At 37.2% G+C, this 57,671-nt stretch carries 59 protein-coding genes, 1 rRNA gene, 2 pseudogenes and 1 riboswitch (1 of these 63 running past the window's edge); of the genes and pseudogenes, 12 read left to right on the forward strand and 50 right to left on the reverse strand.

All coding sequences use genetic code 11. The features are described from left to right. Both CS937_RS02185 and CS937_RS02190 read right to left on the reverse strand, forming a co-directional pair. Positions 1-126: ribosomal RNA gene (locus tag CS937_RS02185) — 16S ribosomal RNA — on the reverse strand; the annotation flags it as partial. Positions 127-808: 682 nt separating this feature from the next. Beyond that, complete coding sequence (locus CS937_RS02190; protein WP_099156853.1) at positions 809-1,525, reverse strand: class I SAM-dependent methyltransferase; 717 nt, start codon at positions 1,523-1,525, stop codon at positions 809-811. Between the two features lie 162 nt (positions 1,526-1,687). Between CS937_RS02190 and CS937_RS02195 the strand changes: the two genes are divergently transcribed. Then, on the forward strand, positions 1,688-2,467 hold the full coding sequence (locus tag CS937_RS02195) for a DUF2268 domain-containing putative Zn-dependent protease (protein ID WP_099156854.1): 780 nt from the start codon (positions 1,688-1,690) through the stop codon (positions 2,465-2,467). Between the two features lie 253 nt (positions 2,468-2,720). Here the strand turns inward: CS937_RS02195 and CS937_RS02200 are convergent, their stop codons facing one another. Further along, on the reverse strand, positions 2,721-2,981 hold the full coding sequence (locus tag CS937_RS02200) for a hypothetical protein (protein WP_099156855.1): 261 nt from the start codon (positions 2,979-2,981) through the stop codon (positions 2,721-2,723). Between the two features lie 255 nt (positions 2,982-3,236). Between CS937_RS02200 and CS937_RS02205 the strand changes: the two genes are divergently transcribed. Next, complete coding sequence (locus CS937_RS02205) at positions 3,237-3,344, forward strand: YjcZ family sporulation protein (RefSeq protein ID WP_099156856.1); 108 nt, start codon at positions 3,237-3,239, stop codon at positions 3,342-3,344. A gap of 48 nt (positions 3,345-3,392) precedes the next feature. Then, positions 3,393-3,533 carry a YjcZ family sporulation protein gene (locus CS937_RS02210; RefSeq protein ID WP_099156857.1) on the forward strand — a complete coding sequence of 47 codons (141 nt, stop codon included), beginning with the start codon at positions 3,393-3,395 and terminating at the stop codon, positions 3,531-3,533. 343 nt (positions 3,534-3,876) lie between these two features. Here CS937_RS02210 and CS937_RS02215 read toward each other — a convergent pair whose 3' ends face one another. The 3 genes from CS937_RS02215 to CS937_RS02225 form a co-directional block, all read right to left on the reverse strand. After that, positions 3,877-5,121 carry a metal-dependent hydrolase family protein gene (locus tag CS937_RS02215; protein WP_099156858.1) on the reverse strand — a complete coding sequence of 415 codons (1,245 nt, stop codon included), beginning with the start codon at positions 5,119-5,121 and terminating at the stop codon, positions 3,877-3,879. A gap of 15 nt (positions 5,122-5,136) precedes the next feature. Continuing rightward, the gene (locus tag CS937_RS02220) at positions 5,137-6,303 is read right to left on the reverse strand and encodes a hypothetical protein (protein WP_099156859.1); all 1,167 of its coding nucleotides are present in this window, start codon (positions 6,301-6,303) and stop codon (positions 5,137-5,139) included. 322 nt (positions 6,304-6,625) lie between these two features. After that, a complete protein-coding gene (locus CS937_RS02225) occupies positions 6,626-7,060 on the reverse strand; it encodes a GNAT family N-acetyltransferase (protein ID WP_099156860.1) in 435 nt (144 codons plus the stop codon). A 166-nt stretch (positions 7,061-7,226) separates the two neighbouring features. Here CS937_RS02225 and CS937_RS02230 point away from each other — a divergent pair, with 166 nt between their 5' ends. Further along, the gene (locus tag CS937_RS02230; protein WP_099156861.1) at positions 7,227-8,234 is read left to right on the forward strand and encodes a DUF3231 family protein; all 1,008 of its coding nucleotides are present in this window, start codon (positions 7,227-7,229) and stop codon (positions 8,232-8,234) included. 57 nt (positions 8,235-8,291) lie between these two features. Here the strand turns inward: CS937_RS02230 and CS937_RS02235 are convergent, their stop codons facing one another. The 7 genes from CS937_RS02235 to gltB form a co-directional block, all read right to left on the reverse strand. Continuing rightward, complete coding sequence (locus tag CS937_RS02235) at positions 8,292-9,455, reverse strand: D-alanyl-D-alanine carboxypeptidase family protein (protein WP_099156862.1); 1,164 nt, start codon at positions 9,453-9,455, stop codon at positions 8,292-8,294. Positions 9,456-9,570: 115 nt separating this feature from the next. Further along, complete coding sequence (locus tag CS937_RS02240) at positions 9,571-10,734, reverse strand: acetylornithine transaminase (RefSeq protein ID WP_099156863.1); 1,164 nt, start codon at positions 10,732-10,734, stop codon at positions 9,571-9,573. A 1-nt stretch (position 10,735) separates the two neighbouring features. Beyond that, on the reverse strand, positions 10,736-11,512 hold the full coding sequence (gene argB / locus CS937_RS02245) for an acetylglutamate kinase (RefSeq protein WP_099156864.1): 777 nt from the start codon (positions 11,510-11,512) through the stop codon (positions 10,736-10,738). Between the two features lie 12 nt (positions 11,513-11,524). Beyond that, positions 11,525-12,751 (reverse strand): bifunctional glutamate N-acetyltransferase/amino-acid acetyltransferase ArgJ, encoded by a 1,227-nt coding sequence (gene argJ, locus CS937_RS02250; RefSeq protein WP_099156865.1) that lies wholly within the window; start codon positions 12,749-12,751, stop codon positions 11,525-11,527. A 30-nt stretch (positions 12,752-12,781) separates the two neighbouring features. Further along, positions 12,782-13,819 carry an N-acetyl-gamma-glutamyl-phosphate reductase gene (gene argC, locus CS937_RS02255; protein ID WP_099156866.1) on the reverse strand — a complete coding sequence of 346 codons (1,038 nt, stop codon included), beginning with the start codon at positions 13,817-13,819 and terminating at the stop codon, positions 12,782-12,784. A gap of 201 nt (positions 13,820-14,020) precedes the next feature. After that, entirely contained in the window at positions 14,021-15,508 is a 1,488-nt protein-coding gene (gene gltD / locus CS937_RS02260) for a glutamate synthase small subunit (protein ID WP_099156867.1), read from the reverse strand. Positions 15,509-15,646: 138 nt separating this feature from the next. After that, on the reverse strand, positions 15,647-20,206 hold the full coding sequence (gene gltB, locus CS937_RS02265) for a glutamate synthase large subunit (protein WP_099156868.1): 4,560 nt from the start codon (positions 20,204-20,206) through the stop codon (positions 15,647-15,649). 135 nt (positions 20,207-20,341) lie between these two features. On the opposite strand from gltB, the gene gltC reads away from it, so the two are divergent. Beyond that, entirely contained in the window at positions 20,342-21,244 is a 903-nt protein-coding gene (gltC, locus tag CS937_RS02270) for a glutamate biosynthesis transcriptional regulator GltC (RefSeq protein WP_099156869.1), read from the forward strand. A gap of 99 nt (positions 21,245-21,343) precedes the next feature. Here gltC and CS937_RS02275 read toward each other — a convergent pair whose 3' ends face one another. The 15 genes from CS937_RS02275 to ssuE form a co-directional block, all read right to left on the reverse strand. Continuing rightward, positions 21,344-22,156, reverse strand: a complete 813-nt coding sequence (locus CS937_RS02275; protein WP_099156870.1) for an enoyl-CoA hydratase/isomerase family protein — start codon at positions 22,154-22,156, stop codon at positions 21,344-21,346. A gap of 83 nt (positions 22,157-22,239) precedes the next feature. Next, positions 22,240-22,440 carry an acyl-CoA thioesterase gene (locus CS937_RS19925; protein WP_425445452.1) on the reverse strand — a complete coding sequence of 67 codons (201 nt, stop codon included), beginning with the start codon at positions 22,438-22,440 and terminating at the stop codon, positions 22,240-22,242. 255 nt (positions 22,441-22,695) lie between these two features. Beyond that, the gene (locus tag CS937_RS02285; protein ID WP_099156872.1) at positions 22,696-23,865 is read right to left on the reverse strand and encodes a thiolase family protein; all 1,170 of its coding nucleotides are present in this window, start codon (positions 23,863-23,865) and stop codon (positions 22,696-22,698) included. 18 nt (positions 23,866-23,883) lie between these two features. After that, on the reverse strand, positions 23,884-24,288 hold the full coding sequence (locus tag CS937_RS02290; RefSeq protein ID WP_099156873.1) for a MaoC/PaaZ C-terminal domain-containing protein: 405 nt from the start codon (positions 24,286-24,288) through the stop codon (positions 23,884-23,886). After that, positions 24,285-24,734 (reverse strand): MaoC family dehydratase N-terminal domain-containing protein, encoded by a 450-nt coding sequence (locus tag CS937_RS02295; RefSeq protein ID WP_099156874.1) that lies wholly within the window; start codon positions 24,732-24,734, stop codon positions 24,285-24,287. The genes CS937_RS02290 and CS937_RS02295 overlap by 4 nt, the downstream gene beginning before the upstream one ends. Before the next feature lie 29 nt (positions 24,735-24,763). Continuing rightward, complete coding sequence (gene fabG, locus CS937_RS02300; RefSeq protein ID WP_099156875.1) at positions 24,764-25,528, reverse strand: 3-oxoacyl-ACP reductase FabG; 765 nt, start codon at positions 25,526-25,528, stop codon at positions 24,764-24,766. 98 nt (positions 25,529-25,626) lie between these two features. Next, positions 25,627-26,802, reverse strand: a complete 1,176-nt coding sequence (locus tag CS937_RS02305; RefSeq protein ID WP_099156876.1) for an acyl-CoA dehydrogenase family protein — start codon at positions 26,800-26,802, stop codon at positions 25,627-25,629. Between the two features lie 178 nt (positions 26,803-26,980). After that, complete coding sequence (locus CS937_RS02310) at positions 26,981-27,727, reverse strand: 2-phosphosulfolactate phosphatase (protein WP_245835674.1); 747 nt, start codon at positions 27,725-27,727, stop codon at positions 26,981-26,983. Positions 27,728-27,730: 3 nt separating this feature from the next. Then, positions 27,731-28,798 (reverse strand): phosphotransferase family protein, encoded by a 1,068-nt coding sequence (locus tag CS937_RS02315; protein WP_099156878.1) that lies wholly within the window; start codon positions 28,796-28,798, stop codon positions 27,731-27,733. A gap of 15 nt (positions 28,799-28,813) precedes the next feature. Continuing rightward, positions 28,814-29,206, reverse strand: a complete 393-nt coding sequence (locus tag CS937_RS02320; protein ID WP_176555712.1) for an acyl-CoA thioesterase — start codon at positions 29,204-29,206, stop codon at positions 28,814-28,816. A 146-nt stretch (positions 29,207-29,352) separates the two neighbouring features. Next, positions 29,353-29,913 (reverse strand): TetR/AcrR family transcriptional regulator, encoded by a 561-nt coding sequence (locus tag CS937_RS02325; RefSeq protein WP_099156880.1) that lies wholly within the window; start codon positions 29,911-29,913, stop codon positions 29,353-29,355. Positions 29,914-29,983: 70 nt separating this feature from the next. Next, positions 29,984-30,757, reverse strand: a complete 774-nt coding sequence (locus CS937_RS02330; RefSeq protein WP_099156881.1) for an SDR family oxidoreductase — start codon at positions 30,755-30,757, stop codon at positions 29,984-29,986. Beyond that, the gene (locus CS937_RS02335; RefSeq protein ID WP_099156882.1) at positions 30,754-31,980 is read right to left on the reverse strand and encodes an acyl-CoA dehydrogenase; all 1,227 of its coding nucleotides are present in this window, start codon (positions 31,978-31,980) and stop codon (positions 30,754-30,756) included. The genes CS937_RS02330 and CS937_RS02335 overlap by 4 nt, the downstream gene beginning before the upstream one ends. Positions 31,981-32,301: 321 nt before the next feature. Next, a complete protein-coding gene (locus CS937_RS02340; RefSeq protein ID WP_099156883.1) occupies positions 32,302-33,681 on the reverse strand; it encodes an LLM class flavin-dependent oxidoreductase in 1,380 nt (459 codons plus the stop codon). 27 nt (positions 33,682-33,708) lie between these two features. Further along, on the reverse strand, positions 33,709-34,260 hold the full coding sequence (gene ssuE / locus CS937_RS02345) for an NADPH-dependent FMN reductase (protein WP_099156884.1): 552 nt from the start codon (positions 34,258-34,260) through the stop codon (positions 33,709-33,711). A 146-nt stretch (positions 34,261-34,406) separates the two neighbouring features. After that, a riboswitch (SAM riboswitch) is annotated at positions 34,407-34,514 on the reverse strand. 151 nt (positions 34,515-34,665) lie between these two features. Here ssuE and glcT point away from each other — a divergent pair. From glcT to CS937_RS02360, 3 genes and pseudogenes are all read left to right on the forward strand, one after another. Then, positions 34,666-35,508, forward strand: a complete 843-nt coding sequence (glcT, locus tag CS937_RS02350; RefSeq protein WP_099156885.1) for a glucose PTS transporter transcription antiterminator GlcT — start codon at positions 34,666-34,668, stop codon at positions 35,506-35,508. A 167-nt stretch (positions 35,509-35,675) separates the two neighbouring features. Further along, positions 35,676-37,705, forward strand: a pseudogene (ptsG, locus tag CS937_RS02355) (glucose-specific PTS transporter subunit IIBC). Positions 37,706-37,834: 129 nt separating this feature from the next. Then, complete coding sequence (locus tag CS937_RS02360) at positions 37,835-38,293, forward strand: Hsp20/alpha crystallin family protein (RefSeq protein WP_099156886.1); 459 nt, start codon at positions 37,835-37,837, stop codon at positions 38,291-38,293. A gap of 42 nt (positions 38,294-38,335) precedes the next feature. Here the strand turns inward: CS937_RS02360 and CS937_RS02365 are convergent, their stop codons facing one another. From CS937_RS02365 to CS937_RS19305, 7 genes are all read right to left on the reverse strand, one after another. Further along, the gene (locus CS937_RS02365) at positions 38,336-38,722 is read right to left on the reverse strand and encodes an ectoine synthase (protein WP_099156887.1); all 387 of its coding nucleotides are present in this window, start codon (positions 38,720-38,722) and stop codon (positions 38,336-38,338) included. Positions 38,723-38,761: 39 nt separating this feature from the next. Then, positions 38,762-40,009, reverse strand: coding sequence for a diaminobutyrate--2-oxoglutarate transaminase (ectB, locus tag CS937_RS02370; RefSeq protein WP_099157757.1), 1,248 nt, complete (start codon positions 40,007-40,009; stop codon positions 38,762-38,764). A gap of 38 nt (positions 40,010-40,047) precedes the next feature. Beyond that, a complete protein-coding gene (ectA, locus tag CS937_RS02375) occupies positions 40,048-40,617 on the reverse strand; it encodes a diaminobutyrate acetyltransferase (RefSeq protein WP_342748195.1) in 570 nt (189 codons plus the stop codon). 334 nt (positions 40,618-40,951) lie between these two features. Further along, a complete protein-coding gene (locus CS937_RS02380; RefSeq protein ID WP_425445453.1) occupies positions 40,952-41,788 on the reverse strand; it encodes a glycerophosphodiester phosphodiesterase in 837 nt (278 codons plus the stop codon). 453 nt (positions 41,789-42,241) lie between these two features. After that, positions 42,242-42,820 carry an ATP-dependent Clp endopeptidase proteolytic subunit ClpP gene (clpP, locus tag CS937_RS02385; protein WP_099156890.1) on the reverse strand — a complete coding sequence of 193 codons (579 nt, stop codon included), beginning with the start codon at positions 42,818-42,820 and terminating at the stop codon, positions 42,242-42,244. 15 nt (positions 42,821-42,835) lie between these two features. After that, a complete protein-coding gene (locus tag CS937_RS02390; protein WP_099156891.1) occupies positions 42,836-43,648 on the reverse strand; it encodes an RNA polymerase sigma factor in 813 nt (270 codons plus the stop codon). A gap of 184 nt (positions 43,649-43,832) precedes the next feature. Beyond that, positions 43,833-43,982: a hypothetical protein gene (locus tag CS937_RS19305; protein WP_176555713.1), complete on the reverse strand. Its 150-nt coding sequence runs from the start codon at positions 43,980-43,982 to the stop codon at positions 43,833-43,835. A 113-nt stretch (positions 43,983-44,095) separates the two neighbouring features. On the opposite strand from CS937_RS19305, the gene CS937_RS19310 reads away from it, so the two are divergent. Next, positions 44,096-44,263 (forward strand): hypothetical protein, encoded by a 168-nt coding sequence (locus tag CS937_RS19310; RefSeq protein ID WP_176555714.1) that lies wholly within the window; start codon positions 44,096-44,098, stop codon positions 44,261-44,263. A gap of 58 nt (positions 44,264-44,321) precedes the next feature. Here the strand turns inward: CS937_RS19310 and CS937_RS02395 are convergent, their stop codons facing one another. The 6 genes and pseudogenes from CS937_RS02395 to CS937_RS02420 all read right to left on the reverse strand — a co-directional run bounded on the left by CS937_RS02395 (position 44,322) and on the right by CS937_RS02420 (position 49,990). Next, positions 44,322-44,873, reverse strand: coding sequence for a hypothetical protein (locus CS937_RS02395; protein WP_099156892.1), 552 nt, complete (start codon positions 44,871-44,873; stop codon positions 44,322-44,324). A 133-nt stretch (positions 44,874-45,006) separates the two neighbouring features. Further along, positions 45,007-45,441 (reverse strand): CBS domain-containing protein, encoded by a 435-nt coding sequence (locus tag CS937_RS02400; protein WP_099156893.1) that lies wholly within the window; start codon positions 45,439-45,441, stop codon positions 45,007-45,009. Between the two features lie 58 nt (positions 45,442-45,499). Further along, positions 45,500-47,131 carry a hypothetical protein gene (locus CS937_RS02405; protein ID WP_099156894.1) on the reverse strand — a complete coding sequence of 544 codons (1,632 nt, stop codon included), beginning with the start codon at positions 47,129-47,131 and terminating at the stop codon, positions 45,500-45,502. After that, positions 47,124-47,923, reverse strand: a pseudogene (locus tag CS937_RS02410) (ABC transporter ATP-binding protein). The gene CS937_RS02405 and the pseudogene CS937_RS02410 overlap by 8 nt, the downstream one beginning before the upstream one ends. Positions 47,924-47,979: 56 nt before the next feature. Continuing rightward, complete coding sequence (locus CS937_RS02415) at positions 47,980-48,762, reverse strand: ABC transporter ATP-binding protein (RefSeq protein WP_099156895.1); 783 nt, start codon at positions 48,760-48,762, stop codon at positions 47,980-47,982. A 226-nt stretch (positions 48,763-48,988) separates the two neighbouring features. After that, complete coding sequence (locus CS937_RS02420) at positions 48,989-49,990, reverse strand: ABC transporter substrate-binding protein (protein ID WP_099156896.1); 1,002 nt, start codon at positions 49,988-49,990, stop codon at positions 48,989-48,991. 153 nt (positions 49,991-50,143) lie between these two features. Between CS937_RS02420 and CS937_RS02425 the strand changes: the two genes are divergently transcribed. Beyond that, on the forward strand, positions 50,144-51,193 hold the full coding sequence (locus CS937_RS02425; RefSeq protein WP_099156897.1) for an NAD(P)/FAD-dependent oxidoreductase: 1,050 nt from the start codon (positions 50,144-50,146) through the stop codon (positions 51,191-51,193). Between the two features lie 25 nt (positions 51,194-51,218). On the opposite strand, the gene CS937_RS02430 is transcribed toward CS937_RS02425, so the two are convergent. From CS937_RS02430 to CS937_RS02450, 5 genes are all read right to left on the reverse strand, one after another. Next, a complete protein-coding gene (locus CS937_RS02430) occupies positions 51,219-51,953 on the reverse strand; it encodes a YqjF family protein (RefSeq protein WP_099156898.1) in 735 nt (244 codons plus the stop codon). Positions 51,954-52,090: 137 nt separating this feature from the next. Then, on the reverse strand, positions 52,091-53,563 hold the full coding sequence (panF, locus tag CS937_RS02435) for a sodium/pantothenate symporter (RefSeq protein ID WP_099156899.1): 1,473 nt from the start codon (positions 53,561-53,563) through the stop codon (positions 52,091-52,093). Beyond that, a complete protein-coding gene (locus CS937_RS02440; protein ID WP_099156900.1) occupies positions 53,560-53,847 on the reverse strand; it encodes a YhdT family protein in 288 nt (95 codons plus the stop codon). Before CS937_RS02440 ends, panF begins: the two co-directional genes overlap by 4 nt. A 252-nt stretch (positions 53,848-54,099) precedes the next feature. Beyond that, entirely contained in the window at positions 54,100-54,315 is a 216-nt protein-coding gene (locus CS937_RS02445; protein WP_099156901.1) for a WYL domain-containing protein, read from the reverse strand. 94 nt (positions 54,316-54,409) lie between these two features. Then, positions 54,410-54,676, reverse strand: a complete 267-nt coding sequence (locus CS937_RS02450; protein WP_099156902.1) for a hypothetical protein — start codon at positions 54,674-54,676, stop codon at positions 54,410-54,412. A gap of 134 nt (positions 54,677-54,810) precedes the next feature. On the opposite strand from CS937_RS02450, the gene CS937_RS02455 reads away from it, so the two are divergent. Both CS937_RS02455 and CS937_RS02460 read left to right on the forward strand, forming a co-directional pair. Then, positions 54,811-55,143, forward strand: a complete 333-nt coding sequence (locus tag CS937_RS02455; protein WP_099156903.1) for an ArsR/SmtB family transcription factor — start codon at positions 54,811-54,813, stop codon at positions 55,141-55,143. Positions 55,144-55,218: 75 nt separating this feature from the next. After that, positions 55,219-55,743: an SRPBCC domain-containing protein gene (locus CS937_RS02460; RefSeq protein WP_099156904.1), complete on the forward strand. Its 525-nt coding sequence runs from the start codon at positions 55,219-55,221 to the stop codon at positions 55,741-55,743. Positions 55,744-55,816: 73 nt separating this feature from the next. Here CS937_RS02460 and CS937_RS02465 read toward each other — a convergent pair whose 3' ends face one another. The 4 genes from CS937_RS02465 to CS937_RS02480 all read right to left on the reverse strand — a co-directional run. Continuing rightward, positions 55,817-56,122, reverse strand: a complete 306-nt coding sequence (locus CS937_RS02465; RefSeq protein ID WP_099156905.1) for a putative quinol monooxygenase — start codon at positions 56,120-56,122, stop codon at positions 55,817-55,819. A 128-nt stretch (positions 56,123-56,250) separates the two neighbouring features. Next, entirely contained in the window at positions 56,251-56,565 is a 315-nt protein-coding gene (locus CS937_RS02470) for a DUF3892 domain-containing protein (RefSeq protein WP_099156906.1), read from the reverse strand. A 63-nt stretch (positions 56,566-56,628) separates the two neighbouring features. Beyond that, a complete protein-coding gene (locus CS937_RS02475; protein WP_099156907.1) occupies positions 56,629-57,351 on the reverse strand; it encodes a YkgJ family cysteine cluster protein in 723 nt (240 codons plus the stop codon). 12 nt (positions 57,352-57,363) lie between these two features. Beyond that, positions 57,364-57,671, reverse strand: the 3' portion of a protein-coding gene (locus tag CS937_RS02480) for a peptidase (protein WP_099156908.1). 877 nt of this gene lie beyond the right edge of the window; the window shows 308 of its 1,185 coding nt (coding positions 878-1,185); its start codon lies off the right edge, out of view; the stop codon is at positions 57,364-57,366.

Below are 57,671 nucleotides of genomic sequence, written 5' to 3' on the forward strand. Positions count from 1 at the left end.
CACCCGTCCGCCGCTCGTTCCACAAACTCACGCCCCGAAGGGCAGAGTTTGCTTCCCGCGCTCGACTTGCATGTATTAGGCACGCCGCCAGCGTTCGTCCTGAGCCAAGATCAAACTCTCCAAAAAAAGTTTGAAATAAGATGACTTACGTCAATCTTATTATTAGTCTTAGCTAAAATTGAAATCAGGGTTTAAAAGATACATAACAGATGAAATCTATCGTTATCTTTTAACCTGTTTTATTCGAAAAACAATTCATGTTTTTCTTGACATACTGGTTGTTTTGTTCAGTTTTCAAGGAACAAATTTGTTAGCTTCAATTAAAAAAGCGACTTTATTAATCTATCACATCAATGACCTTGAAGTCAATAGATTTTTAAAAAGTTTTCTAAATGAATTTAGTTTTAATTCCTAAACACTTACTACTTCAATCACGCTTTGTTTATGCCCCGTTTTTTAACGGCAAAAACAATAATACATTCGTTTAGAAATAATGTCAACAATAGTTTTAGATTTTTTTCGCTACTATTATAGGTGATTTTTCATAGACCCGAATCACTTAAAACTGTGACAGAGCACAAATTAATTTTTCCAAGAAGATCCTTACACATTTTCTCTTATTCTGGTACCGTGCAATATCCGATATTCCCAGACCTGTCCTAATAGCCATTTACATTTTATATGAAAATCAATCTCGTTATATAACTTACTTCCCTTTTTTCCCCTTATTAAACCTCCACTCAATAATTAGCTATCCTATTGTAGAAATAAATCAAAAATCCAAACTCGCTTACACAAAGTATTTCTTTTAAGAGGCGAAGCATTTAAATACACGAAACCCCAAGACATCTTTGTAAGTCTTTGTTAGACGTTCGTGTTCTACTAGAATTTCATAGCATTTTTCATCAATATTTTCTGAAAGTGCAAAATCAGCAACATCATCCACGTCATTATTATCAAATTTGGTTTTTACCTTCTCTATATCAACATGATTGTAACCAGCTTTCTTAAAAAGACTGTACCATTCCGGTTCCGTTAGTAATTGGGGTACCCCATAGAAATCAATGAGTGATGTTAATTCCTCCTCAGAAAATGGATTTTCTAACACCATTTCAATCGCAATTAATACACCATCTGGTTTTAAAACTCTTTTATATTCTTGGATTGTTAATGGAATATCTGTAAAGGCCGTGACCGATTCTGAGAGAACAATATCAATTAAATTCTCATTAAGAGGAAGGTTTTCGGTTTTACCGTGTTTAACCTCAATGGCTAATTGTTGTGCCAAAAATCGTTGTTTTGCTTTCTCCAACATAATTTTATTGCTGTCTAAAGAAATAACATTACAGCCATACTTTTCCGCAATGTAGGCTGACGTTTGCCCCGTCCCACAACCAACATCAAGAACTGATTTTGTTTCATCTAATTCTAAAGCTGATAAAATGTATTTTGTTAAATTTAGACCACCCGGATGCGCACCACCTACACCGAACGCAGCTAAACAATCAAGATATGTGTAACACACGTATCATCCCGCCCTTTTAATAATGATATTAAATTATGCTACGTATAGAAAATTGTTCCATTAAAATAAATGGCATTACGAAGAAAACCGATAGAAATTTCGTAACGATAACTTACTAAGTGCATAAATTATTAAATGAAAAAGTAGTTAGGAGCAGTTAATATGGGTGTGATTAGAACAGATAATTGGCTTCTAGATTCATATGAAAACCCAATAGAACTATGCATAAAGCTAGAATCATATTTTGACGATGTTCATAGTTCCGATATATGCAATTACTTAAGCCTGCATGGGATGTATCGCCAACCCTCAAAAAATGGAAAAAAGCTTATAGATAGCATGAAGAAAAAAAAAGTCTGGGATATCGTAGAAATAGAGGAACAGGACCTTCAAAAAAAGTGGCGAGGACCAGATATTCCTATATTTATTTTTCCATCGGATACAACAAACCGAAAAATCCAGCAAGACTTAAACGGCAAATCAGGTCTCGCCTTTAAGGATAAATTATTTTTATTTGTCTCAGAGGTTAATGTGGAAAAAGAAATAAAAGCATTATTTACCCATGAGTATAACCATATTTGTCGATTATCCAATCATCAAAAGGACGAAAATGATTACACATTATTGGACACGATAATAGTAGAGGGATTGGCAGAGAATGCAGTACGCGAGCATGTAGGTAAAGAGTTTGTTGCATCCTGGACAGCATATTACACTACTAAACAACTAGAATATATGTGGAATAACTTATTATTCCCCAATAGAAGCCTTTCAAAGAAAGATCGCAACCATACGAACATATTGTATGGTTTTCGTCGTTATCCAAAAATGGCTGGATATTGTGTGGGATATTATTTAGTCAAAAAATATATGGAACACAATAGTTTAACAAGTTATGATCTGCTAAGTATCAAAACAGAAACGATTGCTCAGATAAAGTGAAACTTCATTCAATTTGGTGATTTTGTATCCCCCCTATTAATGTTAATTTAAAGCATCAAACATTTACATGGGGTTATTTCCCACACATATTCCAATTATCTTTAACCTACTAGGTAGGAGTTGTATTGCCCGATTAATGCGGGATAAAATAGTAAAAACAGACGAAAAGTACACGTCTGTTTTTACTTACAAAAAAATAAGAAACAATTTTCTAGTAAAGGAATTGTCGGTGAAAATTTCCATTTTGCTACGTCTACCAGAAGAAAAATGGTAGCAAAGCCAACGTTGCAATAGCACCTAATGCGACCCCATAACCGAATCCACCATATCCATAACCAAATCCGCCATAACCGAATCCCCCTAAATTTCTATTGCGTCCAAAAGGCTGTAAAAATACTCTATTGTTATTGACGTTACTAATAATTCCTCTATGAGATCTTCCATCATGGGTTCTTATTTCAACAGCCCTGCCTCTATACCGTTGGCAGAGTCCATAATAATGACCAGCTGACATTCTTTCACCCCCATATCCTCACGAAACATATGACATTATATGTATTACCGCAAATGACAGTAAAGGACATATGCATTGGGGGAAAAGTGGAATTTATAAGTCATTCCACTTTAATTTTAATTACCTTGTCTATACATATTCATGCCCCAGCAGTAGGTTTTTAGCCCAAAAATCCTCAAAATGGGATAATATCCTTACCACTATCGGTACATTCACATATATTATTTTTAACTCAGTCTTGGAGGTGTTGAATTCATGAGTGAAGCAGTTGGAGGTTATGGCGGAGGAGGTTTCGCCTTTGTTGTAGTATTATTTATCCTTTTAATCATTGTAGGTGCATCTTACGTTGGTTATGGATATTAATAATAAATAACTAAATCATACAATTTAGTAAGGTAAGGAGGATTTTAAATGTCATTCGGAGGATATGGCTGTGGCGGATATGGCTACGGTGGACCTGTTGGTGGAGCTGGCTATGGATCTGGCGGTGGGTTCGCGCTAATTGTTGTATTATTTATTCTTCTAATAATTGTAGGTGCAGCTTGGTGCTAATCCTATAACGGTTAGATATAAAGAAATCCCAGTAGCTAAAATTTCTACACTTTGTTTATCACCTGTTACCACCTAACCGACGGGAAATGAGCAGCCTTCTGTTAATTGGCGGGGGGATCCTAATTAGGTTCTCTCCTTTACATACATATAACCAAATGCATATAATTTAACACACTATATGCATTTGGTTATATCTTACTTACACTTACTAATGCTTAAATTGTTATTTCTATTAGAATGTACTATAGACGAGCCTGCAAAATTTATGTTGTTGAGTTGAAAGGTTTCTAAAACATTTGCTTTACATGTTAGATTCTGCCATTTTCTTTATATTCTTTATTTATTAGTATAGTAAATTCTTTTCCATCTTCCCATCTTTTATAACAACCTGCACCGTTGCATTGTCAGAAAGTGAATAAATATTTTCTAATGGATTACCTTTAACAACAATGATATCTGCTAACTTACCAGCTTCTAATGTACCAACTTTATCATCCCAGCCTAAGCATTCAGCAGCAGTTTTGGTTGAGGCAACAATCGTTTCCATCGGAGTCATTCCGATATCAACCATTAATCCTAGCTCCCGTAAATTTGTACCATGCTTCATAACCCCAGCATCAGTTCCCATGGCAATTTTCACACCAGCTTTATATGCTTTTGCTATACTTGCTTTATGTTGTTCAATTACTTCCTTTGATTTTTGAACAGCGGTGTCAGGCATTCCTGTTTCTTTCGCAGTTTCAAGAACTGCAACTGGTGCCAGCAACGTTGGTACGAGGAATGTTCCTTTTTCTAACATCATTTCAATTGCCTCATCATCTAAAAAGATACCATGTTCAATCGAATGAATTCCTGCTTGTACTGCATTTTTAATTCCTTCAGCGCCTTGTGCATGTGCCATTACTTTAACATCTTTTCGAAAACGCCCTTCTTCAACAATTGCTTTAAGTTCTTCTAATGAAAATTGTGTAAATTCTGGATGATCGGTAGCACTCAATACACCACCTGTTGCATGAACTTTGATGACTTCAGCACCTGCTCGCAGCATTTCACGAGTTTTTTTCCGAACTTCCTCTACCCCGTCACATTTACCATTTGGCATTCCAGGGTAATCAGATGGTAAAAGATCAACCGTATTACCGGATATGGTATATCCATCCCCATGGCCACCAGTAATGGTTAATGCATTAATACTTAACTGTAACCTCGGACCAGCTATTAAACCATCTTCGACCGCTTTTTTCACACCTAAATCTGTACCTAAGGCATCTCTAACTGAAGTAATACCCGCGTGTAATGTCGTTTCTAAGTATCTTGAGGCTTGGTAATACATGAATGAAAACGGTGTTTCAAGTCTAGCAGCAATTGGTGAAAACTCCATCATCATATGAACATGTGTATCGATAATACCTGGAAGAATAGTTCCTCCTTGAGCATCGATAACTAGTTCTTCACCTGTAGCTGTGTATTCTTTTTCTGCTCCAACGTATACAATCCGATTGTCATCAACCACTACTACAGAATCTGTCTTTGGTGTTCCACCAGTACCGTCAATCACTAAACCATTTTTTATAATCTTTCTAGTCATCTATTATTCCTCCCTTTATAACGTTTGAACTAATATTCCAGCAACAACAACTGATGCTACCGTCACTGTTGTAAAACCGCCGATTAACATAGGTGATAATAATTCATCAAAAATAGTTTTTTCTTCTTTTTTATTTCTAGCAACACTTCTTGAGACTTCTTCACAGAGTAAATAATCCCCGGGAAAACCAAAAAGGGCCGTTAGTGCTACTGGCATTCCTTTATATGGATGCCATTTAACTAGTTTTGAAGTTATATAGCCTCCAAGTGCGATTCCAAATGTACCAAGTACTAGAATTAAAATGATACTTGGTAGATTATTTATAACATCTTGAGGTGATACGTCCGCCATCGTACCAATAACGACAAAGATAATAGCAATCATTGTAACGGTAAATGAATTTGCTTTTTCAAGAGACTTGGCTTCAAACAATCCGACCTTAAGTCCAACAATACCAATGGTCAAGCACCATAATGTGTAATGAATTGGTGTCACTTCACCTAGTGCGATGCCGATTGCCGCTCCAACAAATATAAAGAATAATTTCAATGTAACGCTCGATTTAAACGGACTTGTCTTTTGTTTCGTATTCGTTTTATCAGGGTCCATAGTAGCAGCAATTTGAACAAAGGTTTCATCATCCAATTCTTTTTGAATCTTAAAGGCGTATCTTCTCATAAAGTTCAAAGCAAGTGGCATTCCCATGACACCTTGGAAGGCAACAATTAATGCTGGGATTACTACTAAACTTGTCATTCCAATTTCGGCTAGTTTTTCTGAAGTAACGATCAAAGCAATAATTCCACCACTAATCGGTCCTATCCCGGCGACTGCTGTCTCATAATCAAAAAGCAATGGAACAATGGTCAATATTAATATCCCAGATATGATAATACCGCCTAATGCAATCACAACAGCCTTCCATTGACTTCTAAGTATAGAGAAGGGAATTAATGTACCCATATGCAATATTGCTGGACCAACTAATATCGCTCCTAAAGCTGCAAATGTTGATTTCTCCAAAATATCTTCAGGAAAAATACCTGTCCACTTACAAACCAAAAAACCTACCATCGCTGTCAGCAGCATCGGAACTCTTGCTCTCGACACAATCGACAGCCACTCCCCTAGTGCAATTAAAGCAAAGATGAAAACTGTAGCAATAAGTGGATTACTAAGCATAAAAACCCTCCTCGAAATTAATATTCAATACTATATCACCGTAAAAATGTTTTGTCTATACTTTTTCAGACTATTTCATACAGTAATAATATTTTAACTAGGTTTATTATTTCTAATAGAAAATAATTTATCAATCGAATAACATAGCATGTTTACAACAAAGAAAGCGATTACGTATTTATAGAATATTAGAATAGGAGGCTTAAATTTATTGGGAAAAGTTTCTACATAATAGTTTTAGAATTTTTTATAACTATATAAAAAACGACACTACTTTTTAAAATAGCGTCGTTTTTCAAACCTTGTTTAATAACTGCTTTATTTATTTATTTAAATGATGCTTAAACACGTAACTCACTTTATCATAATTCATCTTTTCCTCATAAAAGCGATGTGCATCAACTCGCTTTATTCCTGAGGATAAGGCTACATTTTCATAATTATTTTCTTTTGCCCATTCGTGAACATAGTTTAGTAGTTTCTCGCCAAAGCCTTTTGAACGATAATTCGCATGTGTAACTAAATCACAAACCCACACAAATCTACCATAATAAAGTGTTATCATTGGTTTAAAACCAGTAACCGCAACAATTTCTCTATCATTAATTAAAGCAAACATTCTGTAGCTATCCTTCGCTTGAGCATCCATTACTAGATCAAGATAAGCTGTTTCATCAAGATGTGTTCTTAACTGCTTCATAACCGGAAATGCTTCCATAATATCTTTTTGAGATTGAAGTTCTTTAATTGTATTCATTGTAGGGCTCCTTTTTTAGGCTTATAAATTTTATTTATTATTATACAAGTGTTTAGGAGAAAGTTCATCGAAACCATCCCAATTACAAATACTGTTAAACATGAATATTACACCCGTTTAAGTCAAAGAATACTTAATAATACAATTACCTGGAGGATTGAATACTGTGGTTACTGAACACCATACAAAACTGACTTCTGCAGAACTATCGCAACTTTGGACATCTTTTCAAAATGACAGTGGCTCTATATGTATATTGAAGTATTTTTTGAAGACTGTTGAGGATTCTGAAATACAATCCATTTTAGATCATGCGTTACAATTATCCCAATCGCATATACAAAAGCTTACAACTATTTTTACGGAAGAAAATTATCCACTTCCAAAAGGGTTTTCGAAAGATCAGGATTTAAACATAGATGCTCCACGTTTATTTTCTGATGTTTTTATGCTTCAGTTCATGAAACAATCTGCCCAAATATCTCTAAATGGATATAGTTTTGCCAAGACTTTGGCAGTACGATCAGATATTGATCAATTTTATGCACAATGTCTAGCTGAAGCGAACCAATTAGATACGATGGCAAAAAATATGCTGTTAAGAAAAGGGCTTTATGTACGATCTCCTTATATCCCTTACCCTAAAAAGGTTGATTTTATCAAAAAGCAGCGTTTTCTCACTGGGTGGTTTGGTGAAAGAAGACCACTGCTATCATTGGAGATTACAAACCTTTTTACCAATTTTCAACGTAATGCGTTAGGAATAGCAAACTTGATTGGTTTCAGTCAGGTTGCAAAATCGGAAAAAGTTACCCTATTCTTCATACGCGGTAAAGAAATCGCCACTAAACATAATGAAATCTTTAGCTCTTTATTAAGAGAAGGTGACCTACCTATTCCAATGAGTTCAGACACTTATGTAACAGAGTCCAAGGTTGCTCCGTTTTCAGACAAACTCATGTTGTTCACTATTACAGGCTTGATTTCATTAGGCATTGGCTATTATGGCACAAGCATATCCACCAGTTTAAGGCGGGATTTAACGTCACACTATGATCGTTTTATCCATGAAATCCTGAAATACTCTGAAGATGGTGCAAACATTCTTATCGAAAACGGATGGATGGAAGAACCCCCACGTGCAAGTGATCGTGATAATCTAACGAATAATTAATGAAATGAATCCTAGTTCATTTCATATATAGAAAATGCAGAGAACCAAAACGGTTCTCTACAATTTTGCTTTCTGTTTCCTACGATAGAATACACCTGTGATACATAAAACAATTACAACCAAGACAAAAGCTATTGCAGATAAATAATCTCCAAATATTGAGCTAATCTTTACATCATCTTTCATGGTAATTGTCTGGCTATCTTCTTTTACTTTTTTCAATGGATAGGAAGCTAATACAGCCCCTGATTCACTTGTAATCTCTAAAGTATCGTTTTCATTTACTTCGTTATTGACTTCGTTATTTAACCTATGGGTATAAAATAATTTTTTTGAAGTCTTATACTTTTGTTCATGAAACGTAAATGTTGTTCCTTTTGATATACTGGATGTTTCAAAGTTATTAAATCCATAGTCTAGTAGATTAATAGTATCACTATACGCAGCAGATTCTAAATAACTATTTAATGTAATGACGATTAGACTTAGATTTCCTCGTTCAGCTGTTGTTGCCAAATTAAAACCAGACTGTGGAATATAACCAGTTTTTCCACCAGTTATTCCTTCATAAGGTATCTGTCTCATTAATTTGTGATGGGTTAGAAGCGTGGTATCCCAAGCCTCCCCATTCCACTTAAGTTTCTTTATACCAAATATTTTCCGAAATGTTTCATTTTGTATTGCATATTGCGTAATTTTTGCCAGGTCTTCTGCTGTAGTGACATGCTTTTGATCAAAAAGTCCGTGGGGATTTTCAAAATGTGTATTTTTTACACCAATTACGTTTGTTAAATACTGATTTATATCCATTGAAAATTGTTCAACGCTTCCACTCAAATGCTCTGCAATCGCTACACCAGCATCATTACCAGAATTAATTAACAATCCTTGCAAAAGCTTTTTTAACGTAACCCGTTCTCCCTCTTCCAGGTAAACCCTAGTACCCTCTGTATCTCTTGCCTTCTTACTTACGGTAACCTTTTCATCCAAATTACTAGTTTCTATTGCAAAGATGGCAGTTGCAATTTTAGTTAGACTCGCCGGATACATTGGTTTAGAAGCATTTTTTTCATAAAGGACTTTGCCAGTTTTGGAATCTATCATAATGGCTGATTTACTTACTAAAGTAGGGGGTGAGGTACTTGGTTCACCATGGACAGTTTTGATCAGTAATGTGTTTAGAACAGCAATAGTTGTCAAAATTAGTATAATTTTTCTCACGATAACACCTACAATTTTAATAATCTAATCGATTTTACCCTTAATCATTTTAAACTATTTTTATGAAAAAGTCGTATTATGTTATAAAATTGTAGATAGATTGTAACAGGATAATTTAGGAATAAAGTAAAACTTCATTTTCTATTAACGTTTCACTAATGAGCTCCACAGCTAAATCGATTTCCTTGGCTGTAACCGTAAGTGGTGGTAACAAACGAATCACATTTTGCCCCGCACTCAATACAAGTAACCCTTTTTGCATTAGTTGGTTAATAACTGTAGAAATATCTCTAGTACATTCAATACCAATCATAAGCCCCTCACCACGTATATCCGAAACAAGTGAAAGATTACTAACCTTTTCGATTAATCGCTTCTTTAAATTCTCCCCCTTTGTCTCAACCTGTTGTAAAAATTCAACTTGAAAAATATGTTGCAAAACAGTATGTGCCGCCGCCATGGAGATCGGATTCCCACCAAAAGTTGTCGCATGTGATCCTGGACCAAACACATCATAAAATTTACGTTTCGCAATTATTGCACCAACTGGAACACCGTTTCCCAGTCCTTTTGCTACAGAAATAATATCAGGTGAAATACCATAATGATTATACGCAAATGGCATTCCTGTTCGACCAATCCCAGTTTGGACTTCATCGACAATCAATAGGATATTATTTTGTTTACACATTTGCTCAAGGTCTGTTACAAATGATTGATTTGCTGGAATAACTCCACCTTCTCCTTGGATAACTTCAAGCATGATTGCGGCAGTATTTTCATCGATTGCATGGTTTACTGCTTCCACATCATTAAAAGGTACATATTCAAATGTGTTTAGCATCGGTCCAAATCCTTGTTGAATTTTTTCCTGACCTGTTGCTGCCATTGCACCAAAGGTTCGCCCGTGAAACGATTGATTAAACGTAATAATTTTTGTTTTACCAGTCGCCTTACGCGCTAATTTGATTGCAGCTTCATTCGATTCCGCACCACTATTACAGAAGAATACGTAATCACCCGAACTATTCTCAACAAGCAATTTAGCAACATCTTCTTGAATGGAATTGTGATAGAGGTTTGATACATGCCAGTACTTTTGCAGTTGCTCCTCAATCGCTTTTTGTACATCTGGGTGCCGGTGTCCTAAGTTACAAACACCAATCCCAGAACCAAAATCAAGATATTTCTTACCATTTATATCTTCTACTGTTGTTCCATTTGCCTTAGCCACGGATAAATCAATCCGTTTGTACGTTGGTAATAATGCACTTTTCATACTAAACAACTCCCACTGACTTTTTAATGACTGTTCCGACTAATTTCGTATTTTGGGCAAGTCCTGATTGATTCCCATCGATTATCATTACTTCTTGCAAATTCTCATGTAAGCTTGCAATGGCTGCACGTACCTTGGGGATCATACCGCCATGAATGATGCCTTCTGTAATTAATCTCTCAATATCTGAATCTGTTATGGAATTCAGTAATTTATCATCTTGCATAACACCTGGTACATCCGTCACAAATATTAATTTTTCCGCTCCAATAGCCTTGGCCACAGCACCTGCCGCTGTATCTGCATTAATATTGTATCGAACACCAGCATCACCAATGGCGATTGGCGCAATGACTGGGGCAATCCCAAGTCCAATTAGCTGCAATAAGAATGAGACATTCACATCTACTATATCCCCTACATAACCATACCGGGCAAAATCCTTTGCTTTCGCTTTCAAAAGTTTTGCATCCGATCCAGAAAGCCCAACAGATGGGATACCAGCATTATTGAGCCTTCTTGATAGCGCATTATTAACCTGACCAGTAAGGACTGTTTCAACGACATCCATTACGGACTTTGTTGTTTTCCGTAGACCATCAACGAATTCCGATTCAACCTTTTGAATTGTTAGCATGTCCTTTATTGCCGGACCGCCTCCATGGACAATAATTGGTTTTAATCCAGCTTTTTTCAAGGTAACTAAATTGGTAAAAAAACGATTTGACAGCATATCGATTGTACTACCTCCACATTTCAGCACAATTATCCCGTCCACCTGATCCCCTCCCTATGATCGATAACTTGCATTTATGCGAACATAATCATATGTAAGATCACATCCCCACGCCTTGCCTATCCCCTTCCCCAGTTTTAAGTCAATCCGTATTTTTACAGTTTCATTTTCCAAAATTCGAGATACTTCTTCCTCAACAAAAGGTAACGGCTGACTATCTTCTAGCAGCTTTACCGATCCTACTGCGATGTCAATGGTGTTTACATCAACAGCCACTTTACTATAACCAACAGCTGCAATAATCCTCCCCCAATTAGCATCTGCTCCATATACAGCCGTTTTAACAAGCGATGAACCAACAACAGATTTTGCGACTTGATTAGCTTCACTGTCATTTCGTGCACCATTCACCTCTACCTCAATTAACGTCGTTGCACCTTCACCGTCACGCGCAATCATTTTGGCTAGATCCTCGCACGTTTTACGTAATAACTCCACAAAAACATCCCATTCACGATGTTCAGGAGTTAGGCTTTCATGTCCGGTTTTCTCGCTGGCCATAACAAGTACCATGTCATTTGTTGATGTATCCCCATCGACGGTAATACAATTAAACGTTTTGTCCGTAACTTCATTTAATGCTAATTGCAACATATCCGATTCAATTACCGCATCCGTCGTAACAAATGCGAGCATCGTTGCCATATTCGGCTCAATCATACCGGAGCCTTTTGCCGATCCTGCCATTGTCACCTTCTTCCCATCAATAGTTGTTTGATAACAGGTTGACTTTGTAGATACATCTGTCGTTAATACAGACTCATTAAATTGATAGACACTATAATCAGTTGCATCTGGTTTTAGTCGTTTAATAGAAGGAATAATTTTATCCATGGGCATGACTTGACCGATTATGCCGGTTGATGCTACCGCTACATAATGTTCAGGAAGCAGAAATTGTTTAGCTGTAACACTTCTCATTTGATATGCATCTTTCTCTCCTTGCTTTCCCGTGCACGCATTTGCATTTCCGCTATTTACGATTACTGCTTGAATCTTACCATCCTTAGCAATACTTTCTTTTGTAACCCGAAGTGGTGCTGCTTGGATAACATTTGTCGTATAAACAGCTGCAGCATTTGCTGGTACGTCACAGGTAATGATTCCTAAATCATTGCGTTTTCTTTTCACGCCTGAATGTATACCTGTAGCTTGAAAACCAGCTGGTGTTACGATTGACCCTTCTTCCTTTTTAGTAATTTGCTTATCAATTGTGAGCAAATTAGAACCTCCTTTCTATGGACCGTAATCTTATGGATAAACTGGAACAAAATGTAAACCAGTTTTTTCATCAATTCCGAGCATCTTATTCATATTTTGAACGGCCTGACCTGCTGCACCTTTCATAAGATTGTCGATAACGGAGACAACCATTACGCGATTTGTACGGTGATCATAGTCAAGAGAAATATCACAAAAATTCGATCCATATACTTCTTTTGTACTTGGAAATATCCCTTGCTCTTTAACCCTGACAAAAAAAGCATCCTGATAGCTATCCTGATATAACGCAACTAGCTGTTCAATGTTTATTTCCTTTGTCACATTGGCATACATTGTTGCCATTAATCCCCTCGTCATTGGTGTAAGATGTGTGCTGAATGTGATAGGACTAACTGCAGCATTCCATCCGGAGAGTACTTGTTCAATTTCTGGAGTATGCTGATGTTCATTCACCTTGTAAATTTTAAGATTGTCATTCATTTCAGGGTAATGAGTTATGGTGGAGGCGTTTCTTCCGGCTCCAGTTACACCTGATTTTGCATCAATAATTATTGAGCTCGGATCAATCAAATTGTTTTTTACTAGTGGTGCAAGACCTAATAATACTGCTGTCGGATAACAACCGGGATTGGCGATCAACTTTTTTTCTGCTATATCCTCCTCAATCCACTCCGTCAAACCGTATACAGCTTCTTGAAGCCAATATTCATCTCCTGCTTCTTTTTTATACCACTTTGTATAAACGGAAGTATCTTTCAAACGATAATCACCTGATAAGTCAATTACCTTCAAGCCTTTGTTCATCAACTTTGGAACAAGCTTGGATGAAATTCCCGAAGGTGTTGCTGTAAAAACAAGTTCGACATCCGATGCGATTTTTTCAGGATCAATTCCTTTTAGGTTCTGCTCTACGATTGACTCTAAATGCGGATAGCTTTTTTGAATGGGTTTATCCTGTTGACTTGAGGAATGGATGGAATGAATAGACACTTCTGGATGCATGTTGAGAATTCGAATTAATTCTGCTCCCCCATATCCAGTCGCTCCGATAATAGCGATTTTCAATTGTTTCTCCTCCTCTCAAAATTTTATATCCCTTATTATAAATTGTATAAAAATAAAGTCAATTGTATTTTTATACAATTTATAAATATTTTTAGAACTATGCAATTACTGCATAGTTCATGTAAAAATCAATATGTCATATTCAATTGTTATGCAAAATAAAATAAAACAGTTTTAACCTCTACTGAAAGGATTCTATGGTTACACTTCCAAATACGAAGGCAACACTGAGCTTCCCATCAAATACTGATCAACCTTTCGCGCTACTTCTCTTCCCTCGTTAATTGCCCATACAATTAAGCTTTGCCCGCGTCTGGCATCACCAGCCGCAAATATATTTTCCACATTTGTCGAAAAGTCTCCGTATTTTGCTTCCACTTTATTATTCGTCGCTTTCACACCAAATTGTTGGAGTAATGACTGCTCAGGACCCTCAAACCCAATCGCAATAAACACAAGCTGTGCTGGCCAAACTTTTTCCGTTCCAGGGATTTCGTTAAAAACAAACCTGCCATTTTCGTCTCTGAATTTTTCCATCTTAACTGTATGAACCTCTTTTAAATCTCCATCCTCATCAGAAACAAAATGCTTCGTTTGAATAGAATAGTTTCGTGGATCCTCACCCAATTTGGCTGTAGCCTCCTTATGCGCATATTCAACGGTAAAAACATTTGGATATTCAGGCCACATATTGCCTGTAGTTCTGGCTAATGGCAGCTTTGGATGTTTACCAAATTGAACTACACTGTTACATTCCTGACGAAGTGCGGTTGCGATACAATCTGCACCAGTATCCCCGCCTCCTATGACAATTACATCCTTTCCTTTAGCATTAATGAAATCGTTCTCTCCATTAAGTAGGTGTTTGGTAGAAGCTGTTAAATAATCCATTGCAAAATGAATCCCGTTTGTTTCTCTTCCTTTCATAACCAAATCGCGTTGTTTTTGTGCACCCGTACATAAAATAACTGCTTCGTGTTTATCCTTTAATTCTGCTGCTGAAACGTCCTTTCCAATTTCAGTGTTTAGTACAAAATCAATTCCTTCTTGTTCTAACAGTCTAACCCTTCGTTCTACAACATCTTTTTCCAGCTTCATATTTGGAATACCGTACGTTAACAGTCCACCAGCACGGTCAGCACGCTCATAAACGGTTACGGTATGACCAGCCTGGTTCAGCTGGTCTGCACTTGCCAAGCCTGTTGGTCCTGAACCAATAATAGCGATCGATTTGCCAGTTCTTTTTTGGGGAATTCTTGGTGTCATCCAACCATTTTCAAATCCTTTATCAATAATGGCCCGCTCAATACTTTTGATTGCTACAGCAGGATCAGAAATAGCTACAGTACAAGAACCCTCACAAGGAGCTGGACAAACTCTGCCTGTGAATTCCGGGAAATTATTCGTTTTTAGCAACCTATCTAATGCTTCTTTCCACTGTCCCCGATATACCAGATCGTTCCACTCAGGAATTAGGTTATATATGGGGCAACCTGAAGTTGCTCCATTTATGACATCACCCATTTGACAGAAAGGTGTACCACAATCCATACACCGTGCTCCCTGCCTACTTAATACGTCATCTTTAAAAGGAGCATCGTATTCTTTCCAATCATTTATTCGTAAAAGGGGATTGCGTTCATCTGCTTCTTCACGCTCATAATCCATGAATCCTGTAGTTTTTCCCATGTATACACTCTCCTTCCTTGGTTGCTTAGGAAATGTTAAATTTTATTAATGTGACGTCCAGATCCAGCGCTAAGCTGTGATGGACTTCCCTCACCACCGTACAATAAGTCCAACATCGATTCGCTTACGCTTTTGTTCTTATAATGGTAGTGCTTCTGGCTTTTCGGATTGTGTAAGCCTTGACTTTTTTTCATTTTTTGATTGAAAAGCACTCATCGCGGCTTCATCATCAGTTAAACCTTCATTCTTGTATGCCTCGATTTTTTCCAACATTAATTTATAGTCTTTTGGAATAACTTTTACGAATTCTTTCTTTGTTTCATTCCAGTTGTTTAGTACGTACGTTGCTTTTTGACTTTCTGTATAATGATAATGGTTTTGAACCATTTCTTTTATTTCCATCAACTCTTGGCCATCTGAAATAGATTCTAATTCTACCATTTCCCTGTTACACAAATGCTTAAAGGCTTCGAGGTTTTCAGTAAGAACATAAGCTGTGCCACCTGACATCCCAGCAGCAAAGTTTTTACCAACGCCGCCTAATATAACAACACGACCACCAGTCATATATTCACATCCATGGTCACCAATTCCTTCTACAACAACATTTGCACCACTATTTCGAACTGCAAATCGCTCACCAGCAAATCCATTAATATATGCTTCTCCACTCGTAGCGCCATAAAAAGCAACATTCCCTACGATGACATTATTAGATTCATAAGGTTTTGCTTCTACGGGAGATGTCACAACCACTTTTCCGCCAGACAAGCCTTTTCCTACATAATCATTAGCGTCCCCAGTTAAAAATAATGACATGCCCCTTGGAACATAAGCACCAAAACTCTGTCCTGCAGATCCCGTGAATCGTAATTTTATCAAGTCTTCAGGTAATCCAGCCTCACCATTTCGCTTCGAAATCTCACTACCTACGATTGCTCCAACGACACGATTTGTATTTTTAATAGACAACGAGAGTTCTACGTTTTCGTTTCTTTCAATAGCCGGTAGTACAAGTGGTAAAATTTCACGTAAATCTAGCGACTCATCAAGATGATGGTTTTGTTTGGTTTGACACGTTCTCGAACCATTCACCTGGTACAGTAATGTCGACAAATCTAAATGCCTTGCTTTCCAGTGTGATTTAGCTCGTTCACTAACAGCTAATACATCTGTCCTTCCAATCATTTCTTCGACCGTTCTAAAACCTAACTGTGCCATGATTTCTCTTACTTCCTGCGCAATGTAGTACATAAAATTAACAACATGATCAGGATTACCCATAAATTTTTTCCTTAGTTCCGGGTTTTGTGTTGCAATACCTACTGGGCATGTATCCACATGGCAAACCCGCATCATCACACAGCCTAGAACAACAAGAGGCGCTGTCGCAAATCCGTATTCCTCAGCACCAAGTAGTGCTGCCATAACGACATCTTTTCCAGTCATCAGCTTACCATCGGTCTCCAATACAACCCTATCTCTAAGATCATTTAACATTAACGTTTGATGTGTTTCAGCTAGACCAAGCTCCCAAGGAAGTCCTGTATGCTTAATACTTGTTTTTGGTGATGCACCTGTACCTCCATCATATCCGCTAACAGAAATGACATCAGCCTTACCCTTCGCTACACCGGAAGCAATTGTGCCAATTCCTGCCTTCGCAACTAGTTTTACACTGATACGGGCATCTCGATTGGCATTCTTTAAATCGTGAATCAATTGCGCCATATCCTCGATTGAATAAATATCATGGTGCGGCGGTGGTGATATGAGCCCTACCCCTGGTGTTGAACCACGGACTTCAGCTACCCATGGATATACTTTTTTCCCAGGCAATTGTCCACCTTCACCGGGTTTTGCACCTTGTGCCATCTTAATTTGTAATTCATCGGCATTAACGAGATAGTGGCTATTTACACCAAACCGTCCTGATGCGATTTGTTTAATAGCACTTCTACGAGAATCTCCATTTTCATCTGGTACAAATCGTCTCGGATCTTCTCCGCCTTCACCACTATTGCTTTTGCCGCCAATTCGGTTCATCGCAATAGCTAATGACTCATGTGCTTCTTTACTTAAAGAACCAAACGACATAGCCCCTGTTTTAAATCGTTTTACAATCGATTCAACAGACTCCACTTCTTCTATTGCAATTGGGGTTGTTTCCTTAAACGTAAATAAATTTCTTAGAAAATTGATGCGTTCTTCATTTGCTGCTTTTGAGTATTGTTTAAATAAATCATAATCTCCTCTACGACATGCCCATTGCAAGGTATGAATTGTTTTCGGATTAAAAGCATGGTGTTCACCGGTTTTTCTCCATTGAAAATCACTTCCCGAATCAAGTGTTTGATCAACATCATTTGCATAGGCAGCATTGTGTCGTTTTATCGCTTCATCAGCAATCGTATCCAAGTCAATACCACCTAATTGTGTGGCAGTTCCAGTAAAATAACGATCAACCACAGCTTTACTAATTCCAATTGCTTCAAATATCTGAGCTCCACGATAGCTTTGGATTGTGGAAATACCCATTTTAGACATTACTTTAACAACGCCTTCTGTTATCCCCCGAATATATTTACCAACTACATCCTGATAACTTAATGCCAAATTGTTTTCTTTAATCGTATGACTCAACGTTGCATATGCCAGATATGGATTGATAGCATTTACTCCATATCCAATTAAGGTAGCAAAATGATGAACCTCTCTCGCTTCACCAGTTTCAGCAATAATACTTACCTTCGTACGGCTACCTTGTCTAACAAGATGCTGATGCAGGGCACTTACAGCTAAGAGTGACGGAATCGCAACTGCCTCCTCATCCATATTTCGATCTGACAGAACGAGAATACTTACACCTTCTGCAATTGCCTCCTCAGCCTGTTGAGATATCTGTTCAAGTGCACCTTCAAGATCTTCATAAAATAACGTATCAATTGTCTTACTCTTAAACCCAGGGTAACTATCCGATTTCAAGAGTCTTAATTGCCGATTTGAAATGATTGGCGTATCCACTTGAAGTCTACGGCAATTCGTTTGATCCGGATGCAAAATATTTCCTTCAGGTCCTAACAGACTAGTGGTAGATGTAACGAGTTGTTCACGATATGCATCGATCGGAGGGTTCGTTACCTGTGCGAATAACTGCTTAAAGTATGAAAATAATGATTGAGGATAGTCTGATAGTACTGCTAATGGAACATCATTCCCCATTGCACCAATGGGATCTTTTTCATCCGTTACTAAAGGAATTAGATATTTATGAACATCCTCATACGTATATCCAAACGCTTTTTGTCGTGTCACTAAATTGTCAAAAGGATTTTCCTCTAACATTTCTACTTTATTTTTTAATTTTACAAGCTGATCATCTAACCATTGACGGTACGGCTCGTCATTAGCCATTTCCGTTTTAATTTCATCATCCGAAATAATCCGTCCTTCTTCCAAATTCAGTAAAAGCATTTTTCCTGGACTTAACCGGTCTTTATACAAAATGTTGTCCTCTTCAATATCAACGACTCCTACTTCTGAAGAAAAAATCAGATAGTCGTCCTTCGTCACATAATACCGTGCTGGTCGTAATCCATTTCGATCCAAAATGGCACCTATTTGCTTGCCGTCCGTGAATGAAATAGTCGTTGGTCCATCCCAAGGCTCCATAAGCGAACTATGATATTCATAAAAAGCTTTCTTCTCCTCCGACATATGCGGATTTTTAACCCAGGGCTCAGGGATCAGCATCATGGCTGCATGTGCAGGCTTTCTACCGGCCAAAACAAAAAATTCCAAGGCGTTATCTAATATGGAAGAATCGCTTCCATCTGCATTTAGGATTGGCAGTACTTTTTTCAAGTCATCACCGAAGGCATCGGAAATAAACTGTTCTTCACGAGCTCTCATCCAATTGATATTCCCTCGTAACGTGTTGATTTCACCGTTATGCATTAAATAACGATTCGGATGCGCCCTTTCCCAGCTTGGAAATGTATTTGTACTGAATCGTGAATGTACCATCGAAAAAGCAGACACAAAATCTGCGTCTTGTAAATCAATGTAGAAAGCATCTAATTGTTCTGGAAGTAATAACCCTTTATATACAATCGTTTGGCTCGAAAGGCTGGTAAAGTAAAAACCCTCTTCTCTTTCTGAAGCCACTTTTTCCGCTTGCTTGCGAATGATATATAACTTGCGCTCAAATTCTAGATCTTCTTTGATCGTCGGACTAGCGCCAATGAATACTTGGCGGATTACAGGACAGCTTTCTTTTGCCTTATTTCCGACTTTTCCGACATTTACAGGTACAGTTCTCCATCCAAGTACTGTTTGACCTTCTTGTTTTATAAAGTTATTAATTTGCGCTTCCGCTTCTTCGCGATAGCTATCTTCATTTGAGAAAAAAATCATGCCAACGCCGTAGCGTCCTTTTTCAGGCAAGTTCATCTCCGAACAAACTTTATAAAAAAATGCATGAGGGATTTGAACCATCAATCCTGCTCCGTCCCCTGTTAATGGATCACTACCATGTCCACCACGGTGATCTAGTTTACAGAGCATGTGTAATCCTTTTTGAACAATATCGTGAGTCGGAACTCCATTTATATGTGCGTATAAGCCGATTCCACATGCATCATGTTCAAATTCTGGGTGGTATAGGCCCTGAGCTTCAGGTATTTGATTATAACTCATATATATCCCTCCCATTAATGTCGGTAAATTCCGTAAATACTGTGTATTATTAATTATAGGTTTTCAAATTAATCTAAACAATATATAATTTAGATTAAAACAATCTCTTTTTGAGATGAATGGTGGGAATACACAATGGAACTGCGTCAATTACGCTATTTTATGGAAGTTGCAGAACGTGAACATGTTTCAGATGCAGCGGTTCACTTGCACGTTGCTCAATCGGCAATCAGCAGACAAATTGCTAATTTAGAAGGGGAACTTGGCGTTTCATTATTTGAACGAGAAGGAAGAAATATTAAATTAACACAAATCGGAAAAACATTTTATAACCATTGCGAAATCGCAATGAAAGCTATTGATAACGCCAAAAAACAAATCGATGAACATTTAGACCCTGAACGTGGAACAATTAAAATTGGATTCCCAACGAGTTTGTCTAACCACCTGCTACCAAATGTTATCTCGGCTTTTAAAAATGAATATCCCAACGTTTCGTTTCATTTACGACAGGGGTCTTATTCTTTTTTGATTGATTCGGTTAAAAAAAGTGAAATCGATGTTGCTTTTCTAGGTCCGGTCCCCAAAGAAGACCCTGAGATTGAAAGCCATATTCTGTTTACTGAAAATATTTTAGCGCTTTTACCATTAACTCATCCTTTGGCAGAAAGGAAAAGTCTGTATCTTACCGATTTAAGAAATGATGAATTTGTTAGCTTCCCAAAAGGGTTTATACTGGAAAAAATAATTATCGATGCATGTAAACAGGTTGGATTTGAACCGAAAATCTCTTCAGAGGGAGAAGATTTGGACGCCATCAAAGGACTTGTTTCTGCTGGTATTGGCGTTACCCTCTTGCCAGAAAGTACATTTCACGAATCAACACCGAGGATGACGGTTAAAATTCCTCTTGAGATACCTGAGGTGAGAAGAACGGTTGGTGTTATTAAACAAAAAAACAAAACGCTGGCTCCATCTGAAAAGGTGTTCTATTCGTTTGTGAAGGAGTTTTTCTCAAGGTTACAGCGATTTCAGTGAGTTTTGTTTTGCTTTACCACTTCTTTTTGCATGTTATCGATCCCCTTTTGTACCAAAACTAGGGGAGGCATGATGACTCCCCCCTTTTAAATAGCTACACTATTTTTGACTTAATACCCCTTTGTCAGCTTTTCTAAAATTCGGCTGACGCTTCTCTTTAAACGCTTGAACGCCTTCTCGATGATCTTCTGTAGAAACGACTGTCGCTTGTGTAATACGTTCCTGTTCAAGAACTTCATCAAGGCTTGAAGTGAGAGATTGATCGGCAATCTTCTTTATAAAACCATACGCCTTTGCAGGACCATCTGCAATTTTAGCAGCAAATTCATTTACCTTTACTTCAAATTCATTTAATGGATAAACATGATTAATAATACCTAAAGAGTGGGCTTCGTCAACCGTGATTGGTTCTGCACTGAATAATAACTCTTTAGCACGGTATGGTCCGATTAACCTCGGTAGAAAATACAACCCGCCACCATCAGAAATTAAGCCAACTTTAGAAAAACTTAAGACAAATTTACTTCCTTCTGCGGCTAGGATCATATCACATGCCAATGCAAGATTAAACCCAGCACCTGCAGCAAATCCATGTACAGTGGCAATGATTGGTTTTTCCAAATCCCTCATCGAACGAATTAACTCATTTAATTCACCAATATGCTCATATGTCTCGATTGCACTTGCTTCACCCATTGTTTTTACATCTCCTCCAGCACTGAATGAACGACCTGAACCTGAGATGGTCACGACACGAATCGTTTCATCATGTTTAGCCCGTTTTATCGCATTTTTTAATCCTATGATCATTTCAGGGCTAAAGGCATTTAAACTATCTGGGCGATTCAAGGAAAGATGCATTACACCTTCGTTAACTTTGATCAATAAATGGTCATTTTCTTTCTGTTCCATAATTGTTTCTCCTCCAATGTTAGCTATAATAAAGCTATTTACCGATATTTTTGTCTGGTATTTACGGATAGATAATTCATCATTTAGTAGGCATGGTTGGCCATTTTACTTTTTAGATTATCTCGTAACACTTCTGGAATTATTTTCGTCTTTTGCTCCACATTATTAAAACAAACAATCGTAGCAAAAGCCTGGGCAACAACTAAACCTGTATCTGCATTTGTGAATACATGCTTGACACTAAAACTTTTCGTTCCTATCTTGGCGACATTCGTGGAAACTATTAGTGTTTCACCAGCATATGTCTATGCTACATAATCACATTTGGTAGAGACTAAAAAAAGATAAATACGAATGCTTTTGGTCTTCACCGATCCCAATATCCTTGAAGCATTTTTTTCGATCCTCCTCAAGGTACAAATTGCTTGTATTATTAACGTGACCAGCAGCGTCTGTTTCAATAAATCGGCATATACCTCAAATTTCATGTGATGCTGTCATCATTTCCCCCTCCATCTGATAATTACGGATTAACATCCTCACTCACGTTCAATAATAGTTGCGATTCCCTGACCCCCACCAATACAAGCGGTAATTAGAGCATATCGACCTTTTGACCGTTTTAATTCATAGACAGCTTTTGTTACAAGAATAGCTCCTGTTGCACCTAGTGGATGACCATGTGCAATCGCTCCACCGTTAACGTTTATCTTTTCTGGATCCATTTCAAGCTCACGATCGCAGGCAATCACTTGGGCGGCAAAAGCTTCGTTAATTTCAATAATATCCATATCATATAAACTAAATCCGGCTTTTTCCATGACCTTTTTTGTAGCTGGAACAGGTCCAATTCCCATGATATTAGGATCAACACCAGCTACCGCTGATGCTCGAATAGTGGCTAACGGAGTAACGCCTAATTCGTCCGCCTTTTCTCTCGACATGACGACAAGGGCGGAGGCAGCATCATTTAAACCAGAACTATTTCCAGCTGTTACAGTACCACCTTGAAGAAAGGCTGGCCGTAGCTTTGCTAATCCTTCTTTTGTCGTTTCTGGACGTGGGTGTTCGTCCTTTTTAAATAAAATTGGTTCCCCTTTTCGAACAGGAATAGTGATTGGAACTATTTGTTCGTCAAAACGAGCTTCTTCCATGGCTCTAGCCATTCTTTGCTGACTCCGAAGGGCAAATTCATCTTGTGCTTCTCTTGTAATTTGATATTTTTTCACCAAATTTTCTGCTGTAATTCCCATCGGGGGATTCCCTATTTCTTCTGGTGAAAGCTGAGACTTTCGAAACTTTGGTAGTGCTGAACTATATGCTTTCTCAGCACGATCCAATAGGTATGGCGCACGGCTCATGCTTTCTATTCCACCAGCAATATATACATCCCCATCCCCTGCATTAATCGCTTGAGCGGCCAAGTTAACTGCGTTAATTCCAGAACCACATTGGCGATCAATCGTTAATCCAGGTAAATCTATTGACAATCCTGTCTGCAAAGCTGTTAACCGTGCGATGTTTCCCCCACCACTTAAAACATTTCCCAGAATAACATCATCGATTAACTGTGGATCCATGTTTAACCGTTTGATGGCTTCTTTTATTACTTCCGCTCCAAAAATATGTGCTGGTACAGAGGCTAAGGCACTTCCTTGCCTGCCTATTGGTGTTCGAACAGCTGATACAATAACAGCATCTCTTTTCATAAAATTTTACATCCCTTTTTATTGATATTTTTTAAAGTTAATCTTTCCTTTAATAACTTCTTTTTCATCTTGATTAACCGCCATCACTTTAAAAATCATGTGCGTCACACTTGAATCCTGCACTACTGCCTTGAGCGTCACCACATCCTCAAGAAAAACCATACCGGAAAACCGTATCGTATAATCTTGAATAAAACCATCTTCTAAATATGGTGTGAAAAGTTTGGATAAGTTGCCCATCGTCCACATTCCATGGGCAATAATTCCAGGCAATCCCGCTTTCGTTGCTTCCTTATCTATCGTGTGGATTGGATTAAAATCTCCAGAAGCACCCGCGTATTTAATTAAATCAATTCTAGATACAGGTTTAAGTGTTATCTCTTCAAGTGAGTCGCCTGTTTGTAAATCCATTAAACGTTTCATCGGACCAGTTCCTTTCTTACAGTTTCAGTTATAATAACAACCTGTTTTTCCGTAAATATGGTATTCTCTTCTGAATCCTCACCATATCTTTTTAAAATAATAAAACCCATTAAGCCATTACCACCATTTTTCTCATAATAATCCGCTACCTCCATGTAACAGTAAATCTCTTCACCTACTAGTAATGGTCTTTCATAATGATAGGTTTGTTCCCCATGTATTAGCCCTTTGTTAGGAAGGTATAATTCATCAATCGTCCCGTATTCAAAGACACGAGGAAATGTTGGTGGTGCAATATTTTGTCCATATCTTGATTCTTTTCCAAACACTTCATCAATAAAGATAGGATGTGAATCACCAATTGATTCAGCAAATTTCTTTACCATACCACGCTCCACGATATTTTTAACTTTATCGGATCGTTTTCCTATCACTTCGTTAAACATACTTATCCACCCCTTTAAGATTTAATAGATTAATCTTTTGGTCCTCCAGCAACATAGATTACCTGCCCATTAACAAACGAAGACTCCTCATCAGCAAAAAAGGCTACAGCGTTCGCAATATCAGCGGGCTTACCACTTCGACCAACAGGGATGGTGCTGACACTAGCTTTTACCAGCTCCTCAAACGGAACACCAATCCGTGCTGCTGTTTCTTTCGTCATTTCCGTTTCAATAAATCCTGGTGCAACCGCATTTACCGTAATTCCAAATTTACCAAGTTCTATGGCAAGGGTTTTGGTTAAACCTTGTAACCCTGCTTTAGCCGTTGCATAGTTGGATTGCCCACGGTTACCAAGAGCCGAAGTTGATGACGTATTAATGATTCGTCCATATTTATTATCTACCATGTATTTTTGGGCAGCACGGGCAGCATTAAATGATCCGTTTAGATGGACATCCATTACTTGCTGCCAATCACTATCCGTCATTTTGAATAAAAGATTATCCCGTATAACCCCTGCATTATTGACTAGAATATCAAGAGATCCGAATGCCGCAACAGCTTCTTCCATAGCTGTTTCTACTTCATTTGTATCAACGACATTTGCTGTTTTAGCAAAAATTTCAAAGCCTTGACTTTCAAATTCTTTTACTGTTTCACTAAGGGCTTCTTCATTGATATCAATGATTGCTACTTTTGCTCCTTCTTCAGCGAATTTCTGAGCGACACCTTTGCCGATTCCTCTACTACCACCTGTAATAAAAGCTACTCTTCCCGCAAATCTGTCTGTCATTATAAATTCCTCCTGTTTTAATATTTTGTTTATCTTCCTATTTTTTGTGGCAATGTAAGCCTGGTTTAGCTCTAAAAATGGCGCTTGCACTTTGTTCTTTATATAAATTGTCCTAATTTAACATTTCCTTTTAATAGATTTCTAGAAATAATTAATCGCTGAATTTCATCTGTACCATCGTAAATTCTCCATAATCTTGCCTCACGGTACCAACGTTCAATTGGTAATTCCTTTGTGTACCCCATTCCACCATGAATTTGGAGAACACGATCTACTACTCTATTTCCCATATTAGATCCATACAATTTAGCCATTGATGCTAAATGACGGTTGTCTTCCCCTTGATCAAGGGTGAATGCAGCATTTAATACAATCCATTTAGCAGCCTCAATTTCAACTGCTGAATCGGCGATCTGCCACTGAATCGCTTGCCTGTCAGCGATCGGCTTTCCAAATGTTTCACGCTCCTTCGAATAATCAATGGCCATTTGTAATAACCGTTCGGCAGAACCAACTGCCCGTGCCCCCACTACCCATCTTGCAAAACCAATCCACTCTAAGCCAAGATCATAGCCACCATGTATTTCTCCTAGAATATTCTCCTCAGGAACTCGAACATTATCAAAAACTAGCCCAGCTGGTCCCCATTCTCCCATTGTATGAATATATTCCGATTTCCACCCCATATCTCGATCAACAATAAAACAGGTAACGCCCTCTCTTCCTGTGCGTTGATGACTTTCTTTATCCGTTACAGCAATGACCATAACGAAATCAGCTTCATTTCCACCGGTAATAAAAGTCTTTTCTCCATTGACAACCCATTCATTTCCGTCCTTCACAGCTGTCGTTTTTATATTTCTAGTATCAGATCCTGCACCAGGTTCAGTCATCGCAAAACAAGATTTTTTATCACCATTAATAGTTGGCCTTAAATACTTTTCCTTCTGTGCTTCGTTACCATAATAAAGAATATTGTCTGCTGAACCCCCGAATTCAAATGGAACAAACGTTTTTGAAACTTCCATTAACACGATCGCCAACATCATTTGGCCAATATCTGCACCTCCATATTCAGTAGGTGTATTAATCCCCCAAAAACCAGCATTTTTGGCCTTCAACTGAAGTTCTCTCTTTTTTTCTTGGGATAGACTAGGTCTACCTTCCCGCTCATTTCTTAGCACTTCATTTTCAAGTGGGATTAATTCCTTTTCTACAAATTTCCGGATTGTTTGTTGCACCATTTTTTGCTCGTCTGTTAAGCGTAAATACATATCAACCACTCCTGTTCTTTTTTTGTACTACATTATCCATACTAACTGGTGAGTATGTTTAGTTGAAAAAGGAAGGAAAAACTTTCATAGCGAACCAAAACCCCTGACATTTTTTCTGCTTTTGCTTGGTCCATAACCATGAAGCCATCTTTGAATCCTAAGTCTTTCGCCTGTTTAATCACAAGGACAGACGGTTCGGATGGCCCTCAGCTACAATAGTTTTCCCATCCACTAATCGTGGAATAACGGATAGTAATCCCTGCTGATTTACAAACGTGATATCATCTTGTCGTTCATAGTGTACAAGCATCTGCCCTACACGGGAATTACAAAGAACATCCTTGCCTTCTACATTTTCATAAAATAGTTTCGCTGCTAATGCACTGTCCGTTAAATCTGTATAATCACCGTATTCGTTAACGAGTTGATGGATAAAATATCCTGCACCAAAAAAATCTTCGATGCAAAATTTGTTTTTCGATCCGGCACAAACAACAACAATTGTTTCATTATCATACGTTTCTACGATCTGTTTACTTACTGCCTTTCCATTTAATAACGATGCAATATAAACTTCTTTCGCGGATGCTGCTTTTCTTATTGCTACTGTTCCATTTGTTGTTGACAGCACTACCGTTTTCCCTGCCACATGTTCTTTTAATGCCAATGGGGCAGGGTCCAGGAATCCATCAATTGTTTTTCCGTCATATTCCCCAACAAGGGAAACATCCTCCTGGAAGAATTTTTTTGCTTCCCGTAAAGCTTCTGCTTCATCCATTACAGGAACCACACACTCCGCTCCATAGTCAAGACACGCTGTGATTGTCGAAGTCGCAAGTAACACATCAAACACAACTGTGATTTTACTGTCATCCATTTGTACTGAATCAATTTCTTCCTTTTTTAATAAAAGATGAATTTTCATCATTCACACACCTTTGGCAGAATGCAGTGCATATTGAATTAAATTTGCAACAAATTGATTAAAATGAGCAAATCTAGCATCATTGGTCTGCCCATTATGATAACGGTAATAAATTTGCTGGCAAATCACGGCAAGTTTAAAATAGGCAAAGGTAAGATAAAAATGGATAGTCGACACATCTCTCCCACTTTTTCTAGCATAGTCTTCCAAAAATTCTCTTCGTGAAAAAAACCCTTTCTTGACCGTTACAGATGGCTTTCCAAGTCCTTTTTTCAGCTGTTCGGGATCATCAGCTTCAATCCAGTAGCTTAAAGCCGCTCCAACATCTGCTAACGGATCCCCTACCGTTGTCATTTCCCAATCAAACAGACCGATCAACTTACTAAAATCCTCGGAGAACATGGCATTATTCACCTTATAATCATAGTGAATAATAGTTGGTTGTGGCGACACCGGAATATTATTTTGCAGCCATTTTGTTAATTGATTAACACCTGCGACCTTCTCCGTTTTTGCCCGTTCATATCGCTTAATCCAACCAAACACCTGGCGTTCCATAAACCCATCTGGCTTGGAGACGTTTACTAGTTCCGTTTGATTGTAATCAACTTGGTGTAGATCTACCAATTTATCAACCATTAACTCAGAAATTTTTCTCCCTAATGCCGGGCTATACTCGATGCCCTCCGGAAACTTTGAATCTAGTACAATCCCTTTTCTACGTTCCATAATAAAAAATGTGCTTCCAACAATCTGTTCATCCTCAGAAAAAACATATGGCTTTGGTGCAGTTGGATAGAGAGGATGCAAACTCGATAGAATCGTATATTCCCGTTTCATATCGTGTGCTTTAGGGGCAACTGGTCCAAGTGGTGGCCGCCGTAACACTGCCTCCCATGACCCAATCCGTAATAGATATGTTAAATTCGAATGGCCAGCACCAAATTGTTCAATTTCCATTGTCCCACTAGGGATGCCCTCAATATTTTCATGGACAAATTGTTGTAGTATTTTTTTATTAAGCTCCTCCCCTTCTCTAACGTTTATCGTATCGCTAAACGAAGATTTCATTGATGTTCTCTCCTCTCACACCAAATGCATATGGTCTTGTAATGTTACTTTGAATGCTTCTGGAAGTTGGGCTGGTTTTTGATTCAAAATATCGAAGTAAACAATGGTCACTTCTCCTTTTGCGATCATATTACCGGATTTCTTGTCTGACATTTCACTACCCAATGTAAAACTCGTCCTCCCGATTTTTTGTACGGTTGTTTTAATATCCAGTATCTGTCCAAAGTACCCTTGCCTGATAAAATCGCATTTTGCCGAAACAAGCATAATTGTAAATTCACTATTGCTGACATCTATACCTAGTTTCTGTAAAAAATCCAGTCGCGCTACTTCCATGTACGTAAAATAACTCGCATTATTAATGTGACCTAACATATCTGTTTCACTAACACGCACTTTAATTTCCAATTTCCACTCACTCCCTGGACCTTTATCATGGTAAGTATCACCCATCGTTGTTTTCGCACACATACTAATCGGCAGGTATATTAACACTATTCTGAAATTTTATTCTTTATAACTATCAGTATCAACAGATAGTTATTTATTTTATTCTATTGTATCCCGGTTAAAATCATATCAGCGTATATTTTTACCAATTCCTGTGGTGATACTTCTCCTTCAGGTCTAAACCAATTATAGCTCCAATTCGTAACCCCTAATATACCGAACGTAATCATATCCACTCTTAGATCTTCCTTAAACTCACCTTGATCAATCCCTTTCCGTATAACATTTTCAACATTTAAGCGGAATTGTTCTCTTTTTTGTTTAATTTTTTCAATGTTATCATCGGCAAGATGCCTTACTTCACGGGTATATACACGGGCACTTGGACCATTATTTGCAATATCAGTGATTAACAATCGTATAATTTGGACTATCTTCTCTTTTTGCTTAATAGCATCATTATGAATAATGCGCCCCTGACGTTCTAACAGATTTGTAATGTATGCATCATGAATATCCATGAGCAATTGCTCTTTACTGGAAAAATAATAATAAAATGTACCCTTTGTTACCCCAAGTACGTCCACGATATCCTGGATGGATGTTGCACTAAAACCTTTTTTTTCAAAAAGCAAAATACTAGTTTCCGTAATTTTATCCTTCATATGCTTTAACCTCGCTAGTTTCTGATAATTATCCTATTTTAATTTATCACAATCTATCAGTATTCATCTATTAAAAAGCGTGTGATCCACCATCAACAGCTAAAATATCACCACTTACAAAATCAGATGCCTTAGAGGCTAAAAATAATGCTGCTCCTTTTAAATCGGAGTCATTTCCTAAGCGATTTAATGGTGTTCCTTCTAAAATTTTATCATGCCCATTTTCCAGCAGCCCACGAGACATTTTTGTTGGGAAAAATCCCGGTGCAATTGCATTTACATTGATATTATATTGTCCCCATTTAACAGCCAAATCCTTCGTGAACGTCATAACTGCCCCCTTACTTGTATTATAGCCAATCGTGTCCATGTACCGTGGATCTGTTCCACCAAATCCAGCAACCGAAGCGATGTTGATGATTTTCCCTTTGTTCTGTTTAATCATTGTTTTCCCTACTTCTTGACTCATTAAAAATGTTCCGGTTATATTAACGTTGATAACCTTTTGCCATGCTTCAAGAGGCATTTCCGAAGCTCGCGCCCCCCAAGTGGCTCCACTATTATTAACTAAAATATCTATGGAACCAAAGTGGTCAACTGTCCCCTCAACAACTTTTTTGACATCATCTGGATTCGATACATCACATGTAAAAGCTAACGAATCAACTCCCAGTTTTTTCAATTCCTCACTCATTTTTTCACAAGCTTCTAATTTCCTTGAACAGATCACAACATTAGCACCTGCCTCTGCAAACCCTTGTGCAATTTGCGCACCTAGGCCACGTCCACCTCCTGTAACAATTGCAGTTTTTCCTTCTAATTTAAATAAATCTAGTACACTCATTTTAAAATCCCCTCTTTTTTATATTTTCGAAGCTCTAATTTAGCAATTTGTCTGCGGTGTACTTCATCTGGACCATCTGCAAGTCTAAGTGTCCTTGCATTTGCCCAATGATTTGCAAGGGTAAAATCGTCACTTACCCCTGCTCCACCATGTGCCTGAATTGCCCGGTCAATTACTTTTAATGCCATATTCGGTGCGACAACTTTGATCATCGCAATCTCTGCCTTTGCTTCTTTATTACCAACCGTGTCCATCATATATGCAGCTTTTAGCGTTAATAATCGTGCTTGTTCGATATCGATTCGTGCATCGGCAATCCATTCTTGTACAACACCTTGTTCCGCCACCTTTTTACCAAATGCAACCCGATTTTGAACGCGCTTACATAAATCCTCAAGTGCTTGCTCTGCAGCACCGATTAGACGCATACAATGATGGATTCGACCAGGTCCAAGTCTGCCTTGTGCAATAGCAAATCCTTTTCCTTCTCCCCAAAGCATATTTTCTGCTGGTACTCGCACATTATCATAAATGATTTCTGCGTGACCATGTGGTGCATCATCATAGCCAAACACTGGAAGCATTCGTTCAATAGTAACGCCAGGTGTATCTAACGGAACCAAGATCATTGACTGTTGCTCATGCTTAGCTGCTGTTGTATCACTTTTTCCCATTACAATCGCAATTTCACAGCGTGGATCCCCTGCACCCGAGGACCACCATTTTCGCCCATTGATAACATACTCATCACCATCTCTAACTATACTAGATTGAATATTAGTTGCATCACTTGAAGCAACATCAGGTTCTGTCATCGAAAAACATGAACGAATCTCTCCAGCTAGAAGGGGCTCAAGCCACTGTTTTTTTTGTTCTTCCGACCCATAACGAGCTAAAACCTCCATATTTCCTGTATCTGGTGCACTACAATTAAACACCTCAGGTCCTATCATGGATCTCCCCATTATTTCACAAAGCGGTGCATATTCCTGGTTGGTTAAACCAGCTCCATATTCACTTTCTGGCAAAAATAAATTCCATAATCCTGCCGCTTTAGCCTTCTGCTTCATTTCTTCCATAATAGGAGGGATCGCAGTCCATCGACTTGCCTGCTGATTTAATTGTTCTTTGTAAACCTTCTCATTTGGATACACGTGTTCTTCCATAAAGTCAGTTAACTTTTCCTTCAATTTTAATACCTTTTCAGAATACGAAAAATCCATCTTCTTCCCCCCAAACAATCTTATTTCACTAACCTACCGGATAGTATATTCAGAATCTTTAGTATTTATTATAGCAAACAAAACTATAATTGCAACAAATTTCTGTTTATTATATCTCGCATTTCCTGACATCGTCTATTCAAAAGTTATTCAGAACAAACTCCTTGTCATGAAGAAACATGGAATCTTCATTTTAAAAGATGCCTATAACTTGTAGGGGGTTCTCCAAGTTATAAGCACCTTATGAATGAAAACAATGTGTATATTAGAAACTGTTTTAGTCGATGATGTTTCTTCATTTTCTAGGATAGGAATAAGTAATTACTTTACAAACAAACGATCCGTTTGTCTTTTACCCGGATGATGATTCTGCAGTTGATCACCAAGCCCAAATAAGTTGTCTCTTAACGAATTTCCTGCATATTCCTTTTGAACCAATCCTCTTTCCTGTAATATTGGAACAACATATTCAATGAAGTCTTTAAACGTACCCGGAGTTATTGCATAGGCAATATTAAAGCCATCAACCCCTGCTTCGGTTACCCATTCTTCCATTGTATCGGCAACTTGTTCAGGTGATCCGACTGTGTAAGCACTCATCCCGCCAATTCCTACAAAATTTTTGATTTCTTCAACCGTCCATTGTTTGTCCGGGTCAATTTTGGTGAAACCTTCCAATGCTGATCGAATGGAGTCATTCTCGATATAATCTAGTACTTGATCAGAGTCGTACCCGGATAAATCAATTCCAGTCCAACCACCGAATAAGGCAAGTACTCCTTCATGACTAATATGTTGTTTATATTCTTCATATTTTGCATTAGCCTCTTCTTCGTTTTTGCCAACAATAGGTGTAAACATCGTAAGAATTTTAACCTCATCTTGGGACCTACCTGTTTTTGCTATATCATGCCGCAATCGTCTGACCGTCTCTTTAGCCACGTTCAATGTCGGTGCACCAATGAATACACATTCCGCATTTTTTGCAGCAAATGCACGACCTTTTGTAGATGCTCCAGCCTGATATAGAACTGGTGTCCGTTGCGGAGATGGTTCACTTAAGTGGGCACCCGGAACTTTAAAATATTTCCCGTCATGTTGAATATCATGTACTTTGTTTGGATCAGTGTATACGCCATTCTCTTTATCCAATTTTACAGCATCATCTTCCCAGCTTTCTTCCCACAGCTTGTAGCAAACTTCCAAATACTCGTCAGCTAAATCATAACGCTCATCATGCTTCAATTGGTCTTCCAATCCCATATTTAAGGCAGCACTTTTAAGATATGACGTAACTATGTTCCAACCGACACGCCCTTTTGTTAGATGATCAAGTGTCGACATCCGGCGGGCAAATGGATATGGATGCTCATGCGTGACAGAAGCTGTGACGCCAAATCCAAGATGTGCCGTTACCGCTGACATTAACGGAACAACTAATAATGGATCATTAACTGGTGATTGAGCGCCTTGACGTACTGCGGCATCTCTTGACCCCCTATACACATCATACGTACCTAGCACATCAGCTATAAACACTGCATCGAAGCGCCCTTTTTCCAATAGTTTAGCAAGATCTATCCAATATTCACTATCTTTATAACGATGTGATTCATCATCTGGGTGTGTCCATAGGCCAGGTGATTGATGACCTGCACAGTTCATATCAAACGCATTCAAATAAATCCTGTCTTTCTCCATATTAGTTTTGCCTCCTCATTTACTTGTTTAGTATGAAGGTAATACTATTGCATCCTGGTTATTTACCAATTCGATAAAGTAATAAAGTTGCTTTTTCGTACGTCCCAAAATTCCCACATCAACGATTGGATTTTCTTTATGTTTGTCGATTTGACTATCAAGCAGGTAGAGACCTTTTAAGTTATATCCTTTCAACGTTGCTAAAACTGGTTTCAATGTATATTCAATTGCTAATAAATGTGACATACTTCCACCAGTCATTAACGGAAGTACTGGTGTGTGCTGTAATATATCCTGCGGCAATACATCAAGCAATGCCTTGAGTACCCCTGAATAAGCACCTTTGTACACTGGGGAACCGACAACAACTCCTTGCGCATTCTGAATGGAGGATGCAATTTCGTTTATAGCTGGGCTATCATATTTTCCTAAAAACAGATCCTCATATGGTACATCTTTAACAGAAATATGGGTCACTGAAAAATGCTCCTGCTCAAGTAATGACCCTAAATATTTCAACACTTTCTCTGACCTGGAAAATTCAGAAGGACTTCCTGATAAAACAACAATTTCTCTCATGTTGATCATCCTTTCTCAAGTTCATTTATATACATTACTAAGAACAAATTCGTTATTCTGCTTAATCGTACACATTTTCCATTAAAATAACCCCCTTTTCTTTTCGAGAAAAGAGGGTTACATGAAATGGTAACGAATAATTGCCGCTCTTATCTCCCAAGAATTACTTCCCGCTGGATTTAGCACCTTTCTAACATTGTCAGAGGTTGCTGAAGCTTCACAGGGCCAGATCCCTCAGCTTCTCTTGATAAGATTATTTAATTTTAATATATAGTTTATTCCAATTAATCCGATAAATCAAGTGCGAATTGAAAAATATTCAAAAATATTTTTCTTGTAAAATCTAGTGTTTCTATATACGATAAGAAAGCAACATATATGCAATCATATAGCTGGAGGCTAGTCATGGAACAAGGAATTATTGTTCAAAAAGTGTTAAATAACAACGTCGTAATTGCGGCGCATCCAACCTACAAAGAGGTTGTCCTAATCGGAAAAGGAATTGGTTTTGATCGAAAAAAAGGTGATTTGGTTCCCTTGGACATTGCCGATAAAACATTTTTATTAAAAAATGAACATGAAAAAGAACAATATGTCAATTTACTAAATTATATTGATAAAGAAATTATTGATTTTATGAATGATGTTTTGTTCTATATAGAAGAAAGAATTGGACAGGATTTAAATGAGCACATTCATGTAGCACTTACCGACCACATAACATTTGCTATTAATCGTGTACACAAAAACATACATTTTTCGAACCCTTTTTTATTTGAAATTGAATCGCTTTATCCAAAGGAATATCTGGTGGCAAAAGAAGTAGTAGAAATGCTTAACACTAAATTTGCGATTACATTCCCTGAAGGCGAAATCGGATTCATTGCATTACATATTCATAGTGCTGTCACAAATAAATCGATCAAAGATATTAATCAGCATCATAAGTTAATTACCCAACTTATTCAAGTGATCAAAGATAGCCTGGAAATAACAATAGAGAAAGGCAATGTAAATTATAATCGTTTGATCCAACATCTTCATCGTACAATTGAGCGTGTACATCTTGATGAAAAGTTAGGGAAACAAAATAATTTAGCAAATATGTTGAAAAAAACATATCCCTTATGCTATAATCTCGCTTGGAAGTTAATAAAGGTAATGCAGAAAGAATTAAACAGGGAAGTTAATGAGACAGAGGCTTTATATTTAACCATACATCTACAACGATTAACAAATAATATATAATTACGTGTTACTAATTCGATCAGGCATGAGTAATAAGTGTTTTATTTGGTCACTATACGAGTATGTCCCTCGTTTGACCGAAATAGCCTTTTACTCATGCCTTTTTATTTGTCTTTTTTATTCATCTTTCTTTTCTGAATTACCAAAAATAAAGGAGGAAAACGTTCATGTCGAATATATTTGGAACGTTACAAAAAGTTGGTAAAGCATTAATGTTACCGGTTGCATTATTGCCTGCCGCTGGTATTTTACTCGCGCTTGGTACAAGCTTTGCTCAAGAGTCATGGATAGATAAATTTCCATGGTTCGGCAATCCCGCTGTACTGACAGTTTTAGAAGTAATGGAAGAATCAGGTGGAATTATTTTTGATAATTTACCATTACTATTTGCAGTTGGTGTCGCAATCGGCCTAGCTGGTGGCGATGGTGTTGCTGGACTCGCTGCTATTATTGGTTACTTAATTATGAACGTTACAATGGGGGTTTTTGCCAATGTAACACCGGAAATGGCTACCAACGATCCGGCATATGCTCAAGTATTGGGGATAGATACATTACAAACCGGGGTATTTGGAGGTATCATTGTTGGTATACTCGCCTCATTTATGTATCGAAAGTTCTTTAAAATTGAATTACCACAGTTTTTAGGATTCTTTGCGGGAAAACGCTTTGTTCCAATCATTACAGCCCTTTCCGCTCTAATTCTCGGTATCATCATGGTATTTATATGGCCATATGCACAAAATGGCTTGAATACATTATCATACGTAATGCTAGAAACAAACCGAACCGTCTCCACATTCGTATTTGGTGTAATTGAGCGTGCATTAATCCCATTTGGATTGCATCATATTTTTTACTCTCCATTCTGGTATGAATTTGGTCAGTATACTAATGCTGCCGGAGAGTTAATTCGTGGAGATCAGGCAATATTTTTTGAACAACTTAAAGATGGCGCGGAATTAACAGCAGGTAATTTTATGACAGGGAAATTTCCTTTCATGATGTTCGGTCTTCCCGCTGCAGCACTTGCAATTTATCACACAGCCAAGCCTGAACGTAAAAAAGTCGTAGCAGGCATTATGGGATCTGCTGCATTAACATCTTTCTTAACTGGTATTACAGAGCCACTTGAATTCTCATTCCTATTTGTGGCACCATTTTATTTGGAATCCATACAATTTTTGCTGGTCTATCATTTATGACCATGTACCTGTTGAATGTAAAAATCGGCATGACTTTCTCAGGTGGTTTCATTGATTTCCTATTATTTGGGATAATGCCGGATAAAACAGACTGGTGGTGGGTTATCATCGTTGGTCTTGTCTTTGCAGTAATTTACTACTTTGGGTTCAGATGGGCAATTCTCAAATTCAATTTAGCAACACCAGGACGTGAAGATGAAGCAGAAGATGCTGAACCTACGGAAATTGATGATCGACCATATGAAATATTAAATGCAATGGGTGGTAAAGAAAATATCACAAATCTCGATGCCTGTATTACACGCTTACGTGTTAGTGTAGATGACAAAAGTAATGTAGACAAAAACAAATTAAAACAACTTGGTGCTTCAGGTGTCATGGAAGTTGGAAATAACATTCAAGCTATATTCGGTCCCGTATCTGATACAATTCGTGGACAAATACAAGATATTATCGATGGTAAAACTCCTCGCAGAAAAGAAGATATCGATAAAATTTTGGATGAAGCGAATGATGCAGAATCACCGATAATTGATGGAAATATACGTTTTTCTAGTCCAATGAAAGGTGAGATCATCTCGATCGAACAAGTACCAGACCAAGTATTTTCACAAAAAATGATGGGTGATGGTTTTGCAATTAAGCCGGAAAATGGTAGAGTTGTTTCACCAGTCGACGGTAAAATAGTAAACATTTTCCCAACGAAACACGCACTTGGGATTGAAGATGAAAATGGAATGGAAATATTAATTCATATTGGACTTGATACTGTTAATCTTAAAGGTGAAGGTTTTACACAAAAAGTTGAAGAAGGACAGATAGTAACGCAAGGACAAGTATTAATGGAAGTTGACCTTGATTATATTGCAAAAAATGCAAAATCAACGATAACACCGATTGTTTTTACGAACTTAAAAGATGAACAGTCAATTCGAATCAAGACATCCACTAAAGTAAATGAAAATGATTCTAACATCATAGAGATACATTAGATTATAAACCATTGCACTAGGGTCTGTTCCTCAAGGGACTGGCCCTATTTGTTACACATTTGCCCACTATTTATCTTCCTTTTTTGCATACGTTAGTACTATAACCAATAGCAAAAGGGGTGAAGCAAAGTGGGATCAAACAGAAATAACTTCCCAAAAGGATTCGATCTTGATATGACACCATTTCGCGACTTAATGAAGCGGATGGATTCGGTTTTCAATGATTCGTCCAAAAAACTCAATTCCTATTTTAATCTTAAACCGTTTTGGGTGGATGTGTATGAAACAGAATCAGAAGTAATAGTTGAGGCTGAATTACCAGGATACAAGCGAGACCAAATTCAGTTGGAAATCATAGGTAATCAACTTCGGATAACCGTTACCGATTCCATGATTCATGAAGAGAAAAATGATAAAACAAACTATCAAAACAAAGAGCAGTCTTTTCAAAAAATGGAACGTATCGTAACACTTCCATTTACTATTTCCGAAAAGGATACAACAGCTTCTTTTAATGATGGAATACTTAAAATTTCCATTCCTAAAAGAAATTCAAGCAGAAAATTTATCGGAATAGACGAAGATTAAAAACGCGGGACAGGGGGTCTGACCCCGTGTCCCGCGTCCTTTCTATTCTGTCAATAAAGGGTAATATCCTTCTTTATTATGTGTTTCCCGTCCGACAAGTGGCGGATTAAATACACAAACCATACGCATTTGTGTTTTAGCACGTAATATGTGCTTATCATATTCATCTAACGTATACATCGTTCCGGCTTTAATTTGATAGACATCACCAGTCTCAACCTTCTCGATTTCTCCTTCACCTTCGATACAATAAACAGCTTCTATATGGTTTTTATACCAAAAGTAATTTTCAGTACCTGCTTTAATAAGTGTATCGTTTACACTGAAACCAACATTATCCTTTTTCAATAAAAACCTACGACTAGTCCAATTTTCACCAGATGTTTCGTCTTCTGTTCCGATAATATCTTCAAGCGATTTTATGATCATTTGAATATCCCCTTTTCCAGTTAAGTATAATAAATAATATTATTTGCCAAGTACCTTTATGATACTTTCCTCTAAAATTGCTAATCCCTCTTCTAGACCTTTTTCATCAATAATTAATGGCGGTAGAAATTTAACAACTTCATCGCTCGGTCCTGATGTTTCCACAATTAAGCCACGATCAAATGCTTCTGCACATATTTTACCGGAAAGTCCGTCTTTATGAATGGCTATTCCTTGCATTAATCCTCTTCCTCGTGCTTCTCCATTAAGTTCAGGGTATTTGTTTATAAGTGCTTCAATTACATCACTTAAAATGTTAGCTTTCTGCTGGATTGCTTTACTGAATTGGTCTGTTTCCCAGTTGGACAATGCTTCAGTAGCTGCAATAAATGCTAGATTATTTCCACGGAATGTACCGTTGTGCTCTCCTGGTCCCCATTGATCATACGCAGGTTTAATTAGTGTGATCGCCATTGGCAACCCAATACCACCAATTGACTTAGAAAGACAAACAATATCCGGGTTGATTCCTGCTGGTTCAAAGCTAAAAAATGTTCCTGTTCTTCCACATCCAGCTTGAACATCGTCAATGATTAATAATATGTCCCAGCGTTTACAGATGTTTTCTATCTTTTTCAGCCACTCTAATCTTGCAGCATTTATACCACCTTCACCTTGAACTGTTTCAAGAATAATAGCTGCCGGCAATGCCACGCCACTTCCGCTATCCTCTAAAAATCGTTCTAAATAAGCTATCGAATCCTGATTTTCGACGTAATCATCAAATGGCATTGAAACGGAATGATGAAGCGGAATTCCTGCTCCATGGCGTTTAAACGAATTACCCGTTACAGAGAGTGACCCAATCGTCATTCCATGAAATGCATTTGTAAAGCTAATTACTGTATCACGACCAGTAACTTTTCTAGCTATCTTCAAGGCACTTTCAACTGTATTTGTGCCAGTCGGTCCTGGAAACATAATCTTGTAGTCTAATTTACGGGGGGTAAGTATTACTTCTTTAAAGCGTTCAAGAAACTCTTTTCTTGGAGTCGTTCCCATATCAAGGCTATGAATTATTCCATCATTACGAATATATTCGATTAATTTTTCTTGCATGATTTCGTCATTATGGCCATAATTCAATGCGCCAGCCCCTGCAAAAAAATCAATATATTCTTTTCCATCTATATCCCAAAGCTTGTAACCTTTAGCCTTTGTAAATATTGTTGGCCATCCGCGGCTATAGCTTCTTACTGTTGATTCCATCTCTTCAAATGTTTTCATTTTTTCATTATCTAATACTGCTGTCGTCGTCACATGCATCATCCCTTTAACTGTTTATTTTCTTCCTGGATAGGTCCAATTTTATACAATTGTTCATCTTCATGACCCGTGCGTGGAAAGTCGATTGATAAAAAATAGTTTGCCATTACACAATTTGTTTCCAGTTTTTCTGCTAGACCTAAAAACAAATGCTGTGACGGTATATTTGATGGCGATACGGTCGCTTCTACATACTGAACATCTTTACAAAATTTACGATTCAGTAATTCAAATAACATTCTCGTACCAAGTCCCTTACCTCGTTGAGATTCATGAACGGCTACCTGCCAAATGAATAATGTATTCGGTGTATTCGGATTGATAAACCCGGAGATAAACCCGACCGTCTCCCCTTCTCGTTCAACCACAATCGATGTTTCTGAAAAAATTTCACACCACATGAGATAACTATAAGAAGAATTAACATCAAGGATGCCTGTATGTTTTACAAGTTCCCAAACAGCTGCTCCATCATCCTTATTAGGCTTACGAAACTGAATTTCACTATCTACTTCCCTCGTCTTAGTAATTACCTTGCTTCCACTCTGGATGATCCCACCTCCTATTATTTTAAAAACGTACTATATAAGCTTATAGAGGATTATGATGTTTCGTCAAAACGGATTAAGCGTTGTTTAGAATGTTTAATTCGGATTAAGTACGATTAGCTTATACTTAACTGCCATAGCTTAAAAATAGCTTGCAAATAGTTAGGAATTTACGCAATTTTATACTTTTAGGGAAAAAATAGAAAAGAACGATAAAGAATATTAACATATCTTTATCGTTCTTACATAACCCTTCCATGTTCACCCTACTTAGTTAGGATCTAAGTGACAACTATTAATGTCTTTACAAACTCACTCTAGTTCATTGTCAGTATCTTTTTAGAAACTGGCATCCTTAGCCATTTTTCACAGGATGATCGTAAACATATTCAGGGAAATTTGTTATGATCCCATCCACACCAAGTTGGAATAAATTATCTGCCTGTTCTTGTGTTATTACTGTGTAAGGATAAATCTCCATTCCTGTAGAGTGAATTCGGTCGACAAGTTCAGGTGTTAGAATGTTCATATTTGGGTTAAAGTAATCGGCATAGGATGCAAAATCTACTAGCTCATCATCCGTAACATCTGCCCAGCTTAGGCCAGCGAGAACCCCATGAGGAATAGTAGGCAATAGTTCTTTTGATGTTTGGACAGATTCGTGGTTAAACGATTGGATAATAATTTTGTTGTTTTTTGGTTTGTCCATATTACGTTCCTTTAAAGTGTCCGCAACCTTTTCTTCAACACCTGGGTACAGCTCTGGTGATTTAAGTTCAATTAAGATGCCTATCTTCCCTCGAAACGTATCGATTACTTCCTCAAAAGTTGGGATATGTTCACCTGCATATTCTTCACTAAACCACCTACCAGCATCTAATTGTTTGAGTTCTTCAAGCGTATAATCACGAACATTGCCTGTCCCATTTGTCGTCCGATCTAATGTCGTATCATGCATGATAACCATCTTCCCATCCTTGGACAGTTGGACATCAATTTCTATATAATCAGCTTTCATCTCAAAGGCCTTCTGAAATGCAGCCATCGTATTCTCAGGTGCATGTCCTGATGCTCCGCGGTGTGCAACATTAACAACATGTTTTGATCCAGTACCATTACTCTGTGCGAATGCAGTGACCGTATACATTGACATGCAAACAATGATAATTATAAAAATTGATAAAATACGCATCATAACGAAACCTCTCCTTTGAATTTTTATTAAATTCTATTATACGGACGACATATTAAATAGAATTAAATAGTAGATTAATAGAATGTAAATACGAGGATGGCAGTGCTTCTAAATTCCCCTCCTTTCTTAAATTACTTTGTAAAATCTTTGTTGCTATTGTAACTATATAGGAAGTAGGGAGAAAATTACGTCGAATTAAGTCGAAATTTTGTACAATTTTCAAAATTAATAAATAATAACCAGGTATAAATTTACTCATAAAGACTAATGAATCATCCACTTATCTAAATACATTACTATTCCCATCAATTATAGTAATTTTGGCTAAGTGACTTTTAAACTATTGCCTCCTGGGGCCTGGAAAGATAAACCGAATTACCTAAAATTAACTACACAAAAAACCACGCCAGAAGTTTTTCACTTCATAGCGTGGTTTGATGACATATTTTTTTATATAATTTTGTCAATTATCCCATACTCTTTTGCTTCTTCAGCTGTCATGAAGTGATCTCGATCCGTATCTTTCTCGACTTTTTCAATTGGTTGACCAGTACGCTCTGAGAAAATTTCATTAATACGTTTTCTCATTTGAATAATACGTCTGGCACTGATCTCGATATCACTCGCCTGACCTTTCGCCCCACCATGTGGCTGATGGACCATTACCTCACTGTTCGGTAAAGCAAAGCGCTTTCCCTCAGTCCCGGCTACTAGTATAGTTGCTCCAAATGAGGCAGCTAACCCAGTACAAATCGTTTGGACATCGGGTTTAATAATTTGCATCGTATCATAAATCGCAAACCCCGCACTCACCGAACCACCTGGACTATTAATATACAACGAGATATCTTTATCTGAATCCTCTGCCTCTAAAAACAACAACTGTGCTACGATATTGTTTGCAACAGCATCGTTGATTTCTGAACCTAGAAAAATGACGCGATCCTTTAATAACCTCGAATATATATCATACGAACGTTCTCCATGTTTCGTTTGCTCTACCACGTAAGGAATAGGAATTGCGGACATTAAAATTACCCCTTTCTATGCAACTGCTAATAATTCCTGTTGTCTAAACATAGCTATCTGTGCTAACACTGCAGACAATTCTGACCGGTAAAATGGTACAAACACAACGTCACCATTTTTTCTCAGTATAGATACAAGCACATAGAAAGTACTGCCGGTTCCATAAGTTTGAACCAATGGGGAAACATGCTGTTCATCGATCACGGATGACATGACTGGAGAATTAATTTCATCATGATATAGCTGAATAACAGTATCCGGACTTCCACTGCGTAATGCAGTTATATATGGCCATGATTCATCCTCTTCCAGATAATCATTCTCTGTAAATCCGTTACTATTTTTTAACCTTTTACGAGCACGATGAAGGACAGCTTTAATGGATCCTTCGGTTACGGAAAGCATGTTTGCAGTTTCCTTAGGTGTATAACCAAATCCTTCTACGAGTAAGAGTACCACTCGTTGTTTGGAAGAAAATTCGTTCAACAATACACCGATAGCTTGTTGAACCGCATCCGCTGCTGGTTGATCATTGTGCTTGTGGTCAGTCATATCCTCATACAAATCCTCATCCAATTTTCGTTTCCGATGTCTGTCAATCCAGGTATTAGAAGCAATGCGAAGTAAATATGCTTTGGCAATAGGCTTCGGTTTTTGTAACCAACTTTTATATGCCTTTACTAGTGTATCCTGCATTAAATCTTCTCCATCCCACTTTGTCTTTGTTAAGGACAGACAGTACTTTCGTAAGTCATGCAAGTATTTTTTAATGGTATCCTCAAATTCTTCATTCATTCCAATGGGAGATTTATTAACAAGCGGCCGCATGTTTTTCCCTCCTCAAAATTTGTCTTTCACTTATATAAACGAAAAAGCATTACAGAAAGATACGGGGCAAGTAAATTAATTATGATTTCTTTTACTATACGTTAAATAATAAAAATAGCACACCAAATTACACAAAATACAAGCTAAAGCGCTATATTCACTATCCACTTTAGCTTTGCCTGTATTAGTATTCAATTTCGTCAAAATCTTTCGGTTGTGGTGTAGGCTGTTTTTCTTTTAAAGAAGGCTTTGCAGCTATTTCATCAGATATTTCCTGAAATGACTTTCCTTTTCCAGATTTCTTATATTCCTTTTCATTAAATTTTTGATCCATTAGATCGACCTCCTTAATATACCTGACGTTTCTACAATTTTGCGCTACTCATCAAAATGTATACATTCTTTTAAGTCAATAAAGACAAAATAATAACGATTGGAGGGTAGGATATGGATAAAAAGAAAAAGAAACCACAAATTGCTAACAGTGTTGTAGCTCCAGGTATTGATCCGGACAATTCTTATGGTGAAGACGCGACAAAGCCTGAAATTGAAAAAGGTGAAGCTACTACAGTTACGAGACTTATCTATGATGAATATGATCCAAGCGAGGAATAAGTATGTTTCACACAAAAGTGAAGAGCGACATGACTTGTATGTTCTTCACTTTTAGTTATTATTTTTTTCTCCATAAAGCTAAATATTTCTTCTGATACTTGCCGTCTTCAACTGTATCAATCAAATCCAGTGCTTTATGTTTTATTTTCTCATCATTTGATTCCAAATATAGATTTTTTAAGTCCTGAATAATGTCATTTCGAATCAAAGTATAATTTTTTTCATCTATGCAGTTAGTAAATCGATCAACAAGATGGTTAATCACCATTTCTTTTTGTTCTGGTCCGGCAAGACCAACCTTCCAGATAGATTGCAAACTATGTCTGGCGGTAACAAATTTTGGATCTTTCGTCACTCCCCATAATACTATAAAATCATGAAGCATCCTTTTTTCTGGATCACTTTTAGCCAAACTGGAAAGAAATTGCGCTGCTCTTGATCTTTTATGATTGTCAGAATGTGTGAGATTCTGCTTCAATTGATCCCATACTTCATAAGCCCAGTCTACTTTTACTTCCGTTGCTTCCAGGATTTTATGATATGCCTCGTACTGTACATCCTTGTCCTTAGAATCCAAATTCTCAAAATAGGTTTGTATATTTTTGTCCAAGTAGATTACCTCCAATTATTATAGCGAATTGATTGCTACTATAATAACATTTATTCAAGTGTTCCTGCTTGAAATATAATATTAAAAAACGCTCTTCACTTGTAACCAAATGAAGAGCATTTTTTATTACCACCTATTTTTGAGGGGCAGAAGGGGCAGAGATATTAGAGAGCGCTTGGTCTGCGCCATCTCTTTGATTATCTGTAGCAAGGTCACCTAATGCAACCATACCGACAATTTGACCATTTTCAACAACTGGTAAACGACGAACTTGTTGCTGAGCCATCAGTTGTGCTGCTTGCTGAGCATTCATCCCTGGTTCGGCCTGAACAATTTGTTGTGCTGTCATCACCTGAGATACAGGTGTATGTGCATCTTCACCTTGTGCAGTTGAGCGAAGTGTGATATCACGGTCAGTAATCATTCCAATCATTTGACCGCTACTATTAACAACTGGAAGTGAGCCAATATTTTTTTGACTCATAATGGCAGCTGCCTCTTGAATGGATTGTGATTCAGTAACTGTAGCTACATTTTGCGTCATGATATTTCTAATTTGCTGGTCCATGAATAACCTCCCCTTTCAAGAATAGGATTGGATATTTAGCGTATTTTATTAAAGGGAATTATTTCTTTTTCCATACAAATTTCCATGTAGCAAAAGTAACGATGATCAGTATACCCAAATATACATAAACCCCATACTCTATTTTTGTTGTTAAAAAATGAATACCCGCGAACAACCCAACTAGTGCCATCAATAAGAAAAACTTCACTGTATTCCCACTTTGCATCTGGATTGATTCGATTGGCTGTGTAAATGCAAATTCATCATTATTGATCAGTTTATATGAAATAAGCGTAAACAAAACGGTTGTAACGAGCACGACAGCCAAATCCGGTACTATTCGCGCTGAAAAAATCGCGATAAAAACAGCAGACAACAGCACAAATACCGGAAGATACAATTTAACAAGAAATGCTTTCAAGGTTGCTCGATACATTGCAGAAGGTTCTTTCAAAGGGGTCACGTAAAAGACCCATCCACCTTTATAATTCACCGAAAACTTCAACATATGGACGACTGATCCAATCATAATACACGAAAAATAAATGTTAAAATATGCTTTACTTTCAGCCAGTTCAGCAAACGTTCCCCTATTTAGTTCATTAAATAGAAAAATAAACGGAAATACTAAAGCCATACCAAGTGTCGGATATACCTTTAATTTAAAATCCCTTTCCTGTCTCATCATAGCTGAGGAAAACCGAAAGAACAGTTTTTCTTCTTTACTTGAACATAATAAGCTTTCCCATCCTCTTTCTAATAGCCGCCTCTTCCTACTGGCTTTCACTGTAACATCCAGAAGTTTTTGCAGATTCCTTTCAAATGGAGATATAAGCAGATAGTAAATATAAATTGATATAAACGGTATAATCAAAGCACATACAGCTAAAATAATGATTGAAGTAGAAGTATTTCCATGGAAAAATAGTTCAAATGGTGCTGCAAACCAAATTGGTGGAAGTAATAAATGCCACCATGCGAATTGATAGCTAAGATCAAACACAGCAAAATCAAATGCACGAATAACGATCTGATAGCCTACCACAATACCAACGGATAAAAGAATCTGTACATAATTGATAATATCTTTTAACCTGTCTCCACTGAAAAAACGTAAAATAAAAATGTAAATTAGTGCGGTAATAGCAATGATAAATAAAAGAAGCAGAATAATTTCTGCCAAGAATAACAGCAAAAAGGGAATACCTTTTGTAAACAGCATAACAATTGACGGGATCCCGATAAAAGCGCCTGTAAGCATCGACATGTAAATCATAATATGAATTACTTTTGCTGCATTAACCGTCCTCACATTAACAGGCTTTGTATTCAAAATTGCTTTATCCCTGACATCCAATAGAACCGATGAAAAGTCAGATATCAATGACGTCATCAGAATAAACATCGTGATACCAAAAATTATACTGAGCTGAAACATATAATTTTCACCCATAAAAAGAAATGGAATGAGAATTAAACTATATAATGCATAAATCCCTAATGACTTAAGAAATTGATTCCCTTCTTTACGCTTTTTAGATATATCATTACTAAAAATTACTGGAACACGTCGTTGATCCATCAATAGTTTCATCTCAAGAATTTTCCGCATTACACTGTAATCAATATTTATCGATCGAAATAACGATTGAAATAAGTCCAAAAACTTTAGCGAACGAAATTCACGCATGGTTGTCACCTTCTGAAATAATAGTAACAAATCGTTCAGCAGTATTTTTGTGCTCATCGAATCCTGTTAGCTGATTGAATATATCTTCGAGAGACCCTTTTTCACTCGCCTGCCGTAATTCTTCAAACGTGCCATCAGCAGCAATTTTTCCATCTTTAAGTAAGACAATACGACTACTTATTTTTTCTACAACATCCATAATATGGGATGAGTAGAATATCGTTTTCCCCTGTTTTACCAATTGTTCTAGAATATCCTTGATAACCATAACACTATTAGCATCTAAACCACTTAACGGTTCATCAAGAAAAATTAGATCTGGATCATGCAGTAAACTCGAAATAATGATTACCTTTTGCCGCATCCCTTTGGAAAAAGAAGAAATCCTCGAATGAAATACATCCTCCATATCAAATTCTGCCATTAGCCTTCTTGCTTTGTTCTCTACAGCCTTACGTTCCATCCCGTACAATTCACCAATAAATGACAAATATTCTGCTGCGGAAAGATTTTCATAGATTTCCGCATTCTCAGGAACATAGCCAATTTTTCGTTTATATGTATGGTCACTCTTTTTAATATCTTTTCCAAAAATCTCTACACTTCCACCGTACCCATCCACTAATCCAAGCATAATCTTTAATGTTGTACTTTTACCAGCACCATTGGCCCAATATATCCAATAATCTGTCCACGGTACACATCTAAATCAATTCCATGCAACACCTGATTACCATCGAAACGCATCGTTAAATTCTCTAAAGCCATCACTTTCTCTCTCTGAAAATCCATCAAATCCCCCAATTCTGGGACAGGGGGACAGGTTCATTGTCCCACTTATTCCATCCCTAATTTTGTAATGTCATCCAAGCTCGTTCTTTATGCCATTTTATTTCTACAGTCATTTCAAAAAAACGTGATAAATTCTCACTTGTTAATATATTAGCTGTTTCACCTTTATCAAATATAGTTCCTTGATGAATCAGCAATGTATGTGAAAAAACAGGTAAAATTTCTTCTGTATGATGTGTGACATAAATAATAGTTGGTCCATATTTTTGCATTGCCAACTGCTTTACAGAAGACATTAACTCTTCCCGTGAATGGAAATCCAGTCCATTGCACGGTTCGTCTAAAATTAATAATTCTGGTGAACCCATTAATCCACGAGCAATTAAAATTTTTTGCTTCTCCCCTTGTGAACATGTTTGATAGGCACGACCAATTAAATGACCACTGCCAAGTTTATCCATAATTTTAAAAGCCTTTTGATAATCCTCGTTATTAGGATTTTCATACAATCCAATCGAAGCATATTTACCACTAATAACGACATCCTCGGTATTATCTGTTACTTTCACTTTTTCCTGCAGTGAGGAACTGACCCATCCAATCGATTTCCGCAATTCCCTTAAATCCGTTTTACCAAAGGACTGGTCCAGTACACTAACCTTCCCTTGCGTTGGCCAAATGTAGCCGTTAATCATGTTAAGTAGAGTTGTTTTACCAGACCCATTTAGTCCAAGGACAGCCCAATGCTCACCTTGATATACCTGCCAATTAACGTTATAAAGAATGTTCTCCTTCTGTCTTTTCCATGAGACCCCCTGCATATCAATAATAGTAGCCAATACCTCTCACCCCCAATTATCACTAACTATTACTCTTAACTTTACTAGATAACCTATTAATTTCCAATGACATTATACAAAATTTTCAATAAAACCAATAAAAAAAGCAATGAACCTAGTTCGATTCACTGCTTCACTTCTTCGGGACAGGGAGTCAGGTCCATTGTCCCCAAAATAAAGTAGCTGGGACAATGGACCTGACCCCCTGTCCCACCACCTACGTTCCTTATTTCGTTTCTAACATGGAATCAACTAATTGATTTGCTAATACTTTTGCAGATAATACTCCGCCAAATACTGGTGTGTCTCCAGGGATTTGATGTGTATTTCCTGCCTTTACAAAGCTTAATCCTTCCCAAACTGGATTACCTTTTAGCTGATTTTCAAATATATTATCATCACCTTGAACGATATACAGAAATTGCAGGTTTTCTTTCTGGAAATTTTGCAGTGTCTCCACCCCAACTTCGCTAAAACCATACTTTTCGAGTTTATCTGATTTATACGCATTTTCGAAACCTAGCCTACTCATTACCTGAGCTACGATAGAGTTATCTGTGTACAATCGTAAAACTGGCGAATTTTGCGTTGTAAAAGCAAGCGTTGCCATATATTCAGTACCATTTAATCCAGCATCTGCCACACGTTGTTTTTGTTCTTCATAAAATTTATCCAGGTCTTTGATTTCCTCATCTGCTTTTTCCTCTTTATCTACAATTTTGGCAACTGTTTTAAATTCGTTCAACATCTCACCATACAGATTTTCCTGCGCTTTTTCGCTATAAGGTGAGAATGTTACAGTTGGTGCAATTTCCTTTAGCTGTTCTAAAATATTCTCATGTCTGAACTTAGCGGCAATAATTAAGTCAGGATCTAAACGAGAAATCGCCTCCAAATTTGGTTCCTGACGTGTACCGATATCCTGTACACTTTCTGCTAATTTAGGTTCGATATTTATCCAGTTATTGTATTCATCAATATTCGGTACACCTGCAGGCTGAATACCTAATGAAAGTAAATGTTCAGCAAAAAACCATTCCAAGACAACAATCTTTTTCGGTGTTCCTTCAATTGTTTGTTCGCCCATTGCATCTTCAATCTTAATCGTTTTATTAGTCTTTTCGATATCCTTGCTGTTACTACCCTCTTCTTTATTACCTTCATCTTCTCCGCAAGCGACTAATAAGGACAATGCCAATAAACTAATGATAATAAGCCATTTCTTCATATGTAATTCCCTCCACTCCAAATTTTTTCTAAAACATCTTGATAATGATTATCAATTTCATTTACAATGTAACTATAATCATATCGTTTTTTAAAGTCAACATTTTTCAGAAATAGAAGCAAGTCTTAAAAAATATTACTAGGAGTGAGCGATTTGAAACATATTGAATGTTTTGATGTAACTATAGTTGGAGGCGGTCCAGCTGGGTTATTTTCAGCTTTTTACAGTGGATTACGAGAAATGAAAACGAAAATTATCGAATTCCAGCCCGAACTTGGTGGAAAAGTTCATGTATATCCTGAAAAAATAATTTGGGATGTTGGCGCGTTAACACCAGTCTCTGGTTCCATGCTAATCAATCAAATGGTCCAACAAGGTCTCACATTTGATCCTGAAGTTGTTTATCAAGAAAAAGTAACTTCCATTGCAAAGAACGATGACGGATTATTTGTGCTTGATACCCTTTCTGGGACGAAGCATTATTCAAAAACGGTCATATTAGCAATTGGTGGAGGTATTCTAAATCCGACCAAAATAGCAATCGAGGGCGCTGAAAAATTTGAATTAACTAACCTGCAATATACAGTGAAATCACTTGCACGTTTTCGTGGAAAAACGGTAATCATTTCAGGCGGGGGAAATACCGCAATTGATTGGGCAAATGAACTAGCACCATTAGCAAAAAAAGTATATCTTACATATCGAAAAGATAAATTAAACGGACATGAAGCACAAGTTTCACAACTCCTCAACAGTTCTGTAACGTGTATGCCTAATACGACCATAACCAAACTAATCTCGGAGGAAAACTATGAATTGATTGAGAAGGTAGAGCTGACCAACAATGAAAGTGGAATAAAAACCGAATTAAACATTGATGAAGTCGTTATTAATCATGGCTATGATCGTGATATTGATCTATTGGAGAATAGTGAAATTGCGGTAGAAAGAAAAGATAATTACTTTGTTGCAGGCAACACAATGAGCGAAACTTCAGTTGATGGATTATTTGCTGCCGGAGACATCCTCCATCATGAAGGAAAACTCCATCTAATAGCGGGCGCATTTCAAGATGCTGCAAATGCTGTAAACAAAGCAAAACAGTACATTCAGGGTGATGCACAAACCATAGCAATGGTTTCATCACATAATGAGGTTTTCACTGAACGCAATAAAAAAGTTGTTCAACAGATGATGGAATGATGCTTAAATCAAGCCCTACTTTCTTTTACAATTTCTTCATCATCCATATCAAAGCTACTTTAGATGGCGCATAATGCATTAGTGGATTTGCTCCAAAAGCATTGTTTGGCAAAAATGGCGTTAGTGACTGTTTTTTCAGATCCACTTTTGCATTCTGGATTTCCCATTGTTTATGGTGAATAGCCCCTCTATACATAGAACCATTTCTATAAGAGAACAGAAAATACCGCTCCAGTAACCAATAGGTAAGACTATTTTTTTCCGGATAAATAGACTCACCAATCGGTTGATAACTAGCTTTAAATACGATTGGCTCATTTCCTCTGCGACTACTATAATAATGAAATATTTCGTCTATTTTTTTCAAAGACATAGTTGCATAATAATACGGTAAAGTCATCATCCTCGCGCCTAGGACAGCATACAGTTTATTTGCATCCAAGCTAAAAAAGTATACGCCACTAATACCATTCCGTTTTACATAGGTTCGAACATTGACTTCTAATGTGGATCTTATGCCAGGTATTTGTGGCATTTTTCGGGGACGGATTTTACTGACTTTGAATGGAATAATGCTAATCCATGCATCTCCTCCATACGTGTCTAGTTGTAAGCCAGAAGGAAGATGTGCTTCGATCACTTGTTTAGGTACAGGCAAATGTACGAACAATACATTCTCCCACTTTTGCATCATTATCCATGAATCTTTGGGAAGTGGATATTCACGATGACTGGTGCTATTTAAAATATCTTTGTACATGATTTTCTCCTTATAGGTATTTTTTCATTCTATCTTAATTTGCTCTATAAGGAGATCTTTCATTCTGAATGATATTTTCTGAACCAAAGGGATCATATTTCCAACTGATTCGTTCAATTTTTAAAACTACATCTTCACTACTTCTGTACTTTTTTCAATGGCTTTGTTGGAAATTCATATGCCTCCTGCTTAAAAAGAACACTTATAATAACAAAAACAATCAGTGATAAGAAAACAGGTATGGTTACCGTATGAACACCTAACAAGTTACCAAATGCTTCATTGTAAAAATGAATTCCTATATAAGCACCAATACCTGTTACCATCGATGCGATGGCACCATATTTATTTGCAAACTTCCAATATAACCCTAAAACGATTGGCCAAATAAATGCCGCTTCTAACCCTCCAAAAGCAAATAAGTTTAAAAAGATTAAAAGTTCAGGTGGATTTATCGCTAAAATAAATGCCACAATTCCTATAATCGCTGTGACACCCATACTTACTTTTTTAACATGTTTATTAGAAGCTCGTGGTTTCATAAAGTTAATATAAACGTCCTTAACTACTGAAGAACTAACAAGTAATAATAACGAATCCACGGTAGACATCATTGCAGCAAGTGGTGCAGCAAGTACGATTCCGGCTAACAAAGGTGGTAATACATCTAATGCAACAAGTGGAATAACTTGGTCTGCTACTTCTATTCCAGGTAAAACTGGTCTAGAAAATACACCAATTAAATGCATATTCAACATAATAAATCCAACTACAACCGTACCTATAATCAATGCCCGATGCATCGACTTTGAATCCCTGTACGACATTGCCCTAACCGCTACTTGTGGTAACGCAACAACACCAACCCCTACCAATATCCAGAAAGAGGATACATACAATGAGGATAACTGACCATCCTGCCCATAAGGTGTTACAAGATTAGGATTTTCTGCTACTAAATCAGAAAAGATATTAGACAAACCGCCACCAGCAATAATTACTGCTATGAGCAATATTAACGTTCCAAAAAACATAACAACTCCTTGAATGGTATCCGTTATTGCAACAGCACGGAATCCACCAATAGTTACATAGATTAGTACAGAAATAGTGAAAATGAATAAAGCAGAGGTATAAGAAATGCCTGTTAATGTTTGAATTAAATAAGCACCGCCAACCCATTGGGCAGCCATAGCAGCAAATAAAAATAAAATAATACTTAACGCTGACAATAGCACTACTGGTTTACTTTGATACCTCTCCTTTAAAAAATCGATAAGTGTAACAGCATTATACCGCCTCGTTACGATTGCAAACTTTTTACCAAGAATAAGTAAGACGAAATATCCAGTCGCAACTTGTGTCATTGCGAGTAATACCCAGCCAAGTCCGATAGAATATGCAGCACCTGGGCCTCCCAGGAAACTCGATGCACTACCATAAGTCGCAACCATGGTCATTGCTAATACAAGACCTCCAAACTCGCGACTGCCAATGAAATAATCACTAATAAACGAAGTAGACCCGTCCATTTTTCTATTAGCCCAAATTCCAACCAGTAATACAATAACAAGAAAAATTAATAATGGAATGATTACTCCCCAGTTCATAAAGAGTCCACCTCTTCTTCATCCTCAAATGGTACCTCTTTTAAAACAAATTTCACCACAATAATGATTAATATAACCATCACAACAAAACCTACAATACAACTGTAGAAAAACCATGCAGGGAAACCTAATATGTACGTATACTCTTCAGGTGCTTTAGATCCCATACCATAAGCAAAACCATACCACCATAAAATATTAAACGCAGCTAATACACAACCGATCAATGCTTCACGATTAGCAACATTAAAACGTGAATCATTTCTTATATTTCTGTTTTTCATTTGTCAATGCTTTCCCTTCATTATTAATTAAGAGGCACCTATTCTATTCATTTACGTCTTGTCTATTTCAAATATATTTGTGTAGAAAAATATAATCTCACTTACATAATATAATACATACTGTAATATACGTTTAGAAAATAAACAATTATATCTAAAAATATTATTCTATAAAATAAAAAGTTCTCCAACCATAATACAGGCTAAAGAACGAATTTAACAATTTATTACTATGCTCCAATATCATTGTCACTAAGCCCCTATACACTTCCCTACAGGAACCACAGATAAAATATTACCAAACTTAAACGATCGCACTTTTCTCCTAGAATAACAATAAGCCAGGACTGTATCCCCTTTAATTTTTAACACGCCAATAATTCGTTGCGAAATTTGATTATCCTCTGACAAGTAAATCATTTTAAGTTTCTGTTTAGACTCAATCGAATTAAAAAGTAATTGGTTCACTGGAATACCCCCTACAAGGAACATTTGTTCGTATTATACCACAAAAAAATAAGTTAATACAATAGTCTAAAAATGGAAAAACTACAGGAACCGTTTATGTCTCATCCTCTGCTTCTACATTTTCATCTGCTTCCTCATCAACACCATCAAGATCAAGCCAGGAAAGCATTTCGCTTACAACTGTATTTATTTTTTTATCAACCATGTCATCACCATATTTTTTCTTTGCACGCTCAATATTTTCAATAACGTCTTCACCAAAATGAATGATTGGATCATCTCTTTCAAGATTATTAAATAGGTCAAGAATTTCATCCAATGCCTTATCAAATCTTTTCGTCTCTAATTCGGTTGCTTTCATTTGTCATCACCCATTATTAGTGTGTCCAGATCACCTAAAGTTAACCAGTTTAATAAAAAATAGTAAACTAAATTCTTAGAATAAATTTTAAATATTCCCTTACAAGAATATTTAATTTCGGGTATATTTAAATTATGAAAATGATTAGCGTTCTTGCCGAACCAAATCGGCTACACATTGTCGAACTTTTACGTGACGGACCTCTCACTGTGGGTGAAATCGCAGAGCAACTTGGGATTCGTCAGACCCAAGCTTCCAAACATCTACGTGTACTTAGTGAGGCTGAGATCGTTGAGGTAACAGCGATTGCCAATCGGCGTATTTATAAACTTCGTCCCGAGCGGTTCAAAGAGCTTAACACATGGCTAGAGTCTTTTCGCTCTATCTGGGATGAGCGATTCGATCGCTTGGATGATTATCTTCACAAATTGCAAGAGAAGGAAAAGAAGCATGGCAACAAGAAGTAATTATATATAACCCTATTAAAGGAGGATCGTTTAGATTTATAGCTTAAAAACCATCGTTTAAATAGGAGGAATAAAATGTCTGAAAACAAAGCGTCAACTAAAATGAAGTCATACGTTGAGGGAAAGGACCTCATTATGGAGCGCACGTTTGATGCTCCAAGACAATTCGTATTTAAAATGTTTTCTGATCCTGAACATCTATCAAACTGGTGGGGCCCAAAAGGTTGGCAAACGGAAACTAATAAATTTGAATTTAAGCCTGATGGTATATGGCATTATTGTATGCGGTGTACAGATAAAACCCAGGGAGAATTTTTTGGCCAAGAATCCTGGGGAAAAACTGTCTATCATGAGATTACTGAACCTGAAAAGATCGTCTACACAGACATGTTCTTAGATCCGGAGGGTAATACGAACGATAACATGCCAGAAATACTGGCAACGATGACTTATTTAGAACAGGAAGGAAAAACAAAAATTATAGTACGTTCCCAATTTCCATCAGAAGAAGACCTTAAAATAGTAATGGATATGGGAGTAGTCCAAGGTACTGCCTCTCAATATGAACGTCTTGACGATTATTTAAAAGAAATTCAGTAAAAATTAAAAGCCCAGTTTCTCAACACTAAAAAAGAGAAATTCGGGCTTTCTTTTTTCATAATCATAGCGCGTACTAAATACCCTTTCCTCCTACTGGTGACAAGGTGCTGATTCTTTCCGTTCCAGCTATTATCGGTTTAGCATGTTGAATTAATGTCTGTGTTGCTTCCAATGATAAAGAGGCTTGATGTGCCTTTTCATCATTCCAAACCTCATAAACATAAACTGCATCAGGATCATGATTATCTATACTTACAACATATAATTCACACTCGTTTAGTTCCTCCATCGATTTTGAAGCTTCGACTAATATTTCTACTAATGTATCACGTTTTCCTTCGACAGCAGTAAATTTGCCATACAATCCGAATTTACTCACACAATCCCCTCCATCAATTTATCTAACTAAAATTAAAAATTCGATAAAACTTTTGATAATCCTTCTTTTTAGATCATTTCTCATATGTAAAGCCTGCACATCTCTGCACAGGCTGATTTGCTTCGTCTTTAAAAACTTTCTAGATTATCTAAATTGTTTTCCTTCACACCATCCGGTTCGCTACGAATAATATCTCTGCCATACTTGTGAAATACATCCACATGAGCCAACTTGCCAGCTTTCGCTTCGTCTAGAGCGGTCACATAGTCTAGTTCCCTTCCGCTGGCAGTTTTAAAAGCGATAATGTCACCATCGTCATTTTTCCGCACGGCAACAATTTGTTCTTGACCTGGACTAACTGCTTGTTCAACCTCTGACTGTGCTTGGTTTTCACCTTGATTCTTATAGTCATTATAAATTCCCTCAAAATCGTTATTGTCCATAAAAAAACACCTCCCAAACATATGTTTAGTATGTTCCGGAGGCGCTGGATTTATGTCCTTCGCCTATTCCCAAAACCAATTTGGTAAATAATCATGCTTGTAAACATCATCTGGATAATTGATAAAAGCCGTATCATCTAGTTCATATAAAAATTGCACAAACTCATTTAACGCACCCATGTATTCACTATACAAAAATTCAAAACTGATTGTCTCTTTAGGCATCATATTTTGTTCACAAACTTTGGGATCTGTATAGTTCACATACGTCCGACATGGAATTGGGCGAATTTCATAGGCCATGCATTGATTTGTTTTCGTATCTAACATTATACACGGAACCTGACTCGCCTTATATTTACGCTTAAAATCGCCATCGTTTTCAAAATCGAAACCAGTAATCTGTTCCAGTTGATTGCCGTATTGTTCAAAATACCTAGTGAAATGAGCCTGAAGCTCGTTTCTTCTTTGCTCAGGAAAATTCTCGATCGCCTTTTTCATTAATTTAGCTTCCATTTCATTTATAATGATTGGAAAGTAACAACAAAAAGCACAGCCTAAACCACAGGTAGGCTGCATATTTACGGCTTCTTCCATCCCAGAGATTTCATCACTTACCACTTGCAATAACTCTGAAAAACTGGCCACTAATTTGTTTTCAGTTGACGTGTCACGGTCCGCCCACTTTTCTACAATTTGATAAAATTTTTCCTCATCTATTTGATACACTTCATTTAATTGTTCACATTTAGTTTGAATTTCTTCAAAGCTGAGAAATTTCCCCACTGCAAAAGCTCCCTAAAATGTATTATTAACACGATTTTTCCACTTAGAATAACATAATAAGCCCAAAATTACGATGGTTTGTCCGAGAAAAACAATTGCATCCCAAAAGTATGGATTTCCAATAGGGTGTAACAATTCTGGTAGTGTTTGTGAATAAGCATAGAATGCCTGTGGTAGTAAATAAAATATAAATAAAGCAAAGGTTAATAGTACACCACAAATATAGAACACCGCATACAAACGAACATATTTCGCCTCTTCTTCAAACGTTTCAGTCGACAAATCCGTTTTCATAAATGGGATCCATTTACTTAAGAATT

The organism is Virgibacillus ndiopensis (genome assembly GCF_900187325.1).
GTDB lineage: Bacteria > Bacillota > Bacilli > Bacillales > Amphibacillaceae > Virgibacillus_E > Virgibacillus_E ndiopensis.

Bases quoted from the DNA above. Each gene is read 5' to 3' on its own strand.
- CS937_RS02440 (WP_099156900.1), bottom strand. From the start codon at position 53,847: ATGAAAAACAGAAATATAAGAAATGATTCACGTTTTAATGTTGCTAAT.
- CS937_RS02450 (WP_099156902.1), bottom strand. From the start codon at position 54,676: ATGAAAGCAACCGAATTAGAGACGAAAAGATTTGATAAGGCATTGGAT.
- clpP (WP_099156890.1), bottom strand. From the start codon at position 42,820: ATGTCCGCAATTCCTATTCCTTACGTGGTAGAGCAAACGAAACATGGA.
- CS937_RS19310 (WP_176555714.1), top strand. From the start codon at position 44,096: ATGGATAAAAAGAAAAAGAAACCACAAATTGCTAACAGTGTTGTAGCT.
- CS937_RS02290 (WP_099156873.1), bottom strand. From the start codon at position 24,288: ATGAAACGTTTAATGGATTTACAAACAGGCGACTCACTTGAAGAGATA.
- CS937_RS02340 (WP_099156883.1), bottom strand. From the start codon at position 33,681: ATGGAGAAAGACAGGATTTATTTGAATGCGTTTGATATGAACTGTGCA.
- fabG (WP_099156875.1), bottom strand. From the start codon at position 25,528: ATGACAGACAGATTTGCGGGAAGAGTAGCTTTTATTACAGGTGGTAGT.
- CS937_RS02390 (WP_099156891.1), bottom strand. From the start codon at position 43,648: ATGCGGCCGCTTGTTAATAAATCTCCCATTGGAATGAATGAAGAATTT.
- ssuE (WP_099156884.1), bottom strand. From the start codon at position 34,260: ATGAGAGAAATTGTTGTTTTATCAGGAAGTCCTTCTGAATTTTCCAGG.
- CS937_RS02460 (WP_099156904.1), top strand. From the start codon at position 55,219: ATGTCTGAAAACAAAGCGTCAACTAAAATGAAGTCATACGTTGAGGGA.
- CS937_RS02305 (WP_099156876.1), bottom strand. From the start codon at position 26,802: ATGTATTTACGCTTAACAGACGAGCAAAAAATGGTGCAACAAACAATC.
- CS937_RS02430 (WP_099156898.1), bottom strand. From the start codon at position 51,953: ATGTACAAAGATATTTTAAATAGCACCAGTCATCGTGAATATCCACTT.
- CS937_RS02400 (WP_099156893.1), bottom strand. From the start codon at position 45,441: ATGGACCAGCAAATTAGAAATATCATGACGCAAAATGTAGCTACAGTT.
- CS937_RS02295 (WP_099156874.1), bottom strand. From the start codon at position 24,734: ATGTTTAACGAAGTGATAGGAAAACGATCCGATAAAGTTAAAAATATC.
- CS937_RS02220 (WP_099156859.1), bottom strand. From the start codon at position 6,303: ATGCTTAGTAATCCACTTATTGCTACAGTTTTCATCTTTGCTTTAATT.
- CS937_RS02240 (WP_099156863.1), bottom strand. From the start codon at position 10,734: ATGAAAAGTGCATTATTACCAACGTACAAACGGATTGATTTATCCGTG.
- CS937_RS02195 (WP_099156854.1), top strand. From the start codon at position 1,688: ATGGGTGTGATTAGAACAGATAATTGGCTTCTAGATTCATATGAAAAC.
- CS937_RS02315 (WP_099156878.1), bottom strand. From the start codon at position 28,798: ATGAAATCTTCGTTTAGCGATACGATAAACGTTAGAGAAGGGGAGGAG.
- CS937_RS02225 (WP_099156860.1), bottom strand. From the start codon at position 7,060: ATGAATACAATTAAAGAACTTCAATCTCAAAAAGATATTATGGAAGCA.
- CS937_RS02335 (WP_099156882.1), bottom strand. From the start codon at position 31,980: ATGGATTTTTCGTATTCTGAAAAGGTATTAAAATTGAAGGAAAAGTTA.
- gltC (WP_099156869.1), top strand. From the start codon at position 20,342: ATGGAACTGCGTCAATTACGCTATTTTATGGAAGTTGCAGAACGTGAA.
- panF (WP_099156899.1), bottom strand. From the start codon at position 53,563: ATGAACTGGGGAGTAATCATTCCATTATTAATTTTTCTTGTTATTGTA.
- CS937_RS02330 (WP_099156881.1), bottom strand. From the start codon at position 30,757: ATGAGTGTACTAGATTTATTTAAATTAGAAGGAAAAACTGCAATTGTT.
- CS937_RS02380 (WP_425445453.1), bottom strand. From the start codon at position 41,788: ATGCGTATTTTATCAATTTTTATAATTATCATTGTTTGCATGTCAATG.
- CS937_RS02310 (WP_245835674.1), bottom strand. From the start codon at position 27,727: ATGAAAATTCATCTTTTATTAAAAAAGGAAGAAATTGATTCAGTACAA.
- gltD (WP_099156867.1), bottom strand. From the start codon at position 15,508: ATGGGAAAAACTACAGGATTCATGGATTATGAGCGTGAAGAAGCAGAT.
- CS937_RS02455 (WP_099156903.1), top strand. From the start codon at position 54,811: ATGAAAATGATTAGCGTTCTTGCCGAACCAAATCGGCTACACATTGTC.
- CS937_RS19305 (WP_176555713.1), bottom strand. From the start codon at position 43,982: ATGGATCAAAAATTTAATGAAAAGGAATATAAGAAATCTGGAAAAGGA.
- CS937_RS02420 (WP_099156896.1), bottom strand. From the start codon at position 49,990: ATGAAGAAATGGCTTATTATCATTAGTTTATTGGCATTGTCCTTATTA.
- CS937_RS02325 (WP_099156880.1), bottom strand. From the start codon at position 29,913: ATGAAGGATAAAATTACGGAAACTAGTATTTTGCTTTTTGAAAAAAAA.
- CS937_RS02275 (WP_099156870.1), bottom strand. From the start codon at position 22,156: ATGGAACAGAAAGAAAATGACCATTTATTGATCAAAGTTAACGAAGGT.
- CS937_RS02285 (WP_099156872.1), bottom strand. From the start codon at position 23,865: ATGAAAAGAGATGCTGTTATTGTATCAGCTGTTCGAACACCAATAGGC.
- CS937_RS02205 (WP_099156856.1), top strand. From the start codon at position 3,237: ATGAGTGAAGCAGTTGGAGGTTATGGCGGAGGAGGTTTCGCCTTTGTT.
- ectB (WP_099157757.1), bottom strand. From the start codon at position 40,009: ATGAAAACATTTGAAGAGATGGAATCAACAGTAAGAAGCTATAGCCGC.
- CS937_RS02470 (WP_099156906.1), bottom strand. From the start codon at position 56,565: ATGGACAATAACGATTTTGAGGGAATTTATAATGACTATAAGAATCAA.
- CS937_RS02365 (WP_099156887.1), bottom strand. From the start codon at position 38,722: ATGATCATAAAATCGCTTGAAGATATTATCGGAACAGAAGACGAAACA.
- CS937_RS02215 (WP_099156858.1), bottom strand. From the start codon at position 5,121: ATGACTAGAAAGATTATAAAAAATGGTTTAGTGATTGACGGTACTGGT.
- CS937_RS02405 (WP_099156894.1), bottom strand. From the start codon at position 47,131: ATGCGTGAATTTCGTTCGCTAAAGTTTTTGGACTTATTTCAATCGTTA.
- glcT (WP_099156885.1), top strand. From the start codon at position 34,666: ATGGAACAAGGAATTATTGTTCAAAAAGTGTTAAATAACAACGTCGTA.
- gltB (WP_099156868.1), bottom strand. From the start codon at position 20,206: ATGAGTTATAATCAAATACCTGAAGCTCAGGGCCTATACCACCCAGAA.
- CS937_RS02210 (WP_099156857.1), top strand. From the start codon at position 3,393: ATGTCATTCGGAGGATATGGCTGTGGCGGATATGGCTACGGTGGACCT.
- CS937_RS02200 (WP_099156855.1), bottom strand. From the start codon at position 2,981: ATGTCAGCTGGTCATTATTATGGACTCTGCCAACGGTATAGAGGCAGG.